Consider the following 56,854-nt stretch of genomic DNA (forward strand, 5'->3'; position numbering starts at 1 on the left):
GCTTCCACCTGCCCGCGGGCCTCTGGGCGTCGGAGGCGCGCACCGGGCGGACCTCGCATCACGCGCCCCCGTTCCTCGTCGCCGGCGAGGCCGGCTTCGGGGAGCATCACGGTCGCGTCCTGGGCCTCCACCTGGCCTGGAGCGGCGACCATCGGCTGTTGGTGGAACGCCTGCGCGACGGCCGCCTGCAGGCCCAGGCCGGGGAGCTCTTCTGGCCCGGCGAGATGGTGCTGCCGCCCGGCGGGACCTACGGGACTCCCACGCTCTACGCGGCGCGCTCGGAGGCCGGCCTCAACGGACTCAGCGATCGTTTCCATCCCTTCGTGCGCGACCGGATCCTGGACGGCCGGCTGCGGGGAAGGCCGCGGCCGGTGCACTTCAACACCTGGGAGGCGGTCTACTTCCGCCACGACCTGCCCGAGCTGAAGGCGCTGGCCGACAGTGCGGCCGCCGCCGGGGTCGAGCGCTTCGTGCTCGACGACGGCTGGTTCCGGGGGCGCAGCGACGACACCGCGGCGCTCGGCGACTGGTCGCCCGATCCGGTGAAGTATCCCGACGGCCTGGGGCCCCTGGTCAAGCACGTGCGGTCGCTCGGCCTGGAGTTCGGCCTCTGGGTCGAGCCGGAGATGGCCAACGCGGACTCCGACCTGCTGCGCGCGCATCCGGACTGGGTCCTGGGAGAGCCCGGCCGCGAGCAGCCGCTGGGCCGCGGCCAGTACGTCCTGGACCTCACACGGCCCGAGGTCGCCGAGGCGATCTTCGCCCAGCTCGACGGCCTCCTGTCGGCGCACCCGATCGCCTACCTGAAGTGGGACATGAACCGGGACCTGACCCATCCGGCCAGCGGCGGGCGTCCCGCGAGCCATGCCCAGGTCCGCGCGGTCTACGCCCTGATCGATCGCCTGCGCGCCGCGCACCCGGCGGTCGAGATCGAGTCCTGCGCCTCGGGCGGCGGACGAGCCGACTACGAGATCCTGCGGCGCACCGACCGCATCTGGACCTCCGACTGCAACGATCCGATCGAGCGTCAGTCGATCCAGCGGGCCTTCTCGATCTTCTTCCCGCCCGAGGTGATGGGGGCGCACGTGGGACCGGCCGACAGCCACACCACGGCGCGCACGACCAGCCTGGAGCTGCGGGCCATGACGGCGCTGTTCGGCCATATGGGCGTCGAGGCCGACGTCCGGGCCTTCAACCCGCGGGAGCTGGAGGCGCTGAAGGCCGCCATCGCGCTTCACAAGCGTCTTCGCCCGCTGCTGCATGGGGGGCGTCTGGTGCGCCAAGTCCCGCCCGATCCAGGCGCAGTCGCCTTTGCGGTCGTGGGGGAGGAGGGCGCCCTCGCGAGCCTGGCCCAGGTCGAGACGCCGCGCATTGCCGGCGCCGCGCCTTTCCGCCTCCAGGGCCTGGACGCCCGGGCGACCTACGACGTGCGGATGCTGAACCCGCCGCGCCGCGCCCGCGCCGCCATGAAGCACATCCCGGCGCTCGTCCGCGGCGAGACCGTGCGGGCGACCGGCGGCTGGATCGCCGAGACCGGGCTGCCCGCGCCGATCCTGCGGGCCGGGGAGATCGCCGTCTTCCAGCTCAGCCGGAGCCCGTGATGAAACTCGGCGTCTGCTACTACCCGGAGCACTGGCCCGAGGCGCTTTGGGCGGACGACGCGCGGCGGATGGCCGAGCTGGGCATCCACTGGGTGCGCATCGGCGAGTTCGCCTGGAGCCGGATCGAGCCCGAGCCGGGCCGCTTCGACTGGGCCTGGCTGGACCGCGCCGTCGAGACCCTCGCCTCCGCGGGGCTCCGGATCGTCATGTGCACGCCCACGGCCACGCCCCCAAAGTGGCTGGTCGACGCGAACCCGGACATGCTGGCGCTGGACGCGTCGGGCCGCCCGCGCGGCTTCGGCTCGCGTCGCCACTACTGCTTTTCCAGTGAGGCCTACCGCGCCGAATGCGCGCGGATCACGGAGGCGGTGGCGGGGCGCTACGGGCGGCATCCCGCGGTCGGCGCCTGGCAGACCGACAACGAGTACGGCTGTCACGACACCACGATCAGCTACTCGCCGGCGGCGGCGCGGGCGTTCCGCGAGTGGCTGGCGCAGCGCTACCAGTCGGTCGAGGCGCTCAACCGCGCATGGGGCGCGGTGTTCTGGTCGCAGGAGTACCGCGACTTCGACGAGGTCCAGCCGCCCAACCTCACCGTGACCGAGGCCAACCCCAGCCACCGCCTGGACTACAACCGCTTCGCCTCGGACGAGGTGGCGCGGTTCAACCTGCTGCAGGTGGAGATCATCCGCCGCCTCTCTCCCGGGCGCGACGTGACCCACAACTTCATGGGCTTCTACACCGAGTTCGACCACTTCCAGGTCGGCGCTGACCTGGATGTGGCGAGCTGGGACTCCTACCCGCTGGGCTTCCTGGAGCAGTTCTGGTTCCCGGACACGGAGAAGCTCCGGTACCTGCGCCAGGGGCATCCGGACATCTCGGGCTTCCACCACGACCTCTACCGGGGCGTGGGGCGCGGACGCTGGTGGGTGATGGAGCAGCAGCCTGGGCCGGTGAACTGGGCCCGGTACAATCCCGCGCCGCTGCCGGGCGCCGTGCGGACGTGGACGTGGGAAGCGTTCGCGCACGGCGCGGAGGTTGTCAGCTACTTCCGCTGGCGGCAGGTCCCGTTCGCCCAAGAGCAGATGCACGCCGGCCTGAACCGGCCCGACAACGTGCTGGACCGCGGCGGCGAGGAAGCGCGCCAGGCGGCCCTCGAACTGCGGGAGATCGGCCCCCTCGCGCCGTGCCGGCGGGCGCCCGTGGCGCTCGTCTTCAGCTACGAGGCCGACTGGCAGTTCGGCATTCAACCCCACGCCCAGGGCTTCCGTTGGCTGCGGCTGGCCTTCGAGATGTACTCTGCGCTTCGACGGCTGGGCCTCGATGTCGACATCGTACCGCCGGACGCCGACCTGTCCGGTTACGGACTTGTCGTCGCCCCGTCGCTCCCGATCCTGAGCGAAGAGACGCTGGCGGCGCTGGCCGCCTCGGGCGCCGTCGTGCTGCTGGGCCCCAGGACCGGCTCGCGCACCCGCGACGGGCACATTCCCGCAGACCTGCCGCCCGGCCCGCTGCAGGCGCGACTGGCGCTGCGCGTGGTCCGTGTGGAGAGCCTGAGGCCGGGCGCGGGCCCGCAGGTGAAGACGGGCGGCCGTGTCTGGGACGCCCGCCTGTGGCGCGAGGTCCTCGAGACGGAACTCCCCGCGCGGGCGGTGTTCGCGGACGGCGGGCCGGCCTGGGTGTCGAACGGTCCCTGGCACTATCTGGCGACCTGGCCCGAGACCGAGCTGCTGGACCATGTGATCGCCACCCTCGCGCTCGAGGCCGGACTGCCGGTGCAGGTCCTGGAGGAGGGCGTGCGGCTGCGTCGCCGCGGCGGCCTGTGCTTCGCCTTCAACTTCTCGCCGGAGATGCGGCGCACGCCGGCCCCGGCCGACGCCGCCTTCGTGCTCGGCGGGGCGAGCCTGCCTCCGGCGGGCGTCGCGGCTTGGCGCATGGCGGACACGTGAGCGGCGCCGCGTCCGTCCCGCGCAGGCGCACCCGGCTCTCCCCCGAGACCCGCCGCCGGCAGATCCTCGACGAGGCGGCGCAGCTCATCCTGGCCGAGGGACTCTATGCGGTCAGCATGGAGCGGCTGGCGCGCGAGGTCGGGATCAGCAAGGGGCTCGTCTACAACTACTTCCCGAGCCGCGACGCCCTGCTCGCCGCGTTGCTGGGCCGCGAGCAGGGCGAACTGCGCGACCGCGGCATGGCCAGCGCCTTGCGCGCGGAGACCTTCGCGGACCTGATCGCCCAGACCACGCGCCTCTATCTCGAACAGACCCGCGACCGGGGCGCCCTGATCGCCGCGCTGCTGGCCGATCCCTCGGTGGCGGCCCTCATGCAGGCGGAAACCCGCGCCGACCGGGAACGCACCGTGCGCTTCTTCGTGCGCGCGACGCGCCGCGAGTACGGCCTGCCGCTGCCCGTCGCGATCGCCGCCGTCGAGATGACCTCGGCGGTGACGGACCGCGCCGGCCGCCTGGTGGGCGAGGGGCAGCTCGACGTGGAGACCGCCACCGGGATGTGCGTCAGCCTGATCACCGGCGGGCTGGAAAGCCTGAGCCGCCGGTTCAGGGCCTGAACCGCAGCCGCCGCGCGACCCCTTGCCGGCGCTCCGCGTTGACGCCGTGCGGCCCCAGCGGGCCACATGGGTTCGATCGCTTGGCAGGGATGCGCCGGATGTCGCCTGAATGTGTCGTGAGGTCCGAGGACCGGCTGGGCGAGGGGCCATGCTGGTCGCCGGACGAGGGCAGGCTCTACTGGTTCGACATCAAGGCGGGGGCCCTGAACTGGTTCGCGCCGGAAACGGGCGAGAGCCGGCGCAAGGGGCTCGGCCTCCGCGCCAGCGCCGCCGCCGTCTGCCGCGGCGGAGGCCTCGTGATGGCGACCGAGCGCGGACTGGCGCACTGGCGTCCTGACGCGGAGGACCTCCGGATCGTGCAGCCGGTCGAGCTGGACGCGGGCTTCCGCACCAACGACGGCAAGATCGATCCGAAGGGCGACTTCTGGTGGAGCACCATGGACGACGACGGCGGTCGCCGCCCGGGCCGCCTCTACCGCACCCGGCCCTCGGGCGACACCGAAGGCGTCCTCGACGGCGTCCACATCGCCAACACGGTGTGCTTCACGGCGGACGGCCGGCGGCTCCTCCTCGCGGATTCCAGCGTCCAGACGATCTACGCCTACGACACCGCCGACCTCTCGCACCGCTCCGTCTTCGCCCACACGCGCGGCGAGCCGGCCACGCCGGACGGGGGCGCCGTCGACGCCGAGGGGTTCCTGTGGAACGCGCAGTGGGGCGGCTTCCGGCTGGTCCGATATGCGCCGGACGGCCGCATCGACCGGGTCGTGCCGATGCCGGTCGGGCAGCCCACGAGCTGCGCCTTCGGCGGCGCGGACCTCGCGACCCTCTTCATCACCAGCGCCTGGGACGGCCTGTCGGACGCGGACCGCGATGCGCAGCCGCTGGCCGGCGGTCTCTTCGCCTTCCGGCCGGGCGTGGCGGGCCTGCCCCTCCCCAGCTTCCAGCCGACCTTCATCGATCCGGCTCCGGGCGCGCCCGGGGGAGGGCCGGGCCGATCGGACTAGGCGATCGGGAGCCATTCTCGTAAGGCTGAGCCATGCGGCCGACCATCAAAGACGTCTCGGACATGGCCGGCGTGTCGATGAAGACCGTCTCGCGGGTCCTCAACAAGGAGAAGTACGTCTCGGAGCGGACGCGGCTCGCGGTCGAGCGGGCCATGGCCGAGCTCAACTTCCAGCCCAGCGTGGCGGCCCGGATCCTGAAGGGCAGCCGCAGCTATCAGATCGCGCTGATCTACGACAACCACAGCCCCCACTACATCCACCAGATCCAGACCGGCGTCTGGGCGCGCTGCATCGAGGAGGGCGTGCGGCTGCTGGCCCAGCCCTCGGACGTCGCCTCGCCAAATCTGGCGCGCGAGATCGGAGGGCTCGTGGACCAGACGCAGGTCGACGGCGTGATCCTGTCCTCGCCGGTCACCGACGCCGCCGCCGCCTTGGCCGAGCTCGACCGGCGCGGCGTGCCGTACGTCCGGATCTCGCCGGGCACCGAGCACGACCGCAGCTCCTCCGTCTCGATGGACGACGTCCAGGCCGCCGACGACATGACCAGCCATCTCATCGCGCTGGGGCACCGCCGGATCGGGTTCATCATCGGCCACAGCAATCACGCCGCCAGCGATCTGCGGCTGTTCGGCTATCGCCGGGCGCTGGACCGGGCGGGGCTGGCGTTCGAGCCCAAGTACGTGCGGCCGGGCCAGTTCGACTTCGCCTCCGGCGAGGCGGCCGCCGACGTCCTGCTCGACCTGCCGCAGCGGCCGACGGCGATCTTCGCCAGCAACGACGACATGGCGGCCGGCGTGCTGACGGTGGCGCACCGCCGCGGACTTTCGGTGCCGGGAGACCTGTCGGTCGCCGGCTTCGACGACACGGCGCTCGCCAGCCAGCTCTGGCCGCCGCTCACCACCGTGCGCCAGCCCACTCGCGAGCTGGCCTACGCCGCCGCGAGCCTCCTCTTCGGGGTGGAGGACGAGGTCGTGCATCGCCGGCTGCCGCACGAGTTGGTCATCCGCGGATCCACCGCGGCGCCCGCCAGGTCCTAGCGGATCAGCAACGCCGCGGCGCCGGTGGCCATGGCGAGGGCGACCAGGGTCGCGACCACGATGGCGAGCAGGGGACGCAGGCCCTCGGCCGTCAGCGACTGCAGGTTGGAGCGCACGCCGGTGGCGGTGACCGCGCAGGCCAGAAGCGCCTTGCTGGCGTCTGCGGAAGCCTCGGCCGCCTGGGGCGGGACCCAGCCCAGCGAGTTCACGCCCACCAGGGCGAAGAAGCCCAGCACGAACCAGGGCGGCAGGAACGGGGCGATCTTCGCCCCCGGTTCGCGCGGGATGAAGAGGGCGACCGCCAGCAGCGCCGGCGCCAGCAACGCGACCCGCGCGAGCTTCACGATCGTGGCGGTCTCGCCGGCGGGGTTGGAGAATGCGTACCCGGCGCCCAGGGCCTGGGCGACGTCGTGGATCGCCGCGCCCATCATGAAGCCGGCCTGAAGGTCGCTGAACGCCAGCTGGTGGGCCAGCACCGGATAGAGGGTCATGGCGATGGCGCTGGCGGCGGAGACGCCCACCAGAGTCAGCGTCAGCTGCGCCTGGCTGATGCGGCGTTCCCCCAGGAGACTGGCGAACGCCATGGCGGCCGAGGCGCCGCAGATCGCCACCGCGCCGCCGCAGAGCGCACCGAAGGCTCCGGAGAATCCCAGGGCCCGGGCGGCGAGGACGCCCGTCGCCAGCGTGGCCGCCACGCCCGCGACCACCGCCAGCAGGGCGGCCGGCCCCAGGTCCGCGAGCTGCGCCAGCGTCACCCGCGCCGCCACCAGGACGATCCCCCAGCGCAGCAGGGTCCGCGAGGCGAAGGCCAGCCCGGCGTCCAGCCGGCGGTCGCCGCCCAGGAAGTTCAGCGCCATCCCGAACAGCAGGCACATCAGGGTCAGCGGCGCGCCGTAGTGGTCCGACACATAGGCCGCCGCCAGCGTCGCGAGCCCTGTGACCGCCAGGCCGGGCAGGTGGGCGCGCACGCCGGCCGCGGTCCAGGAATCCTCAGGGCTGCTCAACGTCCCCATCCCCAGGGACAGGCGCCGCTTGCCAAGCCCCTGTCCGCTCCTCTATCGGTATGACAACGTAGTCATATGCCGGAGCCTGGGGCAACCCGCCCAGGCCGGGACGACCGGAAAACCGCAAGCTCAGCGTGGTGACGAAGAGGCCGATGACCGAACTCCCTCTCCCGCCGGCGCGCCGGCCGCTCTACGCCGGCGGCCCCGAGGTTTCCTCCGTGGCGTGGGGCATGTGGCGCTTCGCCGGCGACGACGTGGGAGCCGCCGGGGCGCGGGTCCGCGCGGCCCTGGACGCCGGGATCAACCTCTTCGACACCGCCGACATCTACGGCCCCGACAACGGCGAGCCGTTCGGCGCCGCCGAGGCCCTGCTGGGCAGGGTGCTGGCGGCCGACAAGGCCCTGGCCGGCCGCATGGTCATCGCCACCAAGGGCGGCATCTCGATGGGCGTGCCGTACGACTCCAGCGCCGGCTATCTCACGTCGGCGATCGACGCGTCGCTGAAGCGGATGGGCGTCGAGCACGTGGCGCTGTGGCAGATCCACCGCCCCGACCTCCTGACCCACCCCGCCGAGATCGGCGAGGCGCTGCTGGCGGCGCACCAGGCGGGCAAGATCGGCGCGGTCGGGGTCTCGAACTTCACGCCCTGGCAGGTCGAGGCGCTGGCGGCTCACCTGCCGCTACCCATCGTGTCGTGCCAGCCGGAGTTCTCGCCGCTCGCCGTGGGCCCCTTGAGCGATGGCGTGCTCGATCAGGCGATCGCCCGGGGCATGGCCGTGCTGGCGTGGTCGCCCCTGGGCGGCGGGCGGCTCGCAAACCCCACCGATGAGCGCACACGCGCCGTCGCCCAGGCCCTGGACGTGAAGGCGAAGGCGGCGGGCGTCAGCCGCGCCGCGGCCGCCTGCAGCTGGATCATGGCGCACCCCTCGCGCCCGATTCCGATCGCGGGAACCCAGGACCCCGCGCGGATCGCCGAGATCCCGCAAGCCTTCGTTCCGCGCTGGACCCGCGCCGAATGGTACGCGGTGCTGGTCGCGGCCCTTGGAGCCCCGCTGCCATGACCCGTCCTCCCTGCGAAGTCTCCTGGTTCTCCGCGCTGTGCGACGACGACTACGAATTCCTCGGCGTGCCCGACCCGATGCTCAGGTCCAGCTGGGAGCATTGCCGCGACATCGTCCTCCAGGCCGAGGCCGGCGGGTTCGACAACATCCTGCTGCCGTCGGGCTACGAGCTCGGGATCGACACCACCGCCTTCGCGGCCGCCATCGCGCCGCAGCTGAAGCGGATGCGCCTCTTGATGGCCGTTCGCATCGGCGAGATGTGGCCGCCGCAGCTGGCGCGCCAGATCGCCACTATCGACCGGCTGCTCGGCGGCCGGCTGACCGTGAACATCATCTCGTCCGAGATGCCCGGCGAGAAGCTGGGCTCGGCGCCGCGCTACGCCCGCACCGTCGAGGCCATGAGCATCCTGAAGACCATGCTGAACGGGCAGCCGCTCGATCACGACGGCGAGCACTGGAAGCTGAAGCTGGATCCGCCCCGCATCACGACCGTGTCGGGCAAGGCGCCGCTGCTCTACTTCGGGGGCCTCTCGGAGGACGCCCGCGAGGCGGCGGCCGAGGGCTGCGACGTCTTCTTGATGTGGCCCGACCGCAAGGAGGTGGTGGCGGACATCATCGCGGACATGACCGCCCGGGCCGCCCGTCGCGGGCGCACCCTCAGGTTCGGCTACCGGGCCCACGTCGTGGTGCGCGACACCGAGGCCGAGGCCCGCGCCGCGGCCGACCGGCTGCTGTCGAAGCTGGATGACGCCCAGGGCGCGGCCATCCGCGCCAAGTCGCTGGACTCCACCTCGGTCGGCGTCCAGGCCCAGGCGGCGCTGCGCGAAAGCGCGGCCGACGACGGCTATGCCGAGCCCAATCTGTGGACCGGCGTCGGCCGCGCACGTTCAGGGTGCGGCGCGGCCATCGTGGGCGATCCGGACCAGGTGCTGGCCAAGCTGAACGACTACCGTGACATGGGCATCGAGGCGTTCATCCTGTCGGGCTACCCGCACGCCGCCGAGGCGGATCTGTTCGCCCGCCACGTCCTGCCGAAGCTGGAGCACGGCCCGCTCGCGGTCGCCTGAGGGCTCCGACCGGCGGCGCGATGGCGACCGGCGGACCGCACCGCCTTCCTGCCGCCGGGGGTTTCAGGCTAGTCTCCCGTCTCCCTAGGGCGCGAGAATCACATGCGGATCCTGATCGTCGAGGACGACCTGGAAGCGGCCGACGCGATGGGCCGCGGCCTGACCGAGGCCGGCCACGAGTGCGTCAAGGCCGCCGACGGCGAAGAGGGCCTGACCGCCGCCCGGGACGGCGAGTTCGACGTGATGGTCGTCGACCGCATGATGCCGAAGATGAACGGCGTGCAGCTCGTCGAGACCCTGCGGCGCGAGGGCGACCGCACGCCCGTGCTGTTCCTCTCGGCGCTGGGAGAGGTCTCGGACCGCGTGGACGGACTGCAGGCCGGCGGCGACGACTATCTCGTCAAGCCCTACGCCTTCCCGGAGCTGATCGCCCGCATCGAGGCGCTGGCGCGCCGCCGCGACACCGGGTCGGTCCACACGCTGCTCAAGGTGGGCGAACTGGAAATGGACCTCATCGGCCGGACGGTCCATCGGCAGGGCAAGGAGATCGACCTGCAGCCCCGCGAGTTCCAGCTGCTGGAGTTCATGATGCGTCACGCCGGCCAGTCGGTGACGCGCACCATGCTGCTCGAGAAGGTCTGGCACTATCACTTCGACCCGCAGACCAACGTGATCGACGTGCACATCTCCCGCCTGCGCTCGAAGATCGACAAGGGCTTCGACCGGCCCATGCTGCAGACGGTGCGCGGCGCGGGCTACCGCTTGGATGCCTAGACGCCCAGATGCTCCCCCGTCGGGGGAGCTCCCGGCCAAGCCGGGTGAGGGCGGCCACATCCCGTTCGGCCGCCCCCTTCAGCGTCGTGCGGTCGCCCGGCCCCGGCGGGGGACGCCCTGATGGCCGTGAAGCTGCCGCGCATCTTCCGCACGACGCCGTTCCGCCTCACGCTGCTGTTCCTGGCGCTGTTCGCGAGCGCGGCGTCGATGTTCCTGGCGTACGTGTACGTGACCACCGCGGGCGAGACGACGCGCCGGACCGACCGTGAGATCCAGCGCGAGATGCGCAGCCTGGTCGACATCTACAATCGCGCCGGCCTCAACGCGGTGAACCAGTCGCTGATCGAGCGCGCGGCGAGCGAGAAGCCGTTCCTCTACCTGCTGCTGACGAAGGACGGGCGGCGGATCTCGGGATCCATCGAGGAGAGCCCGGTCGAGAACTTCACCGGCTCGCCGGCCAAGGCCACGTTCCAGGTCACCGACATCGACGCCCAGGGCCGTGAGACCAAGCATCCGGCGCGCGGCCTGCAGGAGCAGCTCTCGGGCGGCGAGATCCTGTTCGTCGGAGCGGACGCCGGCGAGGACGAGGCCTACGTCAACCGGATCGTCCGCGCGCTGCAGGCGGCGGGCCTGTTGGTGGTGCTGCTGGGGCTCGGCGGCGGCGTGCTCGTGAGCCGCAACGTCTCGCGCACGATGCAGAACCTGATCGAAGTGGTGGAGCGCGTGCGCAACGGCGAGCAGGGGGTCCGCGCGCGGGTCCGCGGCGCGCGCGACGAGTTCGACGAACTGGCCCAGGGGGTCAACGAGATGCTGGACCGCCTGGAGCGGTCGATGCAGGGCCACAAGCACGCGGGCGACGCCATCGCCCACGACCTGCGATCGCCCCTGACGCGCCTGCGGGCGCGGCTCGAGGCGGCCTTCCTCGACGTGGAGGCGGGAAAGGGCGACCCGCAGGAGGCGCTGGCCCAAGCGCTGACCGACACGGACGGCGTGCTGAAGACCTTCGGCGCGGTGCTGTCGATCGCGCGCCTGCAGGCCGCCGGCGAGGCGCCGAACCCCGTGCTGTTCGACCCCGCCGAACTCGGCGCCGACATGGCCGAACTCTACGAGCCGGTGTGCGAGGACAAGAACATCGACTTCTCGGCCGAGCTCGCCAAGGACCTCACCGTCCGCGGCAACCGGGAGTTCCTGGCCCAGGCGCTCGCCAACATCCTGGACAACGCCGTGAAGTACACGCCGCCCGGCGGGGCGATCATGCTGCGCGTTCGCCGGCGCTCGTCAGGTGAGGTGGAATACTCCGTGACCGACACGGGTCCCGGCGTGCCGGACGAGGATCGCGAGCGCGTCATCCAGCGCTTCGTGCGCCTGGAGAACAGCCGCAACGAGCCTGGGGCGGGCCTGGGGCTCTCCCTGGTCGCCGCCGTGGCCGAGGCGCATGGCGGGCGGCTGGAGCTCTCGGAAGGGCCGGGCAAGGTCGGCGAGATGGGCCCGGGTCTGCGCGTGGCGTTCATCCTGCCGCGGGCATAGCGCCCGGGGCGCGGCGCCCCTGCGGTGAGCGAACGCGACGCCGAACCCGGACTCGATTGCATTCTGTACCAATCGGTCCACTATGAGGCGATGGCGCGCCCTATCGAGTTCGATCGATCCAAGGCCGTGGACAAGGCGGTGGGCCTGTTCTGGCGGAAGGGCTACCAGGCCAGCTCGCTGAGCGACCTCCTGGGCGTCATGAGCATCGGCCGCAGCAGCTTCTACGCCGCGTTCACGGACAAGCGCAGCCTGTTCATCGAGTGTCTCGACCTCTTCGCCGAGCGGACGCTGGGCCTGCTTGCGCGCGCCTGCGCGGACAAGCCGCCGGTCGATGCACTCGAGGGCTTCTTCGAGGGCGGCCTCTTCGGCGGACGGGACGAGCGACGCCAGTGGGGCTGCCTGCTGGTGAACACCGTGCTCGAGATGTCCGGTGTCGACGACGACCTGGCGGCGCACGCCGGCCGTCATCTGGATCGGGTGCAGGACGCTTTCCGGGCCGGCCTGGAGCGCGCCGGCGCGGCGCCAGCGCTGGCTCAGGGCCTCGCGGCCATGCTCATGCTGGTCAACGAGGGGGTCCGGGTGTCCAGCCGCCGGGCGTCGCCCCAAGCCGCGCCCCCGCCGGCCATCGCCGCCATCTTCCGTCTGGTGCGCAACGCCATCGGCCGTCCGTCCACCCTCCAGATCACCAGAGAGATCGCAACATGAGACACGAACTCCAGGTCGAGATCCTCAAGGAGCTGATGCAGCAGCTGGACGAGGGCCGCAACGTGGACGCCGGCGTGCAGTACCGCATCCCGACCTCGGCGTATGTCTGCCCCGACCAGGCGGCCCGGGAGTGGGACGTCCTCTTCCGCCACCATCCTCAGCTCATCGGCCTCTCCCAGGACCTGCCCGAGCCGGGCTCGTTCCTCACGCTCGATGACTTCGGGACGCCGCTGCTGGCCACGCGCGGCAAAGACGGCGTCTTCCGCGCCTTCCTGAACGCCTGCCGTCATCGCGCGGTGAAGGTGGCCGCCGAGCCGCGGGGGAAGCAGTCCATCTTCCTCTGTCCCTTCCACAACTGGAGCTACGCCAACACCGGCGAGTTGGTCGCCATTCCCAACGAGGACCACTTCGGCGCCGTCGACAAATCGTGCCATGGCCTCATCGCCCTGCCGGCGGTCGAGCGCGACGGCCTGCTCTGGGTGCACCCCCAGGCCGACGGACGCCTGGACGTCGACGAACTCCTGGGGGCGGAACTCGCGGCGGAACTGGCGTCCTTCGACCTGGCCCGGCATGGATTTGCGGGCGCCACGCCCATCGCCGGCGACCTCAACTGGAAGTTCGCCAACGACACGTTCGGCGAGACCTACCATTTCGGCAAGCTGCACAAGGACACGCTGGGACGCGTGTTCTACGGCAACAATCTCCACTTCAAGGAGTTCGGCCGCCACCACCGCTTCGTCACCGCCAGCCGCGGCATCGACCGACTGCGCACGCTCCCGGAGTCGGAGTGGCGGGTCGAGGGCAGCACCTTCGTGCTCTACCACCTGTTCCCCAACATCCAGCTGATCTGCAGCCACCAGAGCGCCACCCTGATCCGCATCTATCCGGCGCCGGGCCACCCGGGGCGCTCCATCACCAAGGTGAGCTTCTACTTCACGCCCGAGACGGCCGCCGAAGCCGCGGCTCGCGACGCGGCCAGCGATGACCCACGGGCGGTCTACGACCCCTCCAACGAACGCCGGGGGCCCAGCCTGCGGGCCTCGTTCGAGGTCTTCAAGAGCACCATCGAACAGGAAGACTACGTGATGGGCGCGCTGCAGCAGCGCACGGCGGAAAGCGGCCAGCTGAAGGAGGTCCTCCTGGGACGCAACGAGCCGGCCCTGCACCACTTCCACCGCAACTACCGTGAGGCCTTGAATCAACCGCCTTTGGAGCCGGTGGGGTAACGGCTCAGGCGGGGGAGCGAGGCGTCAGCAGCCGGTCCAGCGAGAGCCGCCCGGGCCCGTGGGTCGCGAGCACCAGGCCGATCATCACCAGGCACATGGAGCCGAACGCGCCCCGCCAGCCCTGGAGGTGATCGACCATCACGATCGCCACGATGAAGTTTGCCGCGCAGAGCAGGCCGGCCCAGCGCGTCGCCAGACCCAGTACGAACGCCACGCCGATCCCGCACTGCAGCCAGACGTCGAATGGGCCAAGGAGGCTGGGCAGCGGGAAGCCGAAGCGCGTCAGGAACGCCACGAACGTGGCCATGTGCTGGGCGCTGGTGATGTTGTCCCACACGCCCCAGACCAGGAACGCGCCGACGCTGAGGCGCAGGGCGAGGAAGGCCAGGTCGGTTGCGACGGCCAGTTGCGGGAGCGTGATGAGGCGGTTCATTGCAGCGGCCCACGTACGTCCCGATGATGGTCACATGAGTCCCGCCACACCCGGAACGCAACGCCTCGCTGCACGTCTGCGCCCCTGTGGTCCCGTGCTGGACGCCAAGGCCGCCGAGCGCGCCCGCGAGATCATCGCCGACGTGGTCTGGACGCCCGCACTGGAAGCCGCCTGGTCGGCGCTGGCGCCGGTCTTCGGCGCGTCGCCCTACCTGGCGAGTCTGGCCCGGCGTGATCCGGCGCGCTTGGCCGCCCTCCTCGCCGACGACCCCGACCTGCGGCTCGAGGACATCCTCGCCCGGACCGCGGCGGTCGCCGACCGGTCGCCCAGGGACGCCGAGCCGGCGCTGCGGCTGCTGAAGCAGGAGTTGCACCTGCTCACGGCGTTGGCCGACCTGGGCGGGGCCTGGGACCTGGACCGGGTGACCGGCGCGCTCACGCGGTTCGCCGACGCCGCGGTCGAAGCCGCGCTCTGGTCGGCGGCGCGCGGCGAGCTGGAGGCGGGACGGCTGGCGCGGCTCGGCGACGGCGACCGGGGGCCCGTCCCCGGGTGGTTCTGCATCGCCATGGGCAAGCAGGGCGCGTTCGAGCTGAACTACTCCAGCGACATCGACGTGTCGGTGTTCTTCGATCCCGCGGAGGTGGAGTCGGTCTTGGCGGAGGGGCAGGAAAGCCCAGCTTTCGCCGTGCGCCTGACCCACCGGGTCTCGGACCTGATGCAGGCGAAGACCGGCGACGGCTACGTCTTTCGGATGGACCTTCGGCTGCGGCCGGACCCTTCGTCGACGCCGCCTGCCGTGCCGGTCCCGGCGGCGCTGGAGTACTACGAAAGCGTCGGCCAGAACTGGGAACGCGCCGCCTTCATCAAGGCGCGCGCCTGCGCCGGCGACCTGGAAGCGGCGCGCGGGTTCCTGGACGAGCTCCAGCCCTACATCTGGCGCAAGAACCTCGACTTCGCGGCCATCGCGGACATCCACTCGATCAAGCGCCAGATCCACGCGCACAAGGTGGACGAGCGCGTCTCGGCCAAGGGGGTCGACCTGAAGCTCGGTCGCGGCGGAATCCGGGAGATCGAGTTCTACGTGCAGACCCAGCAGCTCATCCTGGGCGGACGTCATCCAGAGCTGCGCAGCAACCGGACGCTGGATGCGTTGGCCGCGCTCGAGTCGCAGGGCCACGTGACCCCGGCGGCCGCGGCGGACCTGACCGCGGCCTATCGCCTGCTGCGCGCCGTGGAGCATCGGATCCAGATGCTGGAGGACGAGCAGACGCACCGCCTGCCCGAGTCCGACGCCGATCGACGGCGGGTGGCGGCGCTCACCGGGACGGACCCGCTGCGCAGCTTCGACGCCTTGATCACGCGGACGCTGAAGACCGTGAACGCCCGCTACGGCGAGCTGTTCGCCGAGGAGGAACCGCTGTCGTCGAGGTTCGGCAGCCTGGTCTTCACGGGTGTCGACGACGACCCCGAGACGCTGGCCACCCTCTCGCGCATGGGGTTCTCGAACCCCGGGCGGGTGTCGCAGACCATCCGCGCCTGGCATCACGGTCACGTGGCGGCCACCCGCACGGAACGTGGCCGGGAGCTTTTCACCCGCCTCGCGCCCCGGCTGCTGGAAGCCGCGACGGCGACGGGCGCGCCCGAGCTGGCGTTCAACCGCTTCAGCGACTTCTTCGAGGGCCTTTCCACCGGCGTGCAGCTGCAGTCGCTGTTCCTTGCCCAGCCCAAGCTGTTCGAGCTCGTCGTGCAGGTGCTGGCCTTCGCGCCACGCCTGGCGGCCACCCTGGCGCGCCGGCCGGCGGCGATCGACGCCATGCTGGACCCGGACTTCTTCACGCCGATCGAGATCGAACTGGAGCGGGCGGACATGGCCCGGCAGGTGGCCCGCGCCGACGGCTTCGAGGCCGCCATGGACGCCGTGCGCCGGTTGCATCGGGAACAGGCGTTCCGGGTCGGCGTGCAGGTGATGAGCGGCGCGGCGGCGGCGGACGTGGCGGGGCGCGCCTTCGCGGATCTGGCCGACCTCTGCATCGCGGCCCTGGCCCCGGCGGCGCTGGCGGAAGCCGTGCGCATCGGCGGCCGCTTCGACGGCGAGGTCGCCGTGGTGGCGCTTGGCAAGGCGGGCTCGCGAGAGATGAGCGCCACGTCCGACCTGGACCTGATGACCCTGTACCGGGCGGCCGATCCGGCGGGCATGTCCGAGATCAAGGGATGGGACGCCTCGACCTTCTATGGCCGCTTCACCCAGCGCCTGATCGCCGCGCTTTCCTCGCCGACAGCGGAGGGGCAGCTCTACGACGTCGACATGCGCCTGCGGCCGACCGGAACGAAGGGGCCGGTGGCCGTGAGCTTCACCGCCTTCGGGAACTACTACGAAGGCGAGGCCGAGACCTGGGAGCTGCTGGCGCTCACGCGCGCCCGCGTGGCCTGGGCCACCTCGGACGCGTTCGCCGCCGACGCCCAGGCGGCGATCGAAGCGGCCCTGCGCCGCCCGCGGGACGCGCGCAAGACCGCGCGCGAGGCCCGCGAGATGCGGCAGCTGATGGAGCAGGAGCGGCCGCCGAAAGGGCCCTGGGACCTGAAACTGGCGCCGGGCGGCCTGGTCGACATCGAGTTCGCCGCCCAGTTCCTGCAGCTCGTCCACGCCGCGACGGGGGGGCCGCTGTCGCCCAACACCGCCAAGGTGCTGGACGCCTTCGCCGCGACCGGACTCGCGGACGAGGCGGCCCTCGCTGCCCTTTCCGACGCCTGGCGGCTGCAGCAGGACCTGACCCAGCTGCTGAAGGTGGCGCTGGCCGACGATGGCGATCCCGAGGCCGAGCCCAAGCCATTCCAGGCCTTGCTCGCGCGGGCCGGCCAGGCCCGCTCGTTCAAGGCGCTAAAGACACGGCTCGCGGCGGCGCAGGCCGCCGCGCGGGCAGCGCACCTGGCGCTTCTCAGGGCCTAGCGACGGATTGCCGGCGGGCGTGCGTGCAACGGGGGCTGGGCTCGGGGGTCAAGCACATCGAGGTCTCATGACGCGCATTCTCATCATCGCCGCCGCCACCGCTTTCCTGGCCGGCGCGGCCCAGGCCCAGCCGGGCGGCCGCCAGGCGCCCAATCCGGACACGGACAAGGACGGCAAGGTCACGCTCGCCGAGTTCAAGGCCAGTCAGTCCGAGCGCCAGTCGCGGATGTTCGCCCGGATGGACGGCGACGGCGACGGCAAGATCACCCAGGCGGAAATGGAGGCCGCGCGCAAGCGGGCCGAGGCCTCGGGGCGAGGTCCGGGCGGCCCCGGCGGCGGGGGCATGTTCCTCGCCCGCATGGACGCCAACAAGGACGGGTCCGTCACCAAGGCCGAGATGTCGGCCATGAGCGAGCAGCGGTTCAGGATGGCTGACACGAACAAGGACGGCTGGCTCTCGAAGGGAGAGCTCCTCATGATGCGGCAGCGGATGCGTGGCGGTCCGGGCCCTGAATAGCGGCCGTCAGCCCGCCGGCGAGGTCAGGCTTGGGGGATCCCGACGAGCAGCTCTTGGCCCGCGTGGCGCAGGGAGACCCGGCCGCGGTGCGCGCCCTCGTGGCCCGCAAGCTGCCGCGCCTCCTGTCGCTGGCGGGCCGCATGCTCGGCGACGACCGCGAGGCGGAGGACGTGGCCCAGGAGGCCTTCCTGCGCATCTGGAAGCAGGCGCCTCGCTGGCGTCCGGGCGCGGCGCGGTTCGACACCTGGCTGCACCGCGTCGCGCTGAACCTCTGCTACGACCGCCTGCGCCGCCGGCGGGAGCTGGCGTTCGCCGACCCGCCCGATCGCGCCGACGAGGGGCCGGCGCCCGATCGGGGCCTCGAAGCGTTGGATACAGGGCGGCGCGTGGCCGCCGCGCTGCAGGCGCTGCCCGAGCGTCAGCGGGAGGCGGTCGTGCTTTGCCACTACCAGGAGCTCGGCAACATCGAGGCGGCGGCCGTGATGGGCGTCAGCGTCGAGGCGCTGGAGAGCCTGCTCGGGCGGGGCCGGCGGGCCCTGAGGGCGGCGCTGGCGGACCTGAAGGCGACATGAGGACGGGATGACTCCTGAACGCTTCGAGACCCTTGCGGAGGCCTATGGCGGCGACGTCGCCCGCTGGCCCGCGGCCGAGCGCGACGCCGCCGCGGCCCTCATGGCGGCGCGGTCGGCCTGGGCGCGGGGGGTGCTGGGCCGCGCGGGAGAGCTGGATGGCCTGCTCGCGGTGTTTGAGGCGCCATGGCCGCGCGCCGGCCTCGCCGAACGTATCGCCGCCACGGGACCGCGATCCGGCGCGCCGCGCTGGCGGGCCTGGCTGGTCCCGGCGGCGATGGGCGCCGGGCTCGCCGCCGCCTGCGCAGCCGGCGTCCTCACAGGCTCTCAGCTCGGCGCGCCGGGGTTGGCCAGGCCCGACGGCGAGGCGCTGGTCACGGCGGTGGACGGCGACGACTACGCCCTCGACCTGGACGAGGACGCATGATGAGCCGCACGACGCTTCTGCTCGCAGTCCTGTTTGCCTCGCTGGCGCTGAACGTCTTCATCGGCGGAGCCTTTGTCGGCGCGCGCATGGCCCGCGAGGACGAGCCGCGGCGACCGGTCGCCGCCGGACCCCGGACGGCGGTCGCCGCCGCAGTCGGGACGCTTTCGCCTGAGGCCCAGGCCGCGTGGCGATCGCAAGCCCGCACCTATGGCGAGGCTTACGGCCTGAAGACGCGGGAGGCGCGGCGGCTGCTGCGCGAAACGCTGCACGGTTTCGGCGCCGAGCCGTTCGACGGCGATCGGGCGATCCGGGAACTGGCGCGGGCGCGGGCGCTGGAATTCGAGGTGCGCCAGGCCATGGACCAGAGGCTGGTGCAATTCGCGGCGACCCTGCCGCAGGCCGAACGGGCCCGCTTCGGCGAGGCGCTGGCGCGACCTCCGCTACGGCGCGCCGGCGGAGGAGAGCGTCGCTGGGCGGCCGGCGTCCGCGTCGAAAACTAGCACGACCAAAGCGGAGCCGCGCGTAAGGCGCCGCCGCGCGGCGGGCTGTATGTTCGGTATTTGTTCTTGACATTTTCAGCGCTCTCTGCCAGGATGTGATGGGCTGCGCACGACGACATTTAGCTGCGTGCGACTGATCAAGACAGCGAACGTCCGCTGGCGGATCAACGCCCCAATCCTGGATCGAGGGGCAATAGAACATGGTCTACAGGCAGACGGATCCGGCCGAACTTGAAGGGGAAGAACTGGCGGACTGGTATCTCCGTACCCCTGACGAGATCGCCGAAGAAAGGGCGTCTCGGCAGCAGAGGCGACGCGACGAATTTTTTGGCGGGGGCCGTTGGCAGGAGGCGCGATACCGGCCTCCAGCACCCCGAACGGCGCCGGTGCGGCCGCCTCCACCCGAAACGCGGGCGGCACCGCAATCGAAGAGTGTGCCAAGTCGACCGGGCGAGCCGGACGGCTACTTTGCGAACTACCGGCCGGATGTGGTTCAGCCTATGGCGCCGCCCCCACTGAACTATATCGAGACCACAGTCTTGCGGCCCGATCGGTTCGTCGTCGCGGGCGAAGGGATCGTCGATGCGCGTGAGGTCGAGCGGATCTACGCCGAGCAACAGCGACGGATCAACGGCCCGGAGTTGGAGCCCTCACCCTACGCTCACGCTGTGGACCGGCTGCAGGATGGCCAAGTGCCACTCGCAAGTCAGCTCGAGAAGGGGAAATGGGAGCGGGATCCAACCTGCCATCCATACGGCGGCTGGGAGATCGACCCTGGCTATCCTCATTACTCGAAACGGTCGCAGAACTACGAGGCGCAGGTGACCGGCGCCCGCGGGGTCGACTATGTCGTGCGGCTGCCGGGTGGCGAGCGACCCGTAAAGTTCGACGGCTGCGAGGTCGACCGGAAGGTTCTGCAGGAGGCGAAGGGACCGCGATACGCTGCGCTGCTCGAATCGAGGTTCGGGCGCTTCGTTGCTAGAGGGCTCGAGCGTCAGGCCGGCCGGCAGATTGATGTAGCGCGAGGGCGCCCGATCGAATGGTACTTCGCGGAAGAGCCGGCGCGCCGGCATTTTTCAGACCTAGAGGGCACGAGGCCGATAACGGCCATGCACGTTCCTGCGCGGTGAGGTCCAGATGTCGTTTGGCGACGAGCCGGAACACTACAGCCGCCGGTTCAATTGCGGGTGGGGCCCTCGTGCGGAGTCGGCCACGGAGATCGCTCGGCGAATCCAGTCCCTATGCCGTGCCTTGGCCGAGCGTGAGCCCGACCATCGAGACATCTGGCCCCTATTCGCGATGCGCGCCATCAGGCCAGGACGCGATCCAGGACCAATCGTGGAGATGTCTCAGCAGGATCTGGCGACGCTGATCGATCGGAAGGCCCGCTTCGATCCCCCGCAACTGCCCGCCCCTGTGAGCCCTGAAGGATACAGCCTCGTCATTTCGGCGAGGCTGCCGCCGCGGCATCGCGGGTCCGTCGGAGTCTTCGTGTCCGCGGGGGCGTACGGCGGCCGGATCAACAAGAACCGCGCTGCGGTCGAGTATCACGTCGAGAATGCTGTCTGGCAGTGCCTGTCGGCGGGATTGCAGGTCGTGGAGGCGCTCCGCCATGCCTTCGAGCCGGACTGGATCTGCGCCAACGCGTTCATTCAGCCGGAGTACGAGGGGGGTAAAGGCCACCGCCGTCCGTGGATCGCGTGGAACGCTCCGGGGGCAGAGGTTCCTGCCGAGTGGATCGAGCATGGCGGGGCGGCGTCGGAGGTTCGCGAGGCCCTAGGAGGAGAGCTGCGGATCTGGCCATGATCCAGCCGCTCAGGCCGCCGCGGCTCCCGGGAGGGCTGCCGGACGGGTCTGCTGGAGCGGCAGGGCGAAGCTGGCCGTGGTGCCCTGACCGGGGGCGCTCCGGAGGTCCAGCAAGCCGCCGTGCATCTCGACCAGGGACTTGGTGAGCGCGAGGCCGAGGCCCGTGCCCTGGGTGGTCTTCGAGTGCTGGTTCTCGACCTGCTCGAACGGCCGGGCGAGGCGCTCGAGGTCGGTGGCGGAGATGCCGATGCCGGTGTCCTGCACCGAGACCTTCACCCGTTGGCCGAGCGGGTCGTCCCGCAGCTCGGCCTTGACCGTGATCCTGCCGCCGCGGGGCGTGAACTTGATGGCGTTGGAGAGCAGGTTCAGCAGGATCTGCTTCACCGCCCTGTGGTCGGCCTCGACCTCGGGCAGGTCAACGAAGTCGAGGACCAGCGAGAGGCCCGCGGCCTCGGCGCGGTTCCGGACCAGCCGCATCGCTTCCTCGGCGATCTCCTCGAGGCAGATCGGCTCGAAGCGCAGGTTGAGCTTGCCGGCCTCGATCTTGGCCATGTCGAGGATGTCGTTGATCAGGGCGAGCAGGTGCTGGCCCGAGTTCAGGATGTCCTTCGCGTAGTCGCGGTAGCGGGCGTCGCCGAGGGGGCCGAAGAGCTCGCCGGACATGATCTCGGAGAAGCCGTTGATGGCGTTGAGCGGGGTGCGCAGCTCGTGGCTCATGTTGGCGAGGAAGTCGCTCTTGGCCTGGCTGGCGGCCTCGGCGCGGATCTTCTCGGCCTCGTACTTGCGGGCCAGTTCGGAGAGCTGTTCCTGGCTGAGCTCGAGGTTGGCCACGGCGCGGCGGAGTTCCTCCTCCTTGAGGCGGCGGGCCTCCTCCTGGGTCTTGAGGACGGTGATGTCGGCGGCGGTGACCACGAGGCCGCCCTCGGCGGTCGGCCGTTCGGAGATCTGCACCCAGCGGCCGTCGGTGAGCTCGGCCTCGCGCACGCCGCGGCGGCCGCCGGGGGCCGGATACTCCTGCCGGATGGACAGGCGGGCCGAGCGCTCCACCTGCTCGCGGCCGACGCCGGTCTTGAGGATCTCGGCGTCGAGCTGGAAGTAGCCCCGGAAGTTGGTGTTGCACATCACCAGCCGCCCGTTGCGGTCCCACAGGACGAAGGCCTCGGAGGTGCTCTCGATGGCGTCGCGCAGCCGGCTCTCGGCGGACTGCGCCCGCGCCTGGGCCAGTCGCTCCTCGGTGACGTCGAGGGCCACGCCGATGATGCGGGCGAAGCCGCCCTCGGGGCTCTCGCCGAAGCCGCGGCCGCGGAAGTCGATCCACACCGGGCGCGCGCCGGCGAGCGGCGGCACGCGGAAGCTCACGTCGAAGTCGCCGTAGATGGCCGCGGTGCTCAGCGCCTCGCGCATGTCGTCGCGGTGGCCGGGCGCCACGCGGTCCAGCACCTGCTGGCCGTCGACGACGCCGGAGCGCCAGCCGAAGAGGGCGGCCGTGACCTCGGACATGAAGATCTTGTCGGCCGCCAGGTCCCACTCCCAGATGCCGCAGCGCGCCGCCTCGACGGCCATCCGGAAGCGCTGCTCGGAGTCGGTGCGCGCCGCCTGCACCCGCTCGACGCGGCGCATCTCGAGGACGAGGAGGGCGCCCAGGGTGAGGGCGACGGCGAGGGGGACGAGGAACCAGGCGATCAGTTCCGGCCGGCCGGGCGCCACCTGCAGGAAGCGGGCGACGCCCAGGCCCCCGACCGCCAGCAGCAGGCCGAGGACGATCTGGATCGCCGGGCGGGAGTAGCGTCGGGCGTCCGGCGCGCGCGGTCGGCTACGCCGTTCCGGCGTCACCCCCGCAAGTCCATGCCCCGCGCGTTCGGCCAAGGCCGCCGCTCCTTCACGTCCCTCCCGCGACCGGCCGACACGCCCGGCGCGAGACAAGGCTAAGCTGATCCGCCCCGTTCGGTCATGGGGCTTCGACGCATCAGTTGAGCGCCCGGGTGGCCAATTCGTAAACGTTCTTGGAAAGTCCCTCGACCGCGACGATCCGCTCCAGCTGCGCCTTCATGAGGTTACCCAATTCGGGTGTGAGCCGCTTCCAGCCGCCCAGCGGGTCGACGAGCCGGGCCGCCGTCATCGGGTTGAACCGGTCGACCGCGATGATCTGGTCGGCCAGGAACCTGTAGCCCGCGCCGCTGGGGTCGTGGAAGCGGACGCTGTTGAAGTTGGCGAAGCTGGAGACTAGGGCCCGCAGCCGGTTGGGGTTCTTCTCGTCGAAGGCCGGGTGGGCGGTGAGCGCCAGGATGCGCCCCAGCGCCTCCTCGCCCGGATCGCGGGCCTGCAGGGCGAACCACTTGTCGATCACCAGCGGCTCGTCCTTCCAGCGCTCGTAGAAGTCGGCGAGCGCCGCCTCGTAGGCGGGCCCGCCGATGAGCATCAGGGCGTTCAGGCCGCCGATCATGTCGGTCATGTTCACCGACGCGCGGTAGTGGCCGTCGGCGATGTCGGCCACGTCGTTGCGCGGGTTGGCGGCCATCAGCTCGAGGCAGGCGTTGCGCAGCGCGCGGCGCCCGGCCCCGGCGGCGTCGGGCGAGAACTCGCCCAGGTCCTGCAGGCCGGTGTGCAGCCGGCGAAGCTCGCCGTTCAGATGCAGCGCGAGGCGCAGCCGCAGGGCGTCGCGGGCCTCGTGGATCGCCGCCGGATCCACGGGCTGGCGCAGCAGCGCCAGGTCCGTCTCGGACGGCAGCGCCAGCAGGAGCGCCTTGAACGCGTTGTCCGAGGCCTGGTCGAGGAGCGCGCGCCCCACCGCCTCGGCGTAGCGTTCCTCGCCCACCTCGTTGGGCTTGCCGGCCGCGCGGGCGAGGATCAGCTCGGCGGCGAGGTCCTGGCCCGCTTCCCAGCGGTTGAAGAGGTCCGGGTCGGCGGCGAGTTGGACGTAGCGCTCCTTCGGCTCGGCGTCGGTCTTCATGACCACGGGGGCCGAGAAGCCGCGCAGCGCCGACACCACGGGCAGGCTGTCGACGCCGGTCAGGGTGACCTTCAGCTCGGGCCGATCGAGGACGATCACCGTCTCGTCCACGGCGGCGCCGTCGCGTTCGAAGGCGAGCGTGCGGCCCTCGAGGTCGAGGAGGCCCACGGTCACCGGGATCGGCACCGGCCGCTTGTCGGCCTGGCCGCTGGTGGGCGGGTTGGCCTGGGTGAGCGTCAGCTCCAGCGTCCGCGCGGCCTCGTCGTAGAGGCCCGAGACGGCGATGCGGGGCGTGCCGGCCTGCTCGTACCAGGCGAAGAAGTCCGTGAGGTCGCGGCCGGAGGTCTCGGCGAAGCACTGGATGAAGGCCTCGACGGTGGTGGCCTGGCCGTCCCAGCGCTCGAAGTAGAGGTCCATGCCCTTCCGGAACGCCTCGGCCCCGATCAGGGTCTTCAGCATGCCGATGACCTCGGAGCCCTTCTCGTAGATGGTCGCCGTGTAGAAGTTCTCGATCTTCATGTAGCTGGACGGCCGGACCGGGTGGGCGAGGGGCCCCTGGTCCTCGGCGAACTGGCGGCTGCGCAGCGCCTTGACCGCCTTGATGCGGGTGACGGCCTCGCCGCGCATGTCGGCGCAGAACCCCTGCTCGCGGAAGACGGTCAGGCCTTCCTTGAGGCAGAGCTGGAACCAGTCGCGGCAGGTGATCCGGTTGCCGGTCCAGTTGTGGAAGTACTCGTGCGCCACGACCGCCTCGATGCGCTCGTAGTCGGCGTCGGTGGCGGTCGCCGGGTCGGCGAGCAGCAGCGAGGAGTTGAAGACGTTCAGCCCCTTGTTCTCCATCGCCCCGAAATTGAAGTCGCGCACGGCGACGATCATGAAGAGGTCGAGGTCGTACTCGCGGCCGTAGGCCTCCTCGTCCCATTTCATCGAGCGCTTGAGCGCGTCCATGGCGTAGGCGGCGCGCGGGGCCATGCCGGGATCGACGTAGATCTTCAGCTCGACGGTGCGGCCGCTCATGGTGACGAGCCGGTCCTCGAGCACGTCGAGCTCGCCGGCCACCAGGGCGAAGAGGTAGCTGGGTTTGGGGAAGGGGTCGTTCCAGACCGCGAAGTGACGCCCGCCCGGCAGCTCGCCCCGCTCGATCAGGTTCCCGTTGGCGAGCAGGTGGCGGAACGTGCGGTCGGCCTCGATGCGCACCGTGAACCGCGACAGCACGTCCGGGCGGTCGGGCCAGTAGGTGATCTTGCGGAAGCCCTCGGCCTCGCACTGGGTGCAGAAGCGGCCGCCCGACATGTAGAGGCCCTCGAGGGCCTTGTTGTTGGCCGGGTCGATCTCGACCTCGGTTTCCAGCGTGAAGGCGTCGGGCGTGGCGTGAACCGTGAGGAATTCCGCGTCGATGGCATGCTCGTCGGCGCCGAGGACGCGGCCGTCGACGGCCACGCTCAGCGGCTTCAGGCGCTCGCCGTTGAACCGGAGCGGCTCGGCGTGGTCGCCGTTGCGGCGCACGGCCAGCCGCGCCCGCACGCGCGTGGCGTTGGGCTGCAGGTCGAACGTCAGATGGACCTCGTCCACCAGGAAGGCCGGCGGACGGTACTCGGAGAGCTTGATGGGCTGGGGCGTGTCGGTGCGCATGGCTCCATCTAGGCGGGCGACTGCGGCGGCGCCAAGGCCAGCCGCGGGGCTTTCCCTTCCCGCTCGCGGGAAGGGGGGACCGTTCGCCGAGCCCGCAGGGCGTAGAGCGAATGGTGGGAAGGGTTGGCGGCGGGCGCGGGTTGGGGTGAGCCTAGTCGCCGTGCGGTGGTTTTCCCTTCCCACCGCTCGCTCTTCGGCGAGCGGTCCCCCCTTCCCGCAGGGCGGGAAGGGAAGGGGAGGCGGGGTCAGCCGGTGTCGGTGAGGGGCGGTTCCGTCTCGGCCGGGTCGAAGGTTTCTGCGGGCTGGGGCAGGTCGCGCCAGCGGGCCGCGAGGTCCGGCGGGAGGTCCAGGCGGCGGCAGGCTTGCCTCACCTGGTCGTCGAAGGGCTCGATGAGGAAGTCGCCGCGCAGCAGCCAGGCGTCGAGTTCCACGTCCAGCCGGTCCAGCGCCTCGCGCTGCAGCCTGGGCGCATCGGGATGCGCCGCCGCGGCCACGCGGCGGACAGCGTCCTGCAGGGCGCCGATGCGCGCGTCCATGCGCTGCGTGAACTCCGCCTGCGACAGCGGCGGCGGGCCCGAGGACCACGCCAGGTCGTCGTCGGCCGCCTCGCGCTCGCGGACGTGCTTCATCTGCAGCATCAGCGTCTGGCGCAGGGTCCGCGACGCCCGCTGGTAGGCCCGGCCGAGGCTGGCCGTCTCCTGGGGCGTCTCGGCTGCCATGAGCTGGGCGTGCACCTTCTCGGCGGCCGCGAGATCCATCTCGGCCAGCCGCTCCAGCCGGGCGGCGATGCGATCGGTGAGGGACAGGGCCTCGGACATGCGGGGCAGGAGAACCGGCGGGTGCGTCAAAAGCGGTCGTAGGTCCCTTCCCTTCCCGCTCGCGGGAAGGGGGGACCGTTCGCCGAGCCCGCAGGGCGTAGAGCGAATGGTGGGAAGGGCAGGCGGCGGGCGCGGGAGGGGTGGGCTCAGTCGCCGTGCGGTGGCTTTCCCTTCCCACCGCTCGCTCTTCGGCGAGCGGTCCCCCCTTCCCGCTCGCGGGAAGGGAAGGATCAGGGGCGGGTTCGGGCGAGGGCTGCGACGATCAGGCCATCGGCTACGGCGCGGGCGTCGCGGTAGACGGAACCTGCGCCGATCCGCACGACCGTTATGCCGCGCGCGCCGAGCCAGCGGTCCCGGGCGGCGTCCTTCGCCTGCTTCTCGTCGCTCCAATGGGTGGCGCCGTCGATCTCCACGGCCAGGCGGGCCGCGGGACAGTAGAAGTCGAAGATCATCGAATGGTGGGCGAACTGCCGCCGGAAGATCGGTCTGCCTTCCATGCGCCCCTTCAGCCGCGACCAGAGCATGACCTCAGGCTCGGTCATGCGCATTCGCAGGGCCCGAGCGCGATTGGCGATTTTCGTGGAGGTCCGGGTCACCACGCGGCGATCGGAACATATAGAGAACAGAAGCGTCAAGGGGGACCTTCCCTTCCCGCACGGCGGGAAGGGAAGGGGAACGCTCTTTCCTTCCGCGGCGTCCGCGCGCCAGAGTGGGGGCAGAGGAAGCGTCAGCCGGGATCGCCGGCGGGATGGGGTCAGATGAATTTCGACTACACCGACGACCAGAAGTTCCTGAAGAACGAGGCGCGGAAGTTTCTGGAGGCGAACTGCCCGACCAGCCGCGTCCGCAAGGTGCTGGACGACGACGGGAAGGCCTATGACGAGGCGCTGTGGACGGCCGTGGCCGAGCAGGGCTGGCTGGGGGCGGCGATCCCGGAGGAACACGGCGGGCTGGGGCTGGGGCACATCGAACTGTGCGCCATCGCCGAGGAGCTGGGCCGCGTGGTGGCCCCGATCCCGTTCGCCTCCACCGTCTACTTCCTGGCCGAGGCGCTGATGCTGGCGGGCTCGGACGCGCAGAAGGCGGCGCTGTTGCCGAAGATCGCGGCGGGCGAGGTCATCGGCTGCGTGGCGAGCTCGGAGGGGCCGGGCGTGATCACCGCGGGCGCGCTGCAGGCCAGCGTCTCGGGCGGGCGGCTCTCGGGCGTGAAGCTGCCGGTGACCGACGGCGACATCGCCACCCATGCGCTGGTGCTGGCCAAGGAGAACGGCCAGCCGGGGCTGTTCCTGGTGGACCTGTCGGCGGGCGTGACGCGGGAGAGCCTGAAGACGCTGGATCCGACGCGCGACGCGGCGCGCCTCACCTTCGAGGGCGCGGCGGCCGAGCGGCTGGGCGGGGCGGGCGAGGGCTTCGCGCTGCTGGAACAGGTGAGCGACCGGGCGGCGGTTCTGCTGGCGTTCGAGCAGACGGGCGGCGCCGACCGGGCGCTGGAGATGGCCAAGGCCTATGCGCTGGAGCGCTATGCGTTCGGCCGCGTGATCGCGAGCTACCAGGCGATCAAGCACAAGCTGGCCGACATGTACGTGAAGAACGAGCTGGCGCGGTCGAACGCCTACTACGGGGCCTGGGCGCTGAATACGAACGCGCGCGAGCTGCCGGTGGCGGCCAGCGCGGCGCGGATCGCCGCCAGCGAGGCGTTCTGGTTCGCGGCCAAGGAGAACATCCAGACCCACGGCGGCATCGGCTTCACCTGGGACGTGGACGCCCACCTCTACTACCGCCGCTCGCGGCAGCTGGTCCTGGTGGCGGGCGCGCCGCGGGTCTGGAAGGAGCGGCTGGTGAGCCACCTCGAACGCCGAAACGCCGCTTAAGCGATGAGGCGTTCGGCCCCCCTCACCGGTCATCATCCCCCGGCTTGTCCGGGGGATCCACTGGGCTGGGCGGCGCGGGCTGCGCGCGGCGGCGGCGGCGGCGGCGAGGGTCGCGACGGATTCACAGCCCAATGGGTGGCCCGGATAACCGGGCCATAACGGAGCTTTAGGTGCGCAGGGGCCAGCCCCGCGTGCAGGAGGACTCGAGATGGACTTCAATGACAGCCCTGAAGAAGCCGCCTATCGCGCCGAGGTGCGCAAGTGGCTGGAGGCCAACGCGCCGAAGGCGAGCGTGGGCGGAGACGACCTGGAAGGCGGGACCAAGGACACCATGGCCGCGTCCAAGGCCTGGCAGGCCAAGAAGGCGGCCGCCGGCTACGCCCAGATCACCTGGCCCAAGGAGTGGGGCGGGCCCGGCGGCACGCCGATCCAGCAGGTGATCTTCAACACCGAGGAGGCCAGGCACCCGGTGCCGCCGAACCCGTTCCAGATCGGGCTGGGCATGTGCGTGCCGACGGTCATGGCCTTCGCCGACGAGGCGACCAAGAAGCGGTTCGTGGGCCCCGCGCTGCGCGGCGAGGAGATCTGGTGCCAGCTCTTCTCCGAGCCGTCCGGCGGGTCGGACGTGGCCGCCGCGCGGACCCGGGCGGTGCGGGCCGAGGACGGCTCGGGCGACTGGATCATCTCGGGCCAGAAGGTGTGGACGACGGGAGCCCAGTTCTCGAACTTCGGGATCGTCGTCGTGCGGACCGACCCGGACGTGCCGAAGCACAAGGGGATGACGATGTTCTGGGTCGACATGAGCGACCCGGGGATCGAGGTGCGGCCGATCCACCAGATGTCGGGCGGCTCGGGCTTCAACGAGGTCTTCTTCACCGACGTGCGCGTGCCCGACAGCCAGCGGCTGGGCGCGGTGGGCGACGGCTGGAAGGTAAGCCTGGTGACGCTGATGAACGAGCGGCTGGCGGTGGGCGGATCGTCCGGCGCGGGCTGGGCCGAGTTCATGGAAGCCGCGCGCGGGCTGACCGGCCTGGACGGCGGACCGGCGCTGAAGGACCAGACGGTGCGCGAGAAGATCGCCGACTGGTACGTGCAGTCCGAGGGGCTGAAGCACACCCGCAACCGCACCATGACGGCGCTGAGCCGGGGCCAGACGCCGGGGCCCGAGAGCTCGATCGGCAAGATCGTCGCAGCCGGCCAGATGCAGGACCTGGCCAACTCGGCGGTCGAGCTGCTGGATCAGTTCGGCATCATCAACGACCCCGACCTGGCGCCGCTGAACGGCGGCTTCCACGCCTCGCTGATGAGCGCGCCGGGCCTGCGGATCGCCGGCGGCACCGACGAGATCCTGAAGAACATCATCGCCGAGCGGGTGCTGGGCCTGCCGGGCGACATCCGCGTCGACAAGGACGTGGCGTTCAAGGACCTGCCGACGGGGCGATAGGCCGCCCGGCCAGCGGCTCAGGCCGTCAGCGCCAGCGGCTGGCGGCCGGCGATGAGCTGGCCGTAGAGGCGCGCCAGGGCCTCGAAGGTGGCGTCCCAGCCGTGGCGCGTCTCGGCGCGGCGGCGGGCGGCGCGGCCCACCTCGGCCACGTCGCGGGCGAAGAGGGCCTCGATGGCCTCGGCGAGGCCGCCGGGCTCGACGTTCTGGGCGGGCTGGCCCACCTGGAGGTCGATCAGCTCGCCCACGCCGCCGCGGCGCGAGCCCACGACGGGCAGGCCGGCGGCCATGGCCTCGAGCACGAAGAGGCCGAAGATCTCGTTCTCGTTGGCGTGCAGGGCCGCGTCGCACGAGGCCAGCAGGCCGGCGAGCTTCACCGGGTCGCGCTCGAAGTCGAGGCTGATCACCTGGGGCGACCAGGCCACGTCCTTGCCGGCCCCGACGAGCAAGAGCTTGTAGGGCGCGCCCAGGCGCTCGACGGCGGCGACCATGGAGTCGATGTTCTTCTCGCGGGCCGGCCGCCCGGCGAACACGAGCAGGCGCGTGTCGGGCGAAAGGCCCAGCCGCCTGAACAGGCGCGCGCGGTCGCCGCGCGCGGGGTGGAAGAGGTCGGTGTCGACGCCGAGCTGCTGGATCGACAGGCGCTGCACGCCGGCGTCGGCGAGACGGGCCGCCATGTGCCGGCTGGGCGCCACCACGTGGTCGAAGCGCTGGTAGGCCTGGGCCCAGAAGTTGAAGGTGGGCGCCTCGGCCCACTCGCCGAAGTGCAGGGCCGCCAGGGCCGCCGCGTCGGTGTGGCAGAAGCCGACGACGGGGACGCCCATCGCCTCGCCCGCCTCGAGCGCGGCGTGGCCGGGCACGAAGACGTCGCCCGCCTCGATGATCTCGGGCTCCAGGAGGCGCAGCACCGTCTCCCACTTCGTGAGATTGGCGGGCATCCGGTATCCGTTGCCGAACGGAAGGCGCGTGGCGGCCACGGTCACCAGGCCCTCGGCCTCGACCTGCGTGCGCGCGCCGGGCACCACGAGGGTGTGGCGCACGTCGGGCCGCCGACGGGCGAGCCACGCCCGCTTGGCCATCAGGTAGCGCTTCACGCCGCCGGACTTCGGCGCGTACATCATGGTGGTGTCGATCAGGTGGAAGCCGCCGGGGCGCGCCTCGCGCAGGGACGCGGCGACGCCGGGGTCCAGCCGGATGAGGTTGGCGTACTTGGGCGCGATGGCGTCGAACACGCGGTCGTGTCTCCCCTGAACGGTCGCCTGGAGGGTCGTGGGCGAAGGCACGGGACCGCGCTTACGGCGTCGGGCCGCGGCGAGCCGGACGGGGCGCTTGTCGGAAGGCCTGGCCAGGGGGACCACCCAGGAATGACACACGGGCCGGGGGTGGCCCGCCCCCCATGTCAGCGCCCACAGCGGCGCTTTCAAGGCCTTGGCGTCTCGCCGGCGCAATCATCCGAGGCCTCCACGGAACTCACCGCGTGGGCCTTAACCCGCGAGACCTGGGGAAGTTGCGCCTGAGCGCATCCCGCCGGGACGATCCGCTGCCGTGAAGACCGGGTCTGAACCCTAACGGGGGTCGTAGGCGCGGGCGACGTCCGGGCGGTCGGCGGCGGAGCGCAGGAACTCGGGCTCGCGGCGCGCCCGGGCGGCCTGCTCAAACGCGAAGCCCAGCGATAGGAGCCGCGCCTCGGACCAGGCCGGCCCGAGGAAGGAGACGCCGATCGGCAGCCCGCCGGCGTAGCCCGCCGGAACGGTGAGGTGCGGATAGCCCGACACCGCCGGCAGGCGCGACGGCGAACCGAAGAAGCCGCCCCCGTTCACCGGATCGACGATCGCGGGCGGCCCGCCGCTGGGCGAGACGATGGCGACCAGGTTGCTGTCGGCGAGCATCCGGTCGAGGGATTCGCGGGCAAGGCGGGCGGCGGTCGCGCGCTTCTCGCGGTGGGCGGGGTCGGTGACCGGGGGCTGGGCCTGGGCGGCCTCGAAGATCTCCTGGGCGAAGAGGGGCATCTCGCGCCCGGCCTCGGCCTTGTTGAAGGCGATCAGCGCCTCGAGGGTGCGGGCCTTCACCGCGGGCGGCGTGGTGGCGAGATAGGCGTCGAGGGCGGCCTTGAACTCGGTGCGCAGGCAGTCGCCCTCCAGCTCGGCGATCTTCGCCATGGTGGCGTCGTCGGGACCCTTGATCTCCACCAGGACCGCGCCCCGGGCCTTCAGCGTCTCGAGCGCCGCAGCGAAGACCGCGTCGGTGGCGGGCGAGCGCCCCTTCCACGGGAACCAGACGCCGATGCGGGCGCCCTTGAGGGCGTCGCGGTCGAGCGCCTTGAGATAGTCGGCCTTGCGCGCGTCGGCGTCGCGCGTGGCCGGGTCGGCGGGATCGGAGCCGGCGATGACGCCCAGGAGCGCGGCGGCGTCGGCGACGGTGCGGGTCATGGGCCCGGCGGTGTCCTGCTCGGGCGAGATGGGCACGATGAAGGTGCGCGAGACGAGCCCCACGGTGGGCTTCAGGCCGACCACGCCGTTCATGGCCGCCGGACAGGTCACCGAGCCGTCCGTCTCGGTGCCCAGGGCGACCGCGGCGAGGCCCGCGGCGATGGCGGCGCCCGAGCCCGACGACGAGCCGCAGGCGGTGCGGTCGAGCGAATAGGGGTTGCGCACCAGGCCGCCCACGGCGCTCCAGCCGCTGATCGAGCGGGTGGAGCGGAAGTTCGCCCATTCGGACAGGTTGGTCTTGCCGAGGATCACCGCGCCCGCGTCGGTGAGCCGCTTCACGATGGGCGCATCCCGCCCCGAGACGTTGCCGAGCAGGGCCAGCGAGCCGGCCGTGGTGGGCGCGCCGTCGGACGACTCGATGTTGTCCTTGAGCAGCACCGGCACGCCGTGCAGCGGCCCGCGGACCTGGCCCGCCCGGCGTTCGGCGTCGCGCCGGCGGGCGTCGGCCACGGCGTTGGCGTTGACGGCCAGCACGGCGTTGAGCTTGGGGCCGGCGCGGTCGATGCGCTCGATCCGCTCGAGGTAGGCGCGGACCAGCTGCTCGGAGGTGACGCGGCCGTCCGTCATGGCCGCCTGCTGCTCGCCGGCCGAGGCGTAGGGGCTGATGGACTGGGCGTGCCCCTGGGTCCCGGCCATCACCGCCGCGGCCGCGGCCAATGCGCTGGCAAGCCTGGTCATGCGAACCTCCCCCTGGACTGCCGACACCTTGTAGCGCGTCGGCGCGGCCGGGGAAGGCGGCTCAGGAACTCCAGGGCGCCAGGAAGCCCCAGCGCAGCAGCAGGGCCGCCAGGGCGATGCCGATGACGGCCGTCAGGGTGGCGGCGGCCTTGCGGCGCAGGCCCCAGCCCTCTTCGCGCCAGGCGAGCGCGACGGCCGGCGCGGCCGCGAGCGAGACCAGCGCGGCGACGAGCGCCAGCGTCGAGGCGGCGATCAGCGTGGGGCTGGGCCAGCCGAAGACGATCTGCGCCGGATCGGCCGCGCCCTGCAGGAACGACGCGAGCGCGACGAGCGCGCCCAGCCAGGCGAGCGCCTGGACGACCTGGGCGCGGCCGGCGAGGCGCTGCCAGCGCCCGGCCGGCGCCTGGCGGGCGCGATAGCCGAGGCCGAGCAGCGTCAGCACGCTGGCGAGCGTCGCGAGGACGGTGAGCAGCACGAGCGGGCCGGGCGCGTCCAGGGGACCCACCCGCTGCAGCGTCGCCGCGCCCAGGGGCGCCTCGACCACGCCGGCGCGCCGGGTGAACTGCAGCGGGGCGCCGTCGGCGAGCGAGGCGAAGCGGCCCTGCGCCGGATCGCCCACGGGCGCGAAGGCGCCGGCGGCCGACAGTCCGCCGAGGGTCAGGTAACCCTCGCTGGTGACGCCCACGTCCGCGCCGAAGGCGATGCGGTGCACGAACCCCTCGAGGCCGCCATAGGCCCGGCGCGTCGGCAGGTAGCGCCCGACGTAGCGGTCGGCGACGGCGGCGAGGCGGGGATCGGGCGGCGGCGGGAACGGCTGGGGGGCCGTGTAGAAGCGGCGCACGATGGCGGGCAGCAGCTCGCCCTGCAGCCGGCCCCCGGTGTCGGTGTTGGTGGAGATGAACACCCCCAGGCGCAGCGCCGGCACGACCGCCATGTCCGAGAAGAACGACATGGTGCCGCCGTTGTGGCCGTAGCCCATGAACCCGCCGGGGAGGGGGCGGTCGAAGAAGCCGTGCCGGATCGCTCGGCCCGCGGGGGCCGGGAGGCTGGGGGTCTGGAACGCCCGCGCGGCGGCCGGGCCGTAGATGCGCCGGCCGTCGAGCTCGCCGTCGTTCAGCAGCATCAGCATGTAGCGCGCCATGTCGGCGGCCGTGGAGGAGGCCGAGCCGGCGGGGGCGATCTGGCCGATGTACTCGTACGGCCGTTGTTCCAGGGTCACGCCGTTCCAGTGGAAGGCGCGGGAGGCGTCCGCCGCCATCGCCCCGGACATCGGCAGCGGCAGGCCGGCCTGCGGCGCCCGGGGCTCGCGGAAGGTGGTGCGGGTCATGCCGAGCGGCTCGGTGATGGTTGACTCCACCAGCTCCTCGAAGGGCCGTCCGGTGGCGTGGGACACCGCCGCCCCGGCCAGCGCGGCCCCGTAGTTGGAGTAGCTGGCCAGCACGCCGGGCGGGCGCACCTGCCGCGGGCGCTCCTGGGCCAGCCAGGCGTCGAGGGCCCGCACCTGCGAGGGCTCGCGCTCGAACAGCACGCCGAACACGTGGTCCTCGAAGCCGGGGGCGTGGTTCATGAGGTCGAGGACCCGGATCGGGCGGCCGAAGGCGCCGTTCCCGGTCCGCAGCGACGCCGGCAGGTAGGCGTCGACCGGGGCGTCCAGGCGCATGCGGCCGGCCTCCACCTGTCGCATGATCGAGATCCAGGTGAAGGTCTTGGAGATCGAGCCGATGCGGAACAGCGTGCGGTCGGGGTCGACGGCCTGCCGGGGCCTCAGGCTGGCGACGCCGTAGCCCTTCTTGAAGACGACCTGTCCGTCCTGGACCACCGAAACGGTGACGCCGGCGATATGCTCGGCCCGCATCGCCTGCTCGACCGTGGCGTCGACGAAGGCGGCGAGCTCCGCGGGCGGTATCGGCTGGGCGGCGGTCAGCGGGATCGCGCCGGGGGCCGGCTGTGCCGGGGCGGCGACGGGGACGAGCGCTGCGGTCAGGACCGCGAGGACGCAGGCCAGGGCGCGGACCGATGCCTTCATTTTCGCCTCCCAATAATATACCATGAGTATATTATGAGCGTGACGGCGACAAGGGCGCGGGCCAGGCCCCGGGGGGACAAGCGGGCGCGGACCCGGGCGCGGCTGATCGAGGCCACGCTGGCCCTGGCGGCCGAGCGCGGGCTGGCCGGGGCGACGCTGGACGCCATCGCGGCGCGGGCGGGCATGACCAAGGGCGCGATCTATTCGAACTTCGCCAGCCGCGCCGACCTGCTGGTGGCGGCCCGCGCCTCGAAGGCGATCACCCTGATCGGCCCGGATGAGGACGGGCCCGCGACGCTCGCCACGCTGGCCGACCGGCTGGTCGAGGTGATCGAGCGCGCGCGGCCCGAGGGGCGCTTCCTGGGCGAGTACCTGGCGCACGCCCTGGCCGACCCGGAGCTGGGCGCCCGGGTGGCCGCCGACTACGAACGCCAGTTCCGCGAGGCGGGAGAAGCCATGGCCCACGCGTTTGGCGAAGAGCTCGGCGTTCCGACCGCGGAGATTCCCGTGATCGTCCAGTCCCTGGCCCTGGGCTTCCTCTATCAGTCGCTGCTGACGCCCCGGGCCGTCACGCGCGAGACGGTGCTGGCGGCCTTCGAGGCCCTGGGGCGGGGGATCCGGCCGGTCAGCCGGCTGTGAGCGGCCGCCTGCGCAGCGCGGCGCCGGTCATGCCGAAGCCGGCGATCATCAGGGCCCAGGCCGCCGGCTCCGGGACCGCCGCGGAGACGCTGACGTTGTCCACGACCGAGTCGATGTCGTTGGTGACCGGGTCGACATTCCGGAAGGCGAGGCGGGTCACGGCGCCGCCGGCGGTGAACGCCAGGGTGTAGGTGGTGAAGCCGCTGTCGAGGTCGCCGCTGCTCGCCACCCGATAGTCGCCGGACGCCAGCGTGGCGGCCCCCACGACGTCCTCGAGGCTGACGTGCATGGACTGGAAGCCCGCCACGCCGAAGGCCGCGAGGTCGAAGCTGACGAGGTAGGCGCGCCCGGCCACGGTGGCGAAGCTCTGCGCGAGGTACGAGCCGGCGTTGGGGCTGTCGCCGGCGCCGAAGGTGGCGAAGTGGTTGGCCTTGGCCGCCGGCGAGCCGGTCGTGCCGCAGCAGGCGGTGTAGGCGGCGCCGTCGGTGACGAAGAGGTTGGGCGCGTTCAGCGGCCCGCCGATCACGGCCGCGGAGTCGGTCCAGCCCGGCGGCAGCGCATAGGGGGCGTAGGGCGCCTCGAAGTCGCCGTTCGCCAGGATCGCGCCGCTCGCGCCTGAAGCGCTTGCCAGCCACGCGGCCCCCGCCACGACCGCCCATACCTTGACCATCACGCCCTCCGAACTGTCGCCCCAGCCTGACCCACCTGCGCGTGTGCGGGGAGGTGCATCGACAGGCGCCGCGATGCACGGAGAGCGCAGCCGCGGCCGGATCCTCGCCGCAGCCTGATCCTCGCCGCGGCCTGGGCTCAGGCGGGCTGGTCCCAGCCCGCCAGCGCGCCGAGCTGGCGCAGGCGGGTGAAGAGTCGCTGCACGTTGCCGAGGTTCTCGATGACGATCTCCTGCAGCAGCGGGCGCTTCTCCGCGGGCAGCGCCGCGATCAGCCCGTTGGGCCTGCGCACGCAGAACCCCGCCGCCTCGAGCTGCAGGGCGTGGCGGCGCGCCGTCTCGGGCGAGTAGCGCAGGGCCCGGGCGAGATGGCCGATGCGGACCGGCGCCCCCTCCGCCGTCGGGTCGGTGACCCAGGCGATGAACGCCCGGGCGTCCAGATGCTGGGTGTTCAGGTGGGCCAGCTGCAGCAGGAGGAGCCCCGTGACGGGGTCGGCGGTGAGGTCGTTGAAGGCTTCGACCACCCGCATCATGTAGACGGCGACGGCGCGGTTGGTGATGCGGACCGGCGGGTCCGGGCTCGCGGCCGCCGCGGGTTCGGCTGGCAGCGCGGACGCGGGCAGGGCGCCGATGGCGCGCAGATCGCCGTAGAACCGCTCCAGGCGCGCATGCCGCCCGAAGATCGTGGCCAGGAACTCCGGGGTGCTGATCGACGCAGCCGGCGCATAGACGCCCCGGGCGGTGACCACCAGGTCTCCCGCCGCCGCCATCCGCATGATCCGGCGGCGGGCCGTCTCGAACGGGAGGCGGAGCGACTGGGCGACGGCGTTGATGCTGACGGGCCGGCGGAGGTCGTCCGGCGCCACCGTGTCGAGCCGGGCGTAGGTGTCGGCGAGCGCCGCATCGCGGTTGATCGGGTCGAGGTTGGCGACGAGGACCGCGCCGAACAGCAGCGCGTCCAGCACGTCGCGCTGCCGCCCGAGCGCGATCAGGTCGAGGAAGAACACCAGGGACAGGTGCGCCACCTGCCAGGCGACCGGGTCCGGCGCCGCGTCCGACGCCGCGCCGGCCGGCGCGGGTCGCGCGATCGGGCGCGGCGCGCTCATCATGGGCGCCTCGGGGGCAGGCTCTTGACGAGTTCGGCCACGGCGGCGTCGAGCTGGCTGTCCCGCCCGGCGAGGGTCTCGCCCAGGGCGCGCTCGACGCGGATGTCCACCGGCCGCGGGTTCATCTCCATGTCCTTGCCGTCGGCGCCCTGGATCCGCACCGAGGGCGTGCGCAGGTTCGAGCCGTCGATGAGCTGCTCGCCGCCGGTGTAGATGATCCAGCCGGAGGTGGGCGTGCCGACGACCTTGCCGAGCCCCAGGGCGCGGTAGCCCTCGGTGAAGTCCTCGGCGTCGGACAGCGAGCTCTCGTTGGTGACGAGGATGGTGGGCAGGCCGAGCGCTCGCTGGCCCAGGCTCTGGCGGCTGGGCAGGGCGAAGAGCCCGCGCGGCGTCATGGTCAGGAAGTTCTTCCGCGAGAAGACGTCCAGAACGTAGCCGTTGATGAAGCCGCCGTTGTTGTTGCGGACGTCGATGACGACGCCCTCCTTGGCCTGGTTCTGGGCGTCGAGGTCGATGTAGAGCTGGTCGAGGCTGTCCGAGCTCATGTCCAGGATGTGGACGTAGCCCAGCCGGCCGCCGCTGGCCTTCTCCACGTAGGCGCGGCGGTCCTTCACCCAGTGGCGGTAGAGCAGGCCGCGGCCGACCGCGGGCGTCACGGGGCGCACGACGGCCCGGCGCGCCGTCCCGCCGGTCGTGACCGTGAGGACCGTCCGCTTGCCCGCGCGGTCGAGCAGCAGGGCGTCCAGGTTGACCCCCGGCCCGACGGGGCGGCCGTCCACGGCGGTGAGCACGTCGCCCGGCCGGATGGTGCCTTCGATGTCGGCGGGACCGAGCCCTATCACCTCGCGGACGACCAGGCCGCGGCCGGCCTCGTAGGCTTCGCGGTCGAAGCGCAAGCCCAGGTCGCCCACCCGGTCGGGCGGCGCGGCGCCGAAGCCCTCGGTCGGGCGGTTGATCCCGGTGTGCGAGGCGTTGAGCTCGCCGATCATCAGGTTGATCACGCGGCGCAGTTCGTCCGAGGTCTGGGCGCCCTGGGCGAACGGCTCGAAGCGTTCGCGCAGGGCCGCCCAGTCCTTGCCGTTGAAGTTCTCGTCGAAGAACGTGGCGTTGAGGATCGACCAGGCCTGGTCGAACACCACCTGCTTCTCGGCCTCGAAGCGGACGACCATCTCGGCGGTGACCTCGATGACGCGCGGCCGCGGCGTCTCGAGGGTCGCCACCGTCACCCGTCCGTTGTCGAGGTAGTACAGCTCCTTGGAGTTCGGGCTGAAGCTGTAGTCCCACTTGGCGCGGCGGCCGCCCGAGACCTGGACCGGAGCCGGCGGGTCGCGTTCCAGCTCGTCGAGGGAGTAGCGGAAGAGGTTCTGCTGGTCGCCCTGGCGCGCGCGGTAGACCAGGGTCTTGCCGTCGGGGCTGATGACGGGATCGTCCACCGAGCCGCCGAGCGGCAGGAAGGTGGCGCGTTCACGCAGGCCCTCGAAGACGATGCGGACGGGCTCCACCTTGGGCCTGGCGACGGGCTTTTCGTCCTTGGGCTCTTCCGGCGGCCTGGCCGGATCGTCGCTGGCCGGCGGCTGGGCGGCGGCGGGGTCGCGGTCGGGCTCCTGCCGCGGCGGGCCGCCGGGGGGCGCGGGCTTGAACAGGTCCTGGAAGGCGTCCTCGCGGTACTTGGGGATGCGCGGCTGCAGGTCGACGCGCACCATGCGGATCGGCTCGCTCCGCTGCGAGGTGTCGAAGACGATGTAGCGGCCGTCGGGGGACCAGGCGATCTGGTCGCCGGTGTTCCCGTTGGCCAGGAAGCTCACCGGCCGCGCCTCGCCGCCCGTCGCCGGGACGACCCAGACGTTGCGGAACGAGCGCCGGTCGGTGACCGCGAAGGCCAGCCACCTGGAGTCGGGCGACCAGGAGGGCCGGACGCCGTCGTTGCGGTCCAGCGCGCCGTCGTACACGGCCACGTCGCGGGCGATGCGGCCGTCGGGGCCGAAGGTGATGACCCGCAGCTGGTTGAGGCCGTGGAAGTAGGCCAGCGACTTGCCGTCGGGCGCATAGGCCGGGCCCGCGTCGAACGCCCGCGGCTCGCTGAGCGGCCGGGTGCGCTGGGTGGTGAAGTCGTACTCCATGACCCGGCTCTGGCGGCCGGTCTGGGACACGAAGGCGAGCTTGCGGGAGTCGGGCGACCAGGCGAGGTCGGTCTCGGCCCCGGCGGTCTCGGTGAGACGCTGGGCGGCGCCGCCGTCCTTGGTGGGCGCGGCGAAGACCTCGCCGTGCATGATCACCGCGAGCTTCCGGGCGTCGGGGGCGACAGCGAGGTTGCGGAAGCTGGTCTCGACCAGCCGCCGCTCGCCGCCGGCGGCCGGAGCCCCCCGCAGCGTGATGGGCACGCGCGCCGCCTGTCCGCTGGCGGTGTCGAGGCGCCAGATCTCGAACTCGCGTTCGAAGACGATGGCGCGGCCGTCGTAGGCGATGGACGGGAAGAGGACGCGGCCCGCCGTGAAGTTCGTCACCCGCTGGGGCCGGGCCTGCGGCTCGAGGCCCAGGCGCCAGAGGTTCTCGGCGCCGCCCTCGTCGCTCATGAAGTAGAGCGCCGCGCCGTCGGCGGCCCACATGGGCCACAGGCGCTTGGACGTCGCGCCCAACAGGCGGCGGTAGGGCGCGTCGGCGGCGATCGGCTTCAGCCAGAGCTCGGCCTGGTCGATGTGGCTCGCGCCGTTGCGCCACCACTGGTTCGACGAGATCCCCTTGGCCATCAGCGCGATCGCCTTGCCGTCGGGAGACGGCGCGGCGTGGAACTCGCTGAGGTAGCGCTCGCGGCTCACTTCCAGCGGGGTCCCGCCCGAGGCGGCGACCCGCCAGACGTCGTTCAGCCGCGCCACGTCGCCGGCGCCGGACGAGAAGTAGATCCAGCGGCCATCGCGGGACCACCCGTCGAGCTGCTCGCCGGTGTCGGAGAAGGTGAGACGCCGGATGCGGCCGGTGGCGAGGGTCAACACATAGACGTTGGCCGCGCCGCCCCGGTTGGAGGTGAAGGCCAGCTCGCGGCCGTCGGGCGAGAAGAGGGGCCGGCCCTCGGTCGCCGCGTCGGTGACCAGCAGGCTCGCCACGCCCCCCGCCGCCGGCGCGGTCCAGATATCGCCGCCCGAGACGAAGGCGATCTCGCGCCCGTCGGGGGAGAGGGCCGGCTCGGCCAGCGTCGGTCGGGGCGCGGCGTGGGCGGCCGCCGAAAGGACGGCGGCCAGCACGAGGGCGAAAAGGCCAAACCTACGGGGGAACATTCACGCTCCAGCTGAACTGGCGCCATTTTCTAAGGGCCAGGCCCGCGTCGCGCCAGTCCACGTCGCCGCCCTGCGCCTGACGCGATCCCGCCCCGCCCTGCCGGCGATATGGGCGCCCCCCGGGCCGGGACCTCCCCTGGTCAGGGGAGAAAACACCGAAGGCGTTCGGACGACTTGACCGAACATTGATCCGCCAGCAGATCGGCCGTCAACACCGGGTGACACCGCAGAGCTTCGCACCGTGACCAAGGGAACCGCAAAGGCGCTGGCCACACTCCGGCACATGTCGGCGGTGGGCCTTCCGGCGGGGCAGGTCTTCCGATCGGTGGCGCAGTGCCTGCGCGAGCTGGCGGCCTTCGACAGCGCGACCCTGGTGCTCTACGACGACGCCATCCAGGTCACGGACGCCTTCCTGACCCACGACGTGCGGCTACCGATCGCGCAACGCTACTTCGACCGCTGGTTCAACCGCGAGGAGGGCCGGTACTTCCCGACGCACGCCCAGGCGGCGCGGGGCGCCGCCGCCGACGTGTTCCGCGCCAGCGACTTCAGCGGCGCCCTATGGGACACCGAACTCTACGACGAGGTCTTCCAGCACCTGGGCTTCTACCGGATGGCGTCGGTCATGCTGCGGGTCGGCGACCGCGCGGTGGGCAACCTCTCGGTCGGGCGTCCCTCCGGCGGACGCGACTTCAACCCGCTGGAGCTGCGTCGCCTGAACCACGCCGCGCAACTGGCCGCGCTCGCGCTCAGCTCGCACGAACCCGCGGACGCGGAGGCGGAGACCGAGGCCCTCGAGACGTTCGAGAGCGCGTTCCTCGTGATGGCGGGCGACGGCGGCGTGCAGAGCCTGTCGCTCAACGCCGTGCGGCTGCTGCGCTGGGCGGCCCTGACGCCGCAGGAGCACGAGGCGGGGGTGATCCAGGCCTGTCTCACCAGCCCGGACCGGGAGCAGCACACGTTCCAGTGGGCGCGTCCGCTGCTGCAGGAGCTGGCGCGCCGGCTGATCGCGGCGGAAGCCGGCCGGCCGGGCCCGGCCCCGGTCCTGCGCCGGCGCACGCGCTACGGCGAGATGGTCATGCGCGCCTTCGTCATGCAGCACGGCGGCGTCGCCGGACCGGAGCTGATCGGCGTCGAGATCAAGCGGCGGACCCCGCTGGAGGCCCGCCTCTTCGCCTCGCCCACGTTCCGCAACCTCACGCCCCAGGAACAGGTGGTCTGCCGCCGGCTCCTCCGGGGCGCCAGCCAGCCCGAGATCGCGCGCGAGATGTCGCTGTCGCCGCACACCGTGGTCTCGCATGTGCGGAACCTCTACCGGGAGTGCGGCGTCTCCAGCCGCGAGGACCTGAAGGCGACTATCCTGCAACGCCAGGACCCGTGAGGGTCCGCCGCCGCCGCAGCCCCGCCCCGGCCGTGAAGAAGCCGCCGAGCATGAGCGCCCAGGTCGCGGGTTCCGGAACCGCCCCCGGCGTGTCGGGAAGCACGGGCTCGAAGGGCAGTCCGAGGCCTTCGCTGAAGATCAGCTGGGCGCCCTCGGGCCGTTCGAAGTCGGGATCGAAGGCGAAGGTCGGGTCGGCGAAGGCCGAGAAGAAGCTGTTGGAGCCCTCGGTGCGGCCGTTGGCGTAGAGGCGCACGGTGTAGATGGTGTTCGCCTCGATCTCGATCTGCCTGAGGCCGGTCTGGAAGAACACGTTGCCGATGCACCCCGTGCAGGCGTGGGCGTCGGCCAGGCTGTAGTTGCCCTTGCTGCTGAACATCTGGACCGAGGCGAACGCGTGGTAGTTGCCGCTGCCGCCCACGACGGCGGCGGAGTCGACGGTCAGGTGGACCTTGCCCGGCCCGCCGGTCAGCACGGTCATGTAGTAGGTGACCATGGCGTCGGCGCCGAGGAAGTCGCCGGTCGAGGTGGTGGCGCCGGTCACGTCGGCGCGCAGGGCGGGCGTGATCTCGGTCTTGGCGAAGACCGAGCCCCCGAAATAGGTGTGGCTCGTGGACACGGGCATGCCGCCCTTCTCGGCCTTGTACGCGCCTTCGAGGCCGTAGCTGAGATTGGCGTTGAACTTGGGCCCCGGCAGGTAGGCCGCGGCATGGGCGGACGACGCGGCGGCGGCCAGCGCCGCGGCGACGGCCAGGACGGATAGGCGAGACATGAGCACCCCTTGGTGAAACAACACCTGACCAGGGTGCGAACGGGGCATGATGAACGCCATCCCCCGCCCAAGTGAGAAAGAACTCGCCCGTCGCGGGAGCGCGCCGTCAGTCCTTGGCGCGTTCCAGGTAGCTGCCGTCTTCGGTCAGCACGACGACCTTCGTGCCGGGACCGATGTAGGGCGGGATCATCACCCGCAGGCCGTTCGAGAGCACGGCGGGCTTGTACGACGACGAGGCGGTCTGCCCCTTCACCGACGGCTCGGTGTCGACGATCTCGAACACGGCGGTCCGCGGCAGCTCGATGGCGATCGGCACGCCCTCGTGCGTCGAGAGCTTCACGGTGCAGCCGTCGGTGAGATAGGGCGCGGCGTCGCCGATCATTTCCTCGGAGGCGACCACCTGGTCGTAGGTCTCGGGGTTCATGAAGTGGAACCCTTCGCCGTCCTGGTAGAGGAAGGTGTAGTCCCGGTCGTCGACGATGGCCCGCTCGACCGTCTCGGTCGTCCGGTAGCGCTCGCTGATCTTCACCCCGTCCGAGATGCGCCGCATGTTGAGCTGGGTCACCGGCGTGCCCTTGCCGGGATGGATGTTCTCGGCGCTGAGAACCACGTAGAGCTTGCCCTCGAGATCGACGACGTTGCCCTTGCGCAGCGAGCTGGCGGAAACCTTCACGTGCAGTCCTTCTGGCAGGCAGCGGAAGGCCCCCGGCGATTCCGCTGACGAAATGCGTTGGGCGCCCCTATAGCGATGTACGGCGAAATCTCCACCCCAAAGCCCAGCCCCAGCCTGTGACGCAAGCGCCCGAAACGCCCTGGTGGGATCCGAGGAAGCGCCCCGACCGCGCGCCGTTCCTGGCCGCGCGCGGGAAGATCGTCCGCGCCGTCCGGGCCTGGGCCGACCGGGAGGGCCTGACCGAGGTGGAGGCGGCGGCGCTGCAGGTCTCGCCGGGCAACGAGGCCCACCTGCACGCCTTCGCCACCGAGGCGGTGACCACGGCGGGCGAGCGGCGGCCGCTCTACCTGCACACCTCGCCCGAGTTCGCGTGCAAGAAGCTGCTGGCCTCGGGCGAGACGGCGATCTTCACCCTGGGCAAGGTGTGGCGGAACCGCGAGCGGGGGCCGCTGCACCACCCGGAGTTCACGATGCTGGAGTGGTACCGGGCGCACCAGCCGTACGAGGCGATCATGGCCGACTGCGCGGCGCTGCTGGCGGCCGCGGCCGAGGCGGCGGAGGCCGACGTGCTGCGCTGGCGGGGACGCGAGGCCAACCCCTTCCTCGAGCCCGAGCGGCTGACGGTGGCCGAGGCGTTCGAGCGCCACGCCGACATCGGCCTGCTGTCGGTGCTGAACGACCGGCCGGCGCTGGCCGAGGACGCGCGCCGGGCGGGGGTGCGCGTGGCGCAGGACGACACCTGGGCCGACATTTTCAGCCGCGTCATCGTGGAGAAGATCGAGCCGAACCTGGGGCACGGCCGCGCCGCGATCCTCTACGAGTACCCGGCGTCCGAGGCGGCGCTGGCGCGGCCGAAGGCGGGGGACCGGCGGGTGGCCGAGCGGTTCGAGCTCTACGCCTGCGGTGTGGAGCTGGCCAACTGCTTCGGCGAGCTGACCGACGCGGTGGAACAGCGGCGGCGGTTCGAGGTGGAGATGGAGGAGAAGGCGGCGATCTACGGCGAGCGCTACCCGATCGACGAGGACTTCCTGGCGGCGCTGGCCCGGATGCCGCCGGCCAGCGGCGGGGCGCTGGGGTTCGACCGGCTGGTGATGCTGGCCACGGGCGCGTCCCGCATCGAGCAGGTGCTGTGGACGCCGGCGCCGTGAGCGTGCTGGTGCGCGGCGCCAGGGCCGAGGACGCGCCGGCGCTGCGGGCGATCCTGCAGGACACCCTGGAAAGCACCTGGCTGCCGCAGCTGAGCCCGGAGGCGGCCGCCGAGGCCAGGCGCGGCGTGCGGCCGGCGGCCTATGTCGCCGAGCGCGGGCGGCTGTTCCGGGTGGCGGAAGCGGACGGCGAGGTCGTGGGGCTGGTCGACTGGGACGGCGACTTCATCAACGCCCTGCACGTGCGGGGCAGCCACGCGGGCCGCGGGATCGGCGGGCGGCTGATGGACGTGGCCGAGGCCGGGATCGCGGCGGCCGGCTTCGCCGCGGCGCGCCTGGAGACCGACACCTTCAATGTGCGCAGCCAGGCCTTCTACGCGAAGCGCGGCTACGTCGAGGCGGACCGGTATCCCGACACCGAGTGGAACAGCGGCCTGACGACGCTGCTGCTGGTGAAGCGGCTGGTCTGAGGGCGCCGCGTGAGGGGCTGCGCGGAAACCGGGATGACAGGGTGGGGCATCCGACCTATCTCGCGCGGCATGCCCGCCCCCCGAACCCTTCGCACGCCGGCCGAGCTCGCCGGCGCGGGGCTGATCGCGCCCGGCCGGGTGGCTGAGCTGGAGGCTGTGGCGGCCCGGTACGCGGTGGCGATCACGCCGGCCGTGGCCGAGGCGGCCGCGCGGTCGGAGGGCGTGGCGCGGCAGTTCGTCCCGGCGGCCGGCGAGCTGGTCCAGACGCCGGACGAGCGCGCCGACCCGATCGGCGACGCGGCGTTCAGCCCGGTGGAGGGGGTCGTCCACCGCTACCGCGACCGGGTGCTGCTGAAGGCGAACCACGCCTGCGCGGTCTACTGCCGGTTCTGCTTCCGGCGCGAGATGGTGGGGCCCGACGGCGTGCGGCCCCTGTCGGCCGCGCAGCTGGACGCGGCGATGGCGTACATCGCGGGCGACCCGCAGATCTGGGAGGTGATCGTCACCGGGGGCGATCCGCTGATCCTCTCGCCGCGGCGGCTGGGCGACCTGATGCGGCGGCTGGCCGCGATCGACCACGTGAGGATCGTGCGCTTCCACACCCGCGTGCCGGCGGTGGACCCGGCGCGGATCACGCCCGCGCTGGTCGAGGCCCTGAGGGCGCCCGGCAAGACGACCTGGGTCGGGCTGCACGCCAATCATCCGGACGAGCTGACCCCCGCGGCGGCGGCGGCCTGCGCGCGGATCGTCGACGCGGGCATCCCGATGATCAGCCAGACGGTGCTGCTGAAGGGGGTCAACGACGACGCGGCCACGCTGGAAGCCCTGATGCGGCGGTTCGTGGAGCTGCGGATCAGGCCCTACTACCTGCACCATCCGGACCTCGCGCCCGGCACCGGCCATTTCCGCGGCGGCCTGGCCGAGGGGCAGGCGCTGATGCGCGCGCTGCGCGGGACGGTCTCCGGGCTGTGCCAGCCGACCTATGTGCTGGACATCCCCGGCGGCCACGGCAAGTCGCCGGTCGGGCCCTGCTATGTGGCGGACGGCCAGGTGGAAGACCCGAACGGCGGCCGCCACGACTATCCGCCGAGGTAGCGCCGGGCGTTCGCGCCGGGGCCGATGTGGCGTGGAGGTGACAGTGCGACTGCCATCGCATGCGGCGGCGTCGAAACGCTCATCCGCCGGGCCCAAGTGTGCGTTCATGTGGTGGTCAGGGGAGTCGTGGATGATCCCCGGCGACGAGCGAGCGAAGGGTCGGGTAGACAGCATGGGCGGGCTTAGGGTGCGGGGCGGACGCTTGGGGCGCTGCCTGGCTTTGGCCGCCCTGGCGCCCCTGGCGCTGGGCCGTCCCGGATTCGCGGCGCAGGCGCAGCCGCCGGTGCTGCCGGTCCCGCCGGCGCAGGCCGTTCCCCCGCCGCCGCCGCCGCCGGTCGAGATTCCCGCCCTGTCCGCAGCGCAGGCGCAGGTGGCCCTCGCGGCGCTGCGCGGCGCCGACCAGCACGGGCTGCAGCCCAGGGACTACCTGCCGGCCGGCCTGACCGAGGGCGCGGCCCTGTCCGCCGCGCAGAACGCCGCGCTGGGCGAGGGGCTCGCCCGCTACGCCCACGACGTGAAGGTGGGCCGCATGGAGCCGGGCGAGTTCCCGGAACTGTGGCAGGTCCGGCCCGCGCCGTACGATCCCGCGCCCGAGCTGGCGAAGGCCCTGGCCGAGGGGCGGCTGCAGGCGTGGCTCGACAGCCTTCCGCCCCGCTACTCGGGCTACACGGCGCTGAAGCGGGGCCTCGCGCGATACCGCGAGATCGCCGCGGCGGGCGGCTGGAAGAGCGTGCCCGAGGGGCCGAAGCTGGAGCTGGGCTCGACGGACCCGCGGGTCGCCAAGCTCCGCGTCCGGCTGGCGGCCGAGGACCCGCTGCTGCCGGCGACCGGGGCGGCGGCGTTCGACAAGCCGCTGCAGGAGGCGGTGATCCGCGCCCAGCGGCGCTATGGCCTGAAGCCCGACGGCGTGGTCGGCAACGGGACCCTGGCCTACCTCAACCAGCCGGTCGGCCAGCGCGTGCTGCAGATCATCGCCAACATGGAGCGCTGGCGGTGGATGCCGTCCATCATGCCGGCGACGCGGGTGCAGGTGAATTCCGGCGCGGCCATCGTGACGCTGTTCCGCGACGACCGGCCGGTGCTGTCGATGAAGGCCGTGTCCGGCAAGAAGGGGGACGAGACCCCGATGCTGGCCTCGGCGATCCACTCGGTGGTGATCAACCCGCCGTGGAACGTGCCCACCCGCATCGCGAACGAGGAGCTGTGGCCCAAGGAGCGGGCCAACCCGGGCTATCTCGCGCGGAACGGCTACCGGGTGATCCCGGTCGAGGGCGGGCAGCCGCGCCTGCAGCAGGCGTCGGGCGACCAGAGCGCCCTGGGCCGCTTCAAGTTCGACTTCGACAATCCGTTCGCCGTCTACCTGCACGACACGCCGTCCAAGGGCGGGTTCGATCTCTACGCCCGCCAGGCCAGCCATGGCTGCGTGCGGGTGGAGAAGCCGCGGGCCCTGGCCGAGGCGCTGCTCGACGGCGACGCGACCTGGACGACCGCGGCGATCGACAACCAGCTGCTGGGCGACAAGACCGTGCGCGCGCGGCTGGCGGCGCCGGTGCCGGTGTTCATCTTCTACTGGACGGCGTTCGCCGGCGGTGACGGGGTGATGCACTTCCGCGCCGATCCGTACGGCTGGGACCGCCAGCTGCTGCAGCGCGTGGGGGTCCTGGCGGCGGAGCCGAAGCCGGACGCCAAGAAGACCTGAGGGGGATACGGATGCTGAGAACGGCCCTGTGGATCGCGGGCGCCTGCGTCGCGGTGCTGCTGGCTCTGGCCGCGAGCCGGGCGCTGCAGTTCGACCGGGAACCCGAGCGGGCGGCCGAACCGCCGCCGGCGCCGGCCGCGCCCGTGGCCCCGCCCGCCGAGACGGTCGCCCCCGAAGCCGCGCCCCCGCCGCCCCCGCCGACGCCGACGCAGGAAGAGCAGCAGGTGCTGGACGATGCGGCCGCCACGGGCATGACCACGGTGGAGCCGGAGACGCCGCCGACGGACGACCCGCCGACCTGAGGCGGCTGGAGCGCGTTCCCGTTCAGGCGGTTCCGACTGCGCGGGCGAGGCCCTGGCGGCCGCGCGCTCGGCCGGTCAGGCCCCGCGCCACTGGCGGACGCGGCCGGTGTCGACGTGGACGAAGTTGGAGACCGGATAGTAGCCCACGCCCCCGGCGCCGAGCGACACGGCCGCGTCGCGCAGCCGGGACAGGTCCACGCCTTCGAGGCGCACGTCGATCGCCTTGCCCACCGTGTGCTGGCTGTGCTCGGCCACGCCCGTGGAGCGGCCGCGGAGCATGGCGTTGGTTTTGGGCGAGCGGTAGCCGGAGATGATCTGGAACGGCCGCGGGGTCTCGAGCCGGGCGGCGATGGCGTGCAGCGCGTCGAAGAGGCCCGGGTCGATGAAGTGCTCGTCGCCCGTCCGCCAGTCGCGCATCACCCGGGTGGCCTCGGCCAGCGCGTCGGGCAGGTAGCTGCCGTTGGCGTAGTAGACCTCGTTGAACCGCTCGCCGGTGTGCAGGTTGTCGAGGACCGCGCGCCGGGGCTCCCAGATGTCGAGGATCTGGGCGCTCCAGGCCGGCGCGGCGACCGCGGTCAGGCCGGCGGCGGCGCCAAGGGTCAGGAGGTTCCTGCGGTGGACGAGGTGGGCCAAGTGACGTGCCTCCCGGAGCCTTCGCAGGAAGGCTCGACTTCTGCCGGCGACCCGACCGCACGCCTGGGCGATGCGGTGGGCGGCCTCGAAACGAAGCGGAGAAGATGCCGGGGGACCGGTTAACGTCAACCCTACGAAGATGTCATTGCGACACCGCGCCGCCGGGCGCCTTGCAATCCGGCGGCTGCGCCTCGACAGTCGGCGCACAGCGGCCCGAGGCAGAGGCCGGGGGAGGCGTTTCGATGACCAGGGGGTTGAGCGCGCCGGCGGCCGCAGCGGCGCTGGCGGCCGTCGCGCTGGCGGCCGGGGTCGGGCTGGCGGCCGGGGCGGCCGGGGCGCAGACGGTCGACAGGACGCCGAACGACTATGGCCGCGACGAGGCCTGGCTCTGCCGGCCGGGCCGCAGCGACGCCTGCGCCATCGACCTCGCCGCGACCGTCGTGCGGGCGGACGGCAGCTATGGTCTCGAGCCGTTCCGGCCCGACCCGGCCGCGCCGGTGGACTGCTTCTACGTCTATCCGACCGCCTCGGCCGACACGACGCCGAACAGCGACATGGTCCCCGGACCGGAAGAGCGGGGGACCGTCTCCCGGCAGCTGGCGCGGTTCGCCAGCGCGTGCCGGATCTTCGCGCCGGTCTATCGCCAGATCACCATTCCGGCCCTTCGCGCCATGACGGCGGGCCAGTCGGTGGCGGTCGATCGCGAGCTGGCCTACGGCGACGTCGTGGCGGCCTGGCGGCATTACCTGGCGCACGACAACGGCGGCCGGGGCGTCATCCTCTACGGCCACAGCCAGGGCGCTGGCGTCCTGAAGCGGCTGCTGCAGGAGGAGATCGAGGGCAAGCCGGCGGCGAAGCGGATGGTCGCGGCCTATGTGATCGGCACGAACGTGCTCGTGCCCGCCGGCCGGACCGTCGGCGGCGACTTCAAGTCGACCCCCCTCTGCCGCAGCCGGACGCAGACCGGCTGCGTGGTGACCTACGTGAGCTTCCGCCAGAGCGCGCCGCCGCCGGCCAACAGCCGGTTCGGCCGCACGACGCAGCCCGGCATGCGGGTCGCCTGCACGAACCCGGCCGCTCTGGGCGGCGGCGGCCCGGTGACGCTGCACCCGGTGTTCGGGGCTGCGGCCATGCATCCGACGGCGGCGCCGCCGAAGCCCTGGGTGACGCCGATGCGGCCGATCACGACGCGCTACGTGCGCGTGCCGGGGCTGGTGAGCGGCGGCTGCGTCGACGGCGATGCGGGTGGCTACCTGGCCTGGCGCGTCAACGCCGACCCGGCCGATCCCCGCACGGACGAGCTGACCGGCGACCATCTCGACGCGGAGGGCCGGGTGCAGCCCGACTGGGGCACGCATTCCCTGGACGTGCCGGTGGCCATGGGCGACCTCATCGCCCTGGCCGAGACGCAGGGCCGGGCCTGGGCGCGGGGCGCGAAATGAGCGCCGCGGAGGACACGCTCGCCTCGCCGTCCACGCTGCGACGCGTGGTTGTGGCGAGCATGATCGGCACTACCATAGAGTGGTACGATTTTTTCCTTTACGGCACCGCGGCGGCGCTGGTGTTCAACAAGCTGTTCTTCCCGGCGTCGGAGCCGCTGGTGGGGACGATGCTGGCGTTCGCCACCTATGCGCTGGGGTTCGTGGCGCGGCCTCTGGGCGGGGTGGTGTTCGGGCACTTCGGGGACCGGATCGGCCGCAAGCGGCTCCTGATGCTGAGCCTGATGCTGATGGGCGGCGCCACGGTGCTGATCGGCTGCCTGCCGACCTTCGACCAGGTGGGGCTGCTGGCCCCGGCGCTGCTGGTGCTGCTGCGGCTCGTGCAGGGGTTCGCGGTGGGCGGCGAGTGGGGCGGGGCGGTGCTGATCGTGGCCGAGCACGGCGACGCGCGCCGGCGCGGCTTCTGGGCCAGCTGGCCGCAGGCGGGCGTCGCCGCCGGCAGCCTGATGGCCTCGGGCGTGCTGGCGCTGATGGCGGGGCTGCAGAGCGAGGCCGACTTCCTGGCCTGGGGCTGGCGCGTGCCGTTCCTGATCTCGGCGGTCCTCATCGGCGTCGGCTGGTGGGTGCGGGCGACGGTGGAGGAGAGCCCGACGTTCCAGGCGGTGGCCCGCGAGGCCGACGCGGTGGAGAAGGCGCCGGCGCTGGAGGCGATCCGCACGCGGCCGCGGGAGCTGCTGATCGGCGCCGGGCTGAAGTTCGCCGAGAACATCAGCTACTACATCGTCACCGTCTTCTCGATCACCTACGTGACCACGAAGATGGGTCTGCCCCGCGCGACGGTGCTGAACGCGATCCTGGTCGCCTCGGCCGTCCACTGCGTGCTGATCCCGATGTTCGGAGCGCTGTCTGACCGGATCGGGCGGCGGCCGGTCTACGCCTTCGGGGCGTTCGGCATGGTGATCTGGGCGTTCGTGTTCTTCCGCCTGCTGGACACCGCCGACCCGATGCTGATCACCCTGGCGTGCGTGGGGGCGCTGGTGTTCCACGGGGCGATGTACGGTCCGCAGGCGGCGTTTCTGGCCGAGATGTTCCCGACGCGGATCCGCTATTCGGGCGCGTCGCTCTCGTACCAGGTCACGTCGATCTTCGCGGGATCGCTCGCGCCGCTGATCGCCGCGGCGCTGCTGCGGGCGACGGGTTCGGGGACGCCGGTGGCCATCTATGTGGCCGCGGCCGCCCTCGTGACGGGCTTCGCCGCCCTGGCGGCCCGCGAGACGCGTGGAAAGACGTTCGCGGAGATCGACAGGGCGGCCTGACCGCTACTTCTTGAGCACGTCGCGGGCGGCGTCCTTCAGGGCGCCGACGCCCTTCTGCACCTTGCCTTCGACCTTGTCGGCGGAGCCTTCGGCCTCGAGGTTCGGATCGTTCGTGGCCCGGCCGGCGGCCTGCTTGATCGAACCCTTCATGTCCTTGGCGGCGCCCTTGGCTTCGTCCTTGTGCATCGTCTCTTCCTTTCGAGCGGGGGAAGGGACTACGCCGCAGGCGGGCGGAGGTTCCGGGGTTGGGGGACAGGGGTCGGGGCGGGACCCCCTCTCGCTTCGCGAGCTCCCCCAGGGGGGGAGCATCGACCACCCCCGTCCCCTCAGCTGTCATCCCGGTTTCGCCGCAGGCGAAGACCGGGACCCATACGCGCTCGTTGTGGGGACGGCCCGCGGGCGGGGCCGCCGCGCTTCATCCGGAGACGCGGAGTCTATGGGTCCCGGTGTTCCGCTTGCGCGGAAACCGGGATGACAGCCGTGGGGGTGGGGAGGGACCCTAGGTCCTCCCCTGCAAGGGGAGGGGAACCCTGCGCAGCAGGGTGGAGGGGTTGCGGGCGCCGCGGCTAGGCCCCCTCTCGCTTCGCGAGCTCCCCCAGGGGGGAGTATCGACCACCCCCGTCCTCACGGCTGTCATCCCGGTTTCGCCGCAGGCGAAGACCGGGACCCATACGCGCCCGAGGTGGGGAGCGGCCCGCGGGCGGCGCCGCTGCGCTTCATCCGGAACCGCGGAGTCTATGGGTCCCGGTGTTCCGCTGCGCGGAAACCGGGATGACAGGGGGTTGGGGTTGGGAGCGGGGTGAAGGGGCCCCCTCTCGCTTCGCGAGCACCCCCAGGGGGGAGTATCGACCACCCCCGTCCCCTCAGCTGTCATCCCGGTTTCGCCGGCACGGCCCGCGGGCGGCGCCGCGGCGCTTTATCTGGAACGGCGGAGGCTCAGCAGGGCGGCGCGCGGGGGACGAGGAGCTTGGCCAGGGCGCGGTTGAGCTCCGGCAGGCGGTAGGGCTTGCGCAGGATGGGGAACTCGTCGCCGATCCGCTCGGCGGCTTCGGAGTAGCCGGTGGCCAGCAGCACGGGCAGGCCGGGGCGGGCTTGGCGCAGTCGCCGCGCCATGTCGAGGCCGTCGATCTCGCCCGCCATGACGATGTCGCTGAAGACCAGGTCGATGGGCTCGCCCGTCTCGAGCGCCTGCAGCCCCGCGGCGCCGCTGCCGGTGAGGCGGACCTCGTGGCCGAGCTCCTCCAGCATCCGCGCGGCCACGTCGGCCACCTCGGGGTTGTCCTCCACGAGCAGGATGCGGGCGCTGCCGAGGTGCGGCGTGGGTTCGTCGTCGACCCGCGGCTGCGGCGGACCCCCGGCGCGCGGCAGGTAGAGCGTGAACCGCGCGCCCCGGCCGAGCTCGCTCTCCACGGTGACGAGGCCGCCCGACTGGCGGGCGAAGCCGAAGACCTGCGAGAGGCCGAGCCCCGTGCCCTTGTCCGGCGGCTTGGTGGTGAAGAACGGGTCGAAGATCTTCGGCAGGATGTCGGGGGCGATGCCGGCGCCGGTGTCGGCCACCGTGAGCGCCACGAAGTCGCCCTCGAGCGCGTCGGGCCCGCGGCCGTCGCAGGTGCGGTTCTCGGCGGTGAGGGTGAGCCGGCCGCCCTCGGCCATCGCGTCGCGGGCGTTGACCGCCAGGTTCAGCACTGCCAGCTCGAACTCGCTGGGATCGACCGTCACCGGCCACAGCGTGTCGGGCAGCCGCACGTCGAGGCGGATGCTGTTCGGCAGGCTGGCGGCGATCAGGTCGTGCATGCCGGGCGCGCGCTCGCTGAGCGAGGTGGCGGTGGGCGTCAGGCGCTGCCGGCGCGAGAAGGTAAGCAGGTGCCGCGTCAGGTCCTCGCCCCGGCGGGCGGCCGCCTCGATGGCGTCCAGGGCCCGCAGCGCCCGGGGATCGTCGCCGACCTTGCGGCGCAGCAGCTGGGCCTGGCCCGCGACCACCATGAGCAGGTTGTTGAAGTCGTGGGCGACGCCGCCGGTCAGCTTGCCCAGGGCCTCCATCTTCTGGCTCTGCGCCAGCTGGTCGTGGGCCCGCTGGAGTTCGAGCTGCGCCTGCCGCTTCTCGGTGATGTCGCGCGTGATCTTGGCGAACCCGATCAGGGCGCCGTTCTCCTCGCGGATCGCATCGATGATCACCGAGGCCCAGAAGAGGCTGCCGTCCTTGCGCTGCCGCCAGCCCTCGGCCTCATAGCGGCCCTGGTCCGCGGCGGTCCTGAGGGCCCGGGCGGGGACGCCCGCGGCCCGGTCCTCGTCGGTGTAGAACGTCGAGAAGTGCCGGCCGACGATCTCGTCGGCCGAGTAGCCCTTGATGTGCTGGGCGCCGGTGTTCCAGTTGGCGACGACGCCGCCCGGATCCAGCATGAAGATGGCGTAGTCGACGACGCCCGAGACCAGGGTGCGGAACTGCCGCTCGCTGGCGGCCAGGCGCTCCTCGGCCTCGCGCCGCGCGGTCACGTCGCGGGTCACCTTGGCGTAGCCCACGAGGACCCCCGTCTCGCCGCGGACCGCATGCAGCGTGCCGAGGGACCAGAAGCGCGCCCCGTCCTTGCGAAGCCGCCACCCCTCGACCTCGGCCCGCCCTTCGCGGGCGGCGGTCTCGAGGATCTCGCCGGGCGCGCCCGAGGCGCGGTCCTGCGGCGTGAAGAACTGGGAGAAATGACGCCCGCGGATCTCGTCCTCGGCGTACCCGAGCAGCCGTTCCGCGCCGGGGTTCCAGCTGGTCACGCAGCCCTGGACGTCGAGCATGTAGATGGCCTGGTCGCTGACCGAGTCGATCAGGCGACGGGCGGCGTGGTCTCTGTCCTGCACGTCACCCATCCGATAGTCCGACCCGCCCGGCGCCCCTGTGTCGCGGCCCGCCGACGCTTCCCCCCGCCCTTGATCCAGCGCCAACGCGGGACGGGCGTTCCGGTTCCGCGTTGCGCCGGGGCCGGCGCCTCGCTATCTCCCGCCGCGACTTTCCCACACAAGACCTTCAGCGAGCCCGACGCCCCATGGCGCAGCAGTACATATTCCAGATGCAAGGCCTGACGAAGGCCTACCCCGGAAGCCCGAAGAAGCTCTTCGAGAACATCTGGCTGAGCTTCTACCCCGACGCCAAGATCGGCGTCGTCGGCGTCAACGGCTCGGGCAAGTCGACGCTGCTGAAGATCATGGCGGGCATCGACAAGGACTTCTCGGGCGAGGCCATGGCCGCCGACGGCGTCAAGCGCGGCTACCTGGAGCAGGAGCCGCAGCTGGACGAGAAGCTGGACGTCTGGGGCAACGTCATCGCCTGGTGCGAAGAGAAGCAGATCTTCGACAAGTACAACGAGGTCGCCAACAAGCTGGGCGAGGACTACTCGGACCAGCTGATGGAGGAGATGACAGCGCTCCAGGAGAAGCTGGACGCGGGCGACCTCTGGGACATCGACAGCCGCATCGAGATGGCGATGGACGCGCTGCGCTGCCCGCCGAACGACTGGCCGGTGGACAAGCTGTCGGGCGGCGAGAAGCGCCGGGTGGCGCTGGCGCGGCTGCTCCTGTCGAAGCCCGACATGCTGCTGCTGGACGAGCCCACCAACCACCTGGACGCCGAGAGCGTGGCCTGGCTGCAGCATCACCTGGAGGCCTTCCCGGGCTGCGTGATCCTGGTCACCCACGACCGCTACTTCCTGGACCAGGTCACCAAGTGGACTCTGGAGCTCGATCGCGGCAAGGGCATCCCCTACGAGGGCAACTACTCGAGCTGGCTGGAGCAGAAGGCCAAGCGGGTCGCCCAGGAAGAGCGCGAGGAGGCGGGCAAGAAGCGCATCATGGAGCGCGAACTCGCCTGGGTGCACACCTCGCCCAGCGCGCGGCGCAGCAAGTCCAAGGCCCGCCTGGCCGCCTTCGAGCAGCTGCAGAACGAGGCCGAGCGGCAGAAGCAGACCTTCGCCCAGATCCAGATCCCGCCGGGCCCGCGCCTGGGCAACGTGGTCATCGAGGTGGAGAACCTGGAGAAGGCCTACGGCGACAAGCTGCTGTTCAAGGACCTGACCTTCAAGCTGCCGCCCGGCGGCATCGTCGGCGTGATCGGCCCGAACGGCGCCGGCAAGTCGACCATGTTCAAGATCATCACCGGCCAGGAGCAGCCCGACGAAGGCAAGGTGCGCCTGGGCGAGACCGTGCAGCTGGCCTACGTGGACCAGAGCCGCGACAGCCTGGACCCGAACAAGAACGTCTGGGAGGAGATCTCGGGCGGCCTGGACGTGATGAAGGTGGGGACCCGCGAGATCCCCAGCCGCGCCTACGTCGGCAGCTTCAACTTCAAGGGCGGCGACCAGCAGAAGAAGGTGGGCCTGCTCTCGGGCGGCGAGCGCAACCGCGTGCATCTGGCCAAGACGCTGGCCTCGGGCGGCAACGTCATCCTGCTCGACGAGCCCACCAACGACCTGGACGTGGAGACGCTGCAGTCGCTGGAGGCGGCGCTGGAGGACTTCCCGGGCTGCGCGGTGGTGATCAGCCACGACCGCTGGTTCCTGGACCGCCTGGCCACGCACATCCTGGCCTTCGAGGGCGACAGCCACGTGGAGTGGTTCGAGGGCAACTTCGAAGCCTACGAGGACGACAAGAAGCGCCGCCTGGGCGCCGACAGCCTGATCCCCCACCGCATCAAGTTCCAGAAGTTCACGCGGTAGGCGGCCGCAGCCGCCCTTGACCCTGAGCGCAGGGTGGAGGGGGCGCAGGCGCTGCGGCCGGGCCCCCTCTCGCGTCGCGAGCTCCCCAGGGGGGAGCATTCCGCCTGCGGGTGGAGAGGCCCGATTCACCAAACCTAAAGCCCGCCCGCGGCAGCCTGTCGCATCGGCTCAGAACGAGCGGACGGGGGCGGGGACATGGCCGAGCTGGTCGGCACGGAGGATGCGGACACCCTGACGGGCGGCGCGGGGGCCGATACGATCCGGGGCGGCGCCGGCGGCGACCTGTTGCAGGGCGGCGCGGGCGAGGACCTGTTCGTCGTCGGGGACGGCGACAGCGTAGCCAGCGACGGACTGACCGATCTCGAGGGCATAGACGTGGTCGCCGACTTCGAGCCGGCGGACCGCCTGTCGTTCGTGGGCGCGGGCGCGCCGGACGCCGACACTCTCTTCGCGGGCGTCGCGGCCGACTACGAGGCGGCCCACCTCGCCGCGCTGGAGGCGTTCGACGAGGGCTTCGCGTTCGCCTCGATCAAGGTGGGCTCGGACGTCTTCGTGTTCGCGAGCGCGACAGAGTCGGTGGTCAGGCTGCAGGGCGTGGACCCGGATGTCGTAACCGAGGCGAGCTTCGCGACGGCGGACGACGACGGAGCGTCCCAGGCGGGCGGCGGCGCGGGCGCGCCGCTGGCGCTCTCGATCCAGGACGACCTTTACGAGGGGGGCGTCGGCGACGACACGGTGCTGGGCGCCGCGGGGGCCGACACGCTGATGGGCGGCCAGGGCGACGACGCCGTCTTCGGCGGCGACGACGACGACCGGATCGAAGGCGGCGAGGGCCGGAACTACCTGCGTGGCGACGCCGGGGACGACACCTTGGC

The 56,854-nt window shown here is 72.0% G+C and carries 48 protein-coding genes (2 of these 48 cut by a window edge); 31 read left to right on the forward strand and 17 right to left on the reverse strand.

Annotated elements, in window-relative coordinates; genetic code table 11:
- The 5 genes from AC2D8W_RS06825 to AC2D8W_RS06845 form a co-directional block, all read left to right on the forward strand.
- Positions 1-1,601: the 3' portion of an alpha-galactosidase gene (locus tag AC2D8W_RS06825; protein WP_484670901.1), read on the forward strand. 511 nt of this gene lie to the left of the window's left edge; the window shows 1,601 of its 2,112 coding nt (coding positions 512-2,112); the start codon falls outside the window, past its left edge; its stop codon occupies positions 1,599-1,601.
- A complete protein-coding gene (locus AC2D8W_RS06830; RefSeq protein WP_484670902.1) occupies positions 1,601-3,550 on the forward strand; it encodes a beta-galactosidase in 1,950 nt (649 codons plus the stop codon). The genes AC2D8W_RS06825 and AC2D8W_RS06830 overlap by 1 nt, the downstream gene beginning before the upstream one ends.
- Positions 3,547-4,164 carry a TetR/AcrR family transcriptional regulator gene (locus tag AC2D8W_RS06835; protein ID WP_484670903.1) on the forward strand — a complete coding sequence of 206 codons (618 nt, stop codon included), beginning with the start codon at positions 3,547-3,549 and terminating at the stop codon, positions 4,162-4,164. Before AC2D8W_RS06830 ends, AC2D8W_RS06835 begins: the two co-directional genes overlap by 4 nt.
- A gap of 98 nt (positions 4,165-4,262) precedes the next feature.
- Positions 4,263-5,171: an SMP-30/gluconolactonase/LRE family protein gene (locus AC2D8W_RS06840; protein ID WP_484670904.1), complete on the forward strand. Its 909-nt coding sequence runs from the start codon at positions 4,263-4,265 to the stop codon at positions 5,169-5,171.
- Between the two features lie 32 nt (positions 5,172-5,203).
- Positions 5,204-6,208 (forward strand): LacI family DNA-binding transcriptional regulator, encoded by a 1,005-nt coding sequence (locus AC2D8W_RS06845; RefSeq protein ID WP_484670905.1) that lies wholly within the window; start codon positions 5,204-5,206, stop codon positions 6,206-6,208.
- On the opposite strand, the gene AC2D8W_RS06850 is transcribed toward AC2D8W_RS06845, so the two are convergent.
- Entirely contained in the window at positions 6,205-7,212 is a 1,008-nt protein-coding gene (locus tag AC2D8W_RS06850; RefSeq protein WP_484670906.1) for a YeiH family protein, read from the reverse strand. The two genes, AC2D8W_RS06845 and AC2D8W_RS06850, sit on opposite strands and share 4 nt — an antisense overlap.
- A 152-nt stretch (positions 7,213-7,364) precedes the next feature.
- On the opposite strand from AC2D8W_RS06850, the gene AC2D8W_RS06855 reads away from it, so the two are divergent.
- The 6 genes from AC2D8W_RS06855 to AC2D8W_RS06880 all read left to right on the forward strand — a co-directional run bounded on the left by AC2D8W_RS06855 (position 7,365) and on the right by AC2D8W_RS06880 (position 13,572).
- Entirely contained in the window at positions 7,365-8,273 is a 909-nt protein-coding gene (locus tag AC2D8W_RS06855) for an aldo/keto reductase (protein WP_484670907.1), read from the forward strand.
- Positions 8,270-9,340, forward strand: coding sequence for an LLM class flavin-dependent oxidoreductase (locus tag AC2D8W_RS06860; protein WP_484670908.1), 1,071 nt, complete (start codon positions 8,270-8,272; stop codon positions 9,338-9,340). Before AC2D8W_RS06855 ends, AC2D8W_RS06860 begins: the two co-directional genes overlap by 4 nt.
- Positions 9,341-9,442: 102 nt before the next feature.
- Positions 9,443-10,114: a response regulator transcription factor gene (locus AC2D8W_RS06865; RefSeq protein WP_293484925.1), complete on the forward strand. Its 672-nt coding sequence runs from the start codon at positions 9,443-9,445 to the stop codon at positions 10,112-10,114.
- 126 nt (positions 10,115-10,240) lie between these two features.
- A complete protein-coding gene (locus AC2D8W_RS06870) occupies positions 10,241-11,641 on the forward strand; it encodes a sensor histidine kinase (protein WP_484671048.1) in 1,401 nt (466 codons plus the stop codon).
- A 90-nt stretch (positions 11,642-11,731) separates the two neighbouring features.
- Positions 11,732-12,346, forward strand: coding sequence for a TetR/AcrR family transcriptional regulator (locus tag AC2D8W_RS06875; protein WP_484670909.1), 615 nt, complete (start codon positions 11,732-11,734; stop codon positions 12,344-12,346).
- Positions 12,343-13,572 carry an aromatic ring-hydroxylating oxygenase subunit alpha gene (locus AC2D8W_RS06880; RefSeq protein WP_484670910.1) on the forward strand — a complete coding sequence of 410 codons (1,230 nt, stop codon included), beginning with the start codon at positions 12,343-12,345 and terminating at the stop codon, positions 13,570-13,572. Before AC2D8W_RS06875 ends, AC2D8W_RS06880 begins: the two co-directional genes overlap by 4 nt.
- A gap of 4 nt (positions 13,573-13,576) precedes the next feature.
- Here the strand turns inward: AC2D8W_RS06880 and AC2D8W_RS06885 are convergent, their stop codons facing one another.
- The gene (locus AC2D8W_RS06885; RefSeq protein WP_484670911.1) at positions 13,577-14,005 is read right to left on the reverse strand and encodes a DoxX family protein; all 429 of its coding nucleotides are present in this window, start codon (positions 14,003-14,005) and stop codon (positions 13,577-13,579) included.
- Between AC2D8W_RS06885 and AC2D8W_RS06890 the strand changes: the two genes are divergently transcribed.
- From AC2D8W_RS06890 to AC2D8W_RS06920, 7 genes are all read left to right on the forward strand, one after another.
- Positions 13,992-16,952, forward strand: coding sequence for a bifunctional [glutamine synthetase] adenylyltransferase/[glutamine synthetase]-adenylyl-L-tyrosine phosphorylase (locus AC2D8W_RS06890; RefSeq protein ID WP_484670912.1), 2,961 nt, complete (start codon positions 13,992-13,994; stop codon positions 16,950-16,952). The genes AC2D8W_RS06885 and AC2D8W_RS06890 overlap by 14 nt on opposite strands.
- Before the next feature lie 67 nt (positions 16,953-17,019).
- Positions 17,020-17,469, forward strand: coding sequence for an EF-hand domain-containing protein (locus AC2D8W_RS06895; RefSeq protein WP_484670913.1), 450 nt, complete (start codon positions 17,020-17,022; stop codon positions 17,467-17,469).
- A gap of 29 nt (positions 17,470-17,498) precedes the next feature.
- Entirely contained in the window at positions 17,499-18,041 is a 543-nt protein-coding gene (locus AC2D8W_RS06900) for an RNA polymerase sigma factor (protein ID WP_293484931.1), read from the forward strand.
- A gap of 7 nt (positions 18,042-18,048) precedes the next feature.
- The gene (locus tag AC2D8W_RS06905; protein WP_484670914.1) at positions 18,049-18,465 is read left to right on the forward strand and encodes a hypothetical protein; all 417 of its coding nucleotides are present in this window, start codon (positions 18,049-18,051) and stop codon (positions 18,463-18,465) included.
- Complete coding sequence (locus AC2D8W_RS06910) at positions 18,465-18,965, forward strand: periplasmic heavy metal sensor (protein WP_484670915.1); 501 nt, start codon at positions 18,465-18,467, stop codon at positions 18,963-18,965. Before AC2D8W_RS06905 ends, AC2D8W_RS06910 begins: the two co-directional genes overlap by 1 nt.
- A 200-nt stretch (positions 18,966-19,165) precedes the next feature.
- A complete protein-coding gene (locus AC2D8W_RS06915; RefSeq protein ID WP_484670916.1) occupies positions 19,166-20,095 on the forward strand; it encodes a Tox-REase-5 domain-containing protein in 930 nt (309 codons plus the stop codon).
- A 214-nt stretch (positions 20,096-20,309) separates the two neighbouring features.
- Complete coding sequence (locus AC2D8W_RS06920; protein WP_484670917.1) at positions 20,310-20,771, forward strand: hypothetical protein; 462 nt, start codon at positions 20,310-20,312, stop codon at positions 20,769-20,771.
- Positions 20,772-20,780: 9 nt separating this feature from the next.
- On the opposite strand, the gene AC2D8W_RS06925 is transcribed toward AC2D8W_RS06920, so the two are convergent.
- The 4 genes from AC2D8W_RS06925 to AC2D8W_RS06940 all read right to left on the reverse strand — a co-directional run bounded on the left by AC2D8W_RS06925 (position 20,781) and on the right by AC2D8W_RS06940 (position 26,770).
- The gene (locus AC2D8W_RS06925; RefSeq protein ID WP_293484934.1) at positions 20,781-22,637 is read right to left on the reverse strand and encodes a PAS domain-containing sensor histidine kinase; all 1,857 of its coding nucleotides are present in this window, start codon (positions 22,635-22,637) and stop codon (positions 20,781-20,783) included.
- Between the two features lie 100 nt (positions 22,638-22,737).
- Entirely contained in the window at positions 22,738-25,353 is a 2,616-nt protein-coding gene (gene pepN / locus AC2D8W_RS06930; protein ID WP_484670918.1) for an aminopeptidase N, read from the reverse strand.
- A gap of 245 nt (positions 25,354-25,598) precedes the next feature.
- Positions 25,599-26,171, reverse strand: a complete 573-nt coding sequence (locus tag AC2D8W_RS06935) for a hypothetical protein (RefSeq protein ID WP_484670919.1) — start codon at positions 26,169-26,171, stop codon at positions 25,599-25,601.
- A 230-nt stretch (positions 26,172-26,401) separates the two neighbouring features.
- Entirely contained in the window at positions 26,402-26,770 is a 369-nt protein-coding gene (locus AC2D8W_RS06940) for an endonuclease domain-containing protein (protein ID WP_484671049.1), read from the reverse strand.
- A gap of 159 nt (positions 26,771-26,929) precedes the next feature.
- Between AC2D8W_RS06940 and AC2D8W_RS06945 the strand changes: the two genes are divergently transcribed.
- Together AC2D8W_RS06945 and AC2D8W_RS06950 are read left to right on the forward strand one after the other, a co-directional pair.
- On the forward strand, positions 26,930-28,042 hold the full coding sequence (locus AC2D8W_RS06945) for an acyl-CoA dehydrogenase family protein (RefSeq protein WP_484670920.1): 1,113 nt from the start codon (positions 26,930-26,932) through the stop codon (positions 28,040-28,042).
- Positions 28,043-28,250: 208 nt separating this feature from the next.
- A complete protein-coding gene (locus AC2D8W_RS06950; RefSeq protein WP_484670921.1) occupies positions 28,251-29,486 on the forward strand; it encodes an acyl-CoA dehydrogenase family protein in 1,236 nt (411 codons plus the stop codon).
- 17 nt (positions 29,487-29,503) lie between these two features.
- On the opposite strand, the gene AC2D8W_RS06955 is transcribed toward AC2D8W_RS06950, so the two are convergent.
- The 3 genes from AC2D8W_RS06955 to AC2D8W_RS06965 form a co-directional block, all read right to left on the reverse strand.
- Positions 29,504-30,715: a glycosyltransferase gene (locus AC2D8W_RS06955; RefSeq protein ID WP_367118724.1), complete on the reverse strand. Its 1,212-nt coding sequence runs from the start codon at positions 30,713-30,715 to the stop codon at positions 29,504-29,506.
- A gap of 333 nt (positions 30,716-31,048) precedes the next feature.
- Positions 31,049-32,650, reverse strand: a complete 1,602-nt coding sequence (locus tag AC2D8W_RS06960; RefSeq protein WP_484670922.1) for an amidase — start codon at positions 32,648-32,650, stop codon at positions 31,049-31,051.
- Between the two features lie 61 nt (positions 32,651-32,711).
- On the reverse strand, positions 32,712-34,676 hold the full coding sequence (locus AC2D8W_RS06965) for a serine hydrolase domain-containing protein (RefSeq protein WP_484670923.1): 1,965 nt from the start codon (positions 34,674-34,676) through the stop codon (positions 32,712-32,714).
- Between the two features lie 39 nt (positions 34,677-34,715).
- On the opposite strand from AC2D8W_RS06965, the gene AC2D8W_RS06970 reads away from it, so the two are divergent.
- Entirely contained in the window at positions 34,716-35,315 is a 600-nt protein-coding gene (locus AC2D8W_RS06970; RefSeq protein ID WP_484670924.1) for a TetR/AcrR family transcriptional regulator, read from the forward strand.
- On the opposite strand, the gene AC2D8W_RS06975 is transcribed toward AC2D8W_RS06970, so the two are convergent.
- The 3 genes from AC2D8W_RS06975 to AC2D8W_RS06985 all read right to left on the reverse strand — a co-directional run bounded on the left by AC2D8W_RS06975 (position 35,302) and on the right by AC2D8W_RS06985 (position 40,360).
- Entirely contained in the window at positions 35,302-35,985 is a 684-nt protein-coding gene (locus tag AC2D8W_RS06975; protein ID WP_484670925.1) for a PEPxxWA-CTERM sorting domain-containing protein, read from the reverse strand. The genes AC2D8W_RS06970 and AC2D8W_RS06975 overlap by 14 nt on opposite strands.
- Positions 35,986-36,122: 137 nt before the next feature.
- Positions 36,123-37,091, reverse strand: a complete 969-nt coding sequence (locus AC2D8W_RS06980) for a hypothetical protein (RefSeq protein ID WP_484670926.1) — start codon at positions 37,089-37,091, stop codon at positions 36,123-36,125.
- Complete coding sequence (locus AC2D8W_RS06985) at positions 37,088-40,360, reverse strand: S41 family peptidase (RefSeq protein ID WP_484670927.1); 3,273 nt, start codon at positions 40,358-40,360, stop codon at positions 37,088-37,090. The genes AC2D8W_RS06980 and AC2D8W_RS06985 overlap by 4 nt, the downstream gene beginning before the upstream one ends.
- A gap of 241 nt (positions 40,361-40,601) precedes the next feature.
- Here AC2D8W_RS06985 and AC2D8W_RS06990 point away from each other — a divergent pair, with 241 nt between their 5' ends.
- Positions 40,602-41,741 (forward strand): helix-turn-helix transcriptional regulator, encoded by a 1,140-nt coding sequence (locus tag AC2D8W_RS06990; protein WP_484670928.1) that lies wholly within the window; start codon positions 40,602-40,604, stop codon positions 41,739-41,741.
- On the opposite strand, the gene AC2D8W_RS06995 is transcribed toward AC2D8W_RS06990, so the two are convergent.
- Complete coding sequence (locus tag AC2D8W_RS06995) at positions 41,716-42,510, reverse strand: PEPxxWA-CTERM sorting domain-containing protein (RefSeq protein WP_484670929.1); 795 nt, start codon at positions 42,508-42,510, stop codon at positions 41,716-41,718. The genes AC2D8W_RS06990 and AC2D8W_RS06995 overlap by 26 nt on opposite strands.
- 106 nt (positions 42,511-42,616) lie before the next feature.
- The gene (efp, locus tag AC2D8W_RS07000) at positions 42,617-43,183 is read right to left on the reverse strand and encodes an elongation factor P (RefSeq protein WP_293480150.1); all 567 of its coding nucleotides are present in this window, start codon (positions 43,181-43,183) and stop codon (positions 42,617-42,619) included.
- 116 nt (positions 43,184-43,299) lie between these two features.
- Between efp and epmA the strand changes: the two genes are divergently transcribed.
- From epmA to AC2D8W_RS07025, 5 genes are all read left to right on the forward strand, one after another.
- A complete protein-coding gene (gene epmA / locus AC2D8W_RS07005; RefSeq protein ID WP_484670930.1) occupies positions 43,300-44,331 on the forward strand; it encodes an EF-P lysine aminoacylase EpmA in 1,032 nt (343 codons plus the stop codon).
- Complete coding sequence (locus AC2D8W_RS07010) at positions 44,313-44,798, forward strand: GNAT family N-acetyltransferase (RefSeq protein WP_484670931.1); 486 nt, start codon at positions 44,313-44,315, stop codon at positions 44,796-44,798. Before epmA ends, AC2D8W_RS07010 begins: the two co-directional genes overlap by 19 nt.
- A 69-nt stretch (positions 44,799-44,867) precedes the next feature.
- A complete protein-coding gene (locus AC2D8W_RS07015; protein WP_484670932.1) occupies positions 44,868-45,893 on the forward strand; it encodes a lysine-2,3-aminomutase-like protein in 1,026 nt (341 codons plus the stop codon).
- A gap of 202 nt (positions 45,894-46,095) precedes the next feature.
- Positions 46,096-47,592, forward strand: a complete 1,497-nt coding sequence (locus AC2D8W_RS07020; RefSeq protein WP_484670933.1) for a L,D-transpeptidase family protein — start codon at positions 46,096-46,098, stop codon at positions 47,590-47,592.
- Between the two features lie 11 nt (positions 47,593-47,603).
- Positions 47,604-47,894, forward strand: a complete 291-nt coding sequence (locus tag AC2D8W_RS07025; RefSeq protein ID WP_484670934.1) for a hypothetical protein — start codon at positions 47,604-47,606, stop codon at positions 47,892-47,894.
- A gap of 75 nt (positions 47,895-47,969) precedes the next feature.
- Here the strand turns inward: AC2D8W_RS07025 and mepK are convergent, their stop codons facing one another.
- Complete coding sequence (gene mepK / locus AC2D8W_RS07030) at positions 47,970-48,527, reverse strand: peptidoglycan L,D-endopeptidase MepK (RefSeq protein ID WP_293483093.1); 558 nt, start codon at positions 48,525-48,527, stop codon at positions 47,970-47,972.
- Between the two features lie 242 nt (positions 48,528-48,769).
- On the opposite strand from mepK, the gene AC2D8W_RS07035 reads away from it, so the two are divergent.
- Together AC2D8W_RS07035 and AC2D8W_RS07040 are read left to right on the forward strand one after the other, a co-directional pair.
- Positions 48,770-49,969 (forward strand): DUF3089 domain-containing protein, encoded by a 1,200-nt coding sequence (locus tag AC2D8W_RS07035; protein WP_484670935.1) that lies wholly within the window; start codon positions 48,770-48,772, stop codon positions 49,967-49,969.
- On the forward strand, positions 49,966-51,282 hold the full coding sequence (locus AC2D8W_RS07040) for an MFS transporter (protein ID WP_484670936.1): 1,317 nt from the start codon (positions 49,966-49,968) through the stop codon (positions 51,280-51,282). The genes AC2D8W_RS07035 and AC2D8W_RS07040 overlap by 4 nt, the downstream gene beginning before the upstream one ends.
- 3 nt (positions 51,283-51,285) lie before the next feature.
- On the opposite strand, the gene AC2D8W_RS07045 is transcribed toward AC2D8W_RS07040, so the two are convergent.
- Together AC2D8W_RS07045 and AC2D8W_RS07050 are read right to left on the reverse strand one after the other, a co-directional pair.
- A complete protein-coding gene (locus AC2D8W_RS07045) occupies positions 51,286-51,468 on the reverse strand; it encodes a CsbD family protein (protein ID WP_293483090.1) in 183 nt (60 codons plus the stop codon).
- A gap of 750 nt (positions 51,469-52,218) precedes the next feature.
- A complete protein-coding gene (locus AC2D8W_RS07050; RefSeq protein ID WP_484670937.1) occupies positions 52,219-54,129 on the reverse strand; it encodes a hybrid sensor histidine kinase/response regulator in 1,911 nt (636 codons plus the stop codon).
- A 185-nt stretch (positions 54,130-54,314) separates the two neighbouring features.
- Here AC2D8W_RS07050 and ettA point away from each other — a divergent pair, with 185 nt between their 5' ends.
- Complete coding sequence (gene ettA, locus AC2D8W_RS07055; RefSeq protein WP_484670938.1) at positions 54,315-55,979, forward strand: energy-dependent translational throttle protein EttA; 1,665 nt, start codon at positions 54,315-54,317, stop codon at positions 55,977-55,979.
- A 195-nt stretch (positions 55,980-56,174) separates the two neighbouring features.
- A protein-coding gene (locus AC2D8W_RS07060; protein ID WP_484670939.1) for a calcium-binding protein crosses the window boundary here: on the forward strand, positions 56,175-56,854 show its 5' portion. The gene runs 499 nt beyond the window's last position; only the first 680 of its 1,179 coding nucleotides appear in the window; the start codon lies at positions 56,175-56,177; its stop codon lies beyond the right edge, outside the window.

The organism is Phenylobacterium sp. T106 (genome assembly GCF_057219735.1).

What these genes read in the sequence shown, in the direction of transcription:
- AC2D8W_RS06830 (WP_484670902.1), top strand. Translation starts at nt 1,601, where the DNA reads ATGAAACTCGGCGTCTGCTACTACCCGGAGCACTGGCCCGAGGCGCTT.
- AC2D8W_RS06840 (WP_484670904.1), top strand. Translation starts at nt 4,263, where the DNA reads ATGTCGCCTGAATGTGTCGTGAGGTCCGAGGACCGGCTGGGCGAGGGG.
- AC2D8W_RS06845 (WP_484670905.1), top strand. Translation starts at nt 5,204, where the DNA reads ATGCGGCCGACCATCAAAGACGTCTCGGACATGGCCGGCGTGTCGATG.
- AC2D8W_RS06855 (WP_484670907.1), top strand. Translation starts at nt 7,365, where the DNA reads ATGACCGAACTCCCTCTCCCGCCGGCGCGCCGGCCGCTCTACGCCGGC.
- AC2D8W_RS06860 (WP_484670908.1), top strand. Translation starts at nt 8,270, where the DNA reads ATGACCCGTCCTCCCTGCGAAGTCTCCTGGTTCTCCGCGCTGTGCGAC.
- AC2D8W_RS06865 (WP_293484925.1), top strand. Translation starts at nt 9,443, where the DNA reads ATGCGGATCCTGATCGTCGAGGACGACCTGGAAGCGGCCGACGCGATG.
- AC2D8W_RS06875 (WP_484670909.1), top strand. Translation starts at nt 11,732, where the DNA reads ATGGCGCGCCCTATCGAGTTCGATCGATCCAAGGCCGTGGACAAGGCG.
- AC2D8W_RS06880 (WP_484670910.1), top strand. Translation starts at nt 12,343, where the DNA reads ATGAGACACGAACTCCAGGTCGAGATCCTCAAGGAGCTGATGCAGCAG.
- AC2D8W_RS06890 (WP_484670912.1), top strand. Translation starts at nt 13,992, where the DNA reads ATGAGGCGGTTCATTGCAGCGGCCCACGTACGTCCCGATGATGGTCAC.
- AC2D8W_RS06885 (WP_484670911.1), bottom strand. Translation starts at nt 14,005, where the DNA reads ATGAACCGCCTCATCACGCTCCCGCAACTGGCCGTCGCAACCGACCTG.
- AC2D8W_RS06895 (WP_484670913.1), top strand. Translation starts at nt 17,020, where the DNA reads ATGACGCGCATTCTCATCATCGCCGCCGCCACCGCTTTCCTGGCCGGC.
- AC2D8W_RS06905 (WP_484670914.1), top strand. Translation starts at nt 18,049, where the DNA reads ATGACTCCTGAACGCTTCGAGACCCTTGCGGAGGCCTATGGCGGCGAC.
- AC2D8W_RS06910 (WP_484670915.1), top strand. Translation starts at nt 18,465, where the DNA reads ATGAGCCGCACGACGCTTCTGCTCGCAGTCCTGTTTGCCTCGCTGGCG.
- AC2D8W_RS06915 (WP_484670916.1), top strand. Translation starts at nt 19,166, where the DNA reads ATGGTCTACAGGCAGACGGATCCGGCCGAACTTGAAGGGGAAGAACTG.
- AC2D8W_RS06920 (WP_484670917.1), top strand. Translation starts at nt 20,310, where the DNA reads ATGTCTCAGCAGGATCTGGCGACGCTGATCGATCGGAAGGCCCGCTTC.
- pepN (WP_484670918.1), bottom strand. Translation starts at nt 25,353, where the DNA reads ATGCGCACCGACACGCCCCAGCCCATCAAGCTCTCCGAGTACCGTCCG.
- AC2D8W_RS06935 (WP_484670919.1), bottom strand. Translation starts at nt 26,171, where the DNA reads ATGTCCGAGGCCCTGTCCCTCACCGATCGCATCGCCGCCCGGCTGGAG.
- AC2D8W_RS06945 (WP_484670920.1), top strand. Translation starts at nt 26,930, where the DNA reads ATGAATTTCGACTACACCGACGACCAGAAGTTCCTGAAGAACGAGGCG.
- AC2D8W_RS06950 (WP_484670921.1), top strand. Translation starts at nt 28,251, where the DNA reads ATGGACTTCAATGACAGCCCTGAAGAAGCCGCCTATCGCGCCGAGGTG.
- AC2D8W_RS06960 (WP_484670922.1), bottom strand. Translation starts at nt 32,650, where the DNA reads ATGACCAGGCTTGCCAGCGCATTGGCCGCGGCCGCGGCGGTGATGGCC.
- AC2D8W_RS06965 (WP_484670923.1), bottom strand. Translation starts at nt 34,676, where the DNA reads ATGAAGGCATCGGTCCGCGCCCTGGCCTGCGTCCTCGCGGTCCTGACC.
- AC2D8W_RS06975 (WP_484670925.1), bottom strand. Translation starts at nt 35,985, where the DNA reads ATGGTCAAGGTATGGGCGGTCGTGGCGGGGGCCGCGTGGCTGGCAAGC.
- AC2D8W_RS06980 (WP_484670926.1), bottom strand. Translation starts at nt 37,091, where the DNA reads ATGATGAGCGCGCCGCGCCCGATCGCGCGACCCGCGCCGGCCGGCGCG.
- AC2D8W_RS06985 (WP_484670927.1), bottom strand. Translation starts at nt 40,360, where the DNA reads ATGTTCCCCCGTAGGTTTGGCCTTTTCGCCCTCGTGCTGGCCGCCGTC.
- AC2D8W_RS06995 (WP_484670929.1), bottom strand. Translation starts at nt 42,510, where the DNA reads ATGTCTCGCCTATCCGTCCTGGCCGTCGCCGCGGCGCTGGCCGCCGCC.
- AC2D8W_RS07015 (WP_484670932.1), top strand. Translation starts at nt 44,868, where the DNA reads ATGCCCGCCCCCCGAACCCTTCGCACGCCGGCCGAGCTCGCCGGCGCG.
- AC2D8W_RS07025 (WP_484670934.1), top strand. Translation starts at nt 47,604, where the DNA reads ATGCTGAGAACGGCCCTGTGGATCGCGGGCGCCTGCGTCGCGGTGCTG.
- AC2D8W_RS07035 (WP_484670935.1), top strand. Translation starts at nt 48,770, where the DNA reads ATGACCAGGGGGTTGAGCGCGCCGGCGGCCGCAGCGGCGCTGGCGGCC.
- AC2D8W_RS07040 (WP_484670936.1), top strand. Translation starts at nt 49,966, where the DNA reads ATGAGCGCCGCGGAGGACACGCTCGCCTCGCCGTCCACGCTGCGACGC.
- AC2D8W_RS07045 (WP_293483090.1), bottom strand. Translation starts at nt 51,468, where the DNA reads ATGCACAAGGACGAAGCCAAGGGCGCCGCCAAGGACATGAAGGGTTCG.
- ettA (WP_484670938.1), top strand. Translation starts at nt 54,315, where the DNA reads ATGGCGCAGCAGTACATATTCCAGATGCAAGGCCTGACGAAGGCCTAC.